This window comes from Legionella quateirensis (genome assembly GCF_001467955.1).
Classification (GTDB): Bacteria; Pseudomonadota; Gammaproteobacteria; order Legionellales; family Legionellaceae; genus Legionella; species Legionella quateirensis.
The window spans coordinates 419207-466318 of record NZ_LNYR01000012.1 but is presented as its reverse complement, the minus strand read 5'-3'; the positions used below and the strand labels follow the sequence as shown (position 1 = coordinate 466318).

Sequence of the window (47112 nt, the reverse complement as noted above, 5' to 3'; positions counted from 1 at the left end):
CTTCGCGTTGCTCGCAAAGACGGGTATTAAATTGATTATTAAGACTTAGATAGATACATTTTCGGCGTAATAAATTATGAAGGGATAAATATCTACCATTCAGTATAAACTATCGTCTTTGCGAGCAACGCGAAGCAATCGAGTGTACTTATCCAATAAGGCTCCGTTCTGGATTGCTTCGCGTTGCTCGCAAAGACGGGTATTAAATTGATTATTAAGACTTAGATAGATACATTTTCGGCGTAATAAATTATGAGGGGATAAATATCTACCATTCAGTATAAACCATCGTCTTTGCGAGCAACGCGAAGCAATCGAGTGTACTTATCCAATAAGGCTCCGTTCTGGATTGCTTCGCGTTGCTCGCAAAGACGGATATTAAATTGATTATTAAGACTTAAATAAATGCATTTTCGGTGTAATAAATTATGAGGGGATAAATATCTACCATTCAGTATAAACTATCGTCTTTGCGAGCAACGCGAAGCAATCGAGTGTACTTATCCAATAAGGTTCCGTTCTGGATTGCTTCGCGTTGCTCGCAAAGACGGGTATTAATTTGATTATTAAGACTTAAATAAATACATTTTCGGTGTAATAAATTATGAGGGGGTACCTCAGATCCTGAATGCTGTGAAGGATCTCCCTCAAAGTGGCATTGGATTTGTTTCCCAGCAACTTTCAGAAGATCCCTCGCTTTACTCAGGATGATGATTTAAGGTTGATAGCCCAATCGAATGATATGGGCTAAATTGCTTTTAGGCGCAAAGATTCCTCAATACGTACTGAAGAATACCGCCATTTTTGTAGTATTCCAGTTCGTCAGCCGTATCGATTCTGCAAAGTGCATGAAGGTGATCTACTCGACCGTCTTCACGTTCAATTTTAACAGATACTTTTGCGCCTGGAGTTAAAGAGTCAGATATTTCAATGCTGACTCGCTCACTGCCATCAAGTCCCAGAGTTTTACGTGTCATACCTTCCATGAACTGAAGTGGCAGAACCCCCATTCCAATCAAATTAGAACGGTGGATGCGTTCAAAACTCTCTGTAATTACTGCTTTTACACCCAGTAAATTGGTTCCCTTGGCTGCCCAGTCTCTTGATGAACCTGTACCATACTCTTTGCCTGCAATGACAACCAAATCATGATGCTCTGCCTGATAAAGCATCGATGCATCATAAATAGGCATGACATCTCCAGTAGGAATATAGCGAGTTATTCCACCTTCCTGACCTGGGGTCATTTCATTGCGAATACGAATATTGGCAAATGTACCTCTCATCATAACTTCATGATTTCCCCGACGTGAACCATAAGAGTTGAAGTCTTTTTCATCAACTCCTTTTGATTTTAGATACAGTCCAGCAGGTGAACTTGCTTTGATGGAACCAGCAGGTGAGATATGGTCTGTCGTTATTGAATCACCAAAAAGAGCTAGAATATAAGCCTGTTTAATGGGTTTAATTGCGTCAGGTTTCGCTTTGAGGTTTTCAAAGAAAGGAGGGTGCTGAATGTAAGTTGAATCTGGATTCCATTCATAAGTTTTACCTGTACTTGTTTTAATGGCTTGCCAATGACTATCACCCTGAAATACTTCAGCATATTCTTTACGGAACATTCCACCCGTTACTTTTGCAACCTCAAGAGCTACTTCTTCATTCGTAGGCCAGATATCCTTCAGAAAGACATCTTTTCCATCGGAATCTTTTCCTAAAGGTTCCTTGCTTAAGTCCATAGAGGTTGAACCGCATAACGCGTACGCCACGACTAATGGAGGTGAAGCCAGCCAATTCGCGCGAACCTGAGGATGAACACGGCCTTCAAAATTGCGATTTCCAGATAGAACTGCAGAAACAACGAGATCATTTTCAGTAATACAGTGAGCAATTGCATCAGGAAGTGGACCAGAGTTACCAATACAGGTAGTACAACCGTAGCCAACCAGATTAAAGCCCAATTGATCCAGATAAGTTTGTAAACCCGCTTGTTTCAAATAATCGGTCACTACTTTAGAGCCGGGAGCTAAAGAGGATTTTACCCAAGGCTTACGTTGTAAGCCTTTTTCAATTGCTTTTTTGGCAACGAGTCCTGCTGCCATTAGTACGCTAGGATTCGATGTATTGGTGCAACTGGTAATTGCGGCAATAACTACATTGCCATGTTTCATTTTAAACTCTTTGTTTTTAACTTCGAACTCAGAATTACTCTCTGATTCTTTACCTGTTTCTTTTAAGAAATGATTGAACTCAATAGGCAACGAGGTCAAATTGACTTTGTCCTGAGGTCTTTTCGGACCTGCCAATGATGGCTCAACTGTATCCAGATCCAAATGCAGAGTATCTGTAAATACGGGATCTTCGCTGTTTTGGTCATACCACATGCCCTGAGCTTTTGCATAAGCTTCAACTAAAGCGATAGTATGTTGATCGCGACCTGTCAATTCCAGGTAACGGATGGTTTCTTTATCGACAGGGAAGAAACCACAGGTTGCCCCATATTCTGGCGCCATATTGGAGATGGTTGCTCTATCAGCAAGTGGCAGGTCATTTAATCCAGGACCATAAAACTCTACAAATTTACCGACTACTCCTTTTTTTCTGAGCATTTGAGTGACAGTGAGTACCAGATCGGTAGCGGTAATGCCTTCTTTTAATTTACCGGATAACTTAAAGCCTATAACCTCGGGAATTAACATGGAAACAGGTTGTCCCAGCATTGCTGCTTCTGCTTCAATACCACCAACTCCCCAACCAAGAACCCCTAAACCATTGATCATGGTTGTATGTGAGTCTGTACCTACTAATGTATCTGGATATGCGTATAAATGACCTTCGCTTTCACTGCTCCAGACGGTTTTCCCCAAATATTCAAGGTTCACCTGATGGCAAATGCCTGTACCTGGAGGGACAACCTGAAAATTGGAAAACGCTTTTTGCCCCCAACGGAGAAACTCATAGCGCTCATTATTTCGTTCCATCTCAATTTCAGTATTTATTTCAAGAGAGTCTTTAGTACCAAATTTATCCACCATAACGGAGTGATCTATGACTAAATCTACTGGCGAAAGTGGAGAAATTTTATCGGCGTTTCCACCCATTTTGACAATCGCAGTGCGCATGGCGGCTAAATCAACTACAGCGGGAACCCCAGTGAAGTCCTGCATGAGAACGCGCGCTGGTCTGAATGCAATTTCATGCTGTGATGTTTTCGTTTGCAACCAGTCTGCAATAGCTTTGATATCTTTGGTTGTAACGGTATTATCATCTTCGAAGCGTAATAAATTTTCAAAGAGTACTTTAAGCGAATAGGGTAATCTGCTAATCCCTTTGAAGTTTTTGTTTTCCGCTGCTTTCAAGCTGTAATAATGATAGGTTTTACCATCAACTTTTAATTCACTTTTTGTTGATAGACTGTCATGACCTACTTTCATAAAAGAACTCCCAAAATCAAAAAAATAATAATAGCTTAAATTTATGAATTTTTCATGAGGTCTTTTAAACTAGACCCTATCTATTTCAGAACAACGGTACAATAAATTATCTTTACGAACATTAGTGAGTCAATCAACTGTGATCGTTAGAATTTTGTATCGGATTTATTCACTCCATCAGTAATGGCGAACCATTGATGGCGTTTATATCACTTACGTTGCATAGATTGGTGAGGAAGACTCAGGAATGTCATATACATCATTAAATATAAGATCTGGCTTCATGAGCCGAGCAGCCATTTGAAATATCGTTTTTTCTTCGGCTTTCTTTCGAGTTGTATCTGGAGATTCAGGCGTCATTAGATAGAAGCAGCTTGGAAACAGCAGGGTTATGGCCATGGAAAGAAATATGGCGCCTATAGCTGGATTGAATATAAAAGCAGGAATTGTGGCCGCCAATAAAGCAACTCCAATTCCCATTGTGGTGATTGCTGAATTCTGCAGCAAAGGATTAGGCTTCATTGTGTCCTCTATTCCCACTGGATAATATTTAAATCGATGATAATAGATAATAGAGGCAGATGTATTTTCGGGAGATTTCAGGCAATGCAATAATGTTTTTGCAAATCTATTGTATTGGATTAATACGTGTTCTTTCTCATAAATAGTGAATTGTTCACTTAATAGTTCTGTTTCAAAATCGCTTAATCTACTCTTCAGCTCACTCAGAAACAGTACTTTTTCCTTTGAAGGAATGTTTTTGAGTAGGTTGATTGCTCTGCTGATTTTATCATCAACTTCTTGTTTCGTGAGCACATGTGAAAATAAAAATCCATTCATATTGGAATACTCATAATCTATTTTTAAATGAAGGCTATCATTAGTTTTTCAGGTACAGTAGATGTCTTTACAGAGATTTACACCGAAGAAATATTACTTAACAGTACTTTGATTTTTTTTGCGTAATGTTTGCAATTGGTATGAATATTGCAGTTAAAGGGAACAGTACACAAGGAGTGTCAATATGATTGATTTGAATAATCTTATTCTGGATTCATTTAAGTTATCGGATGTTAGTGGAGCAACTCAGGAACAAATAAAATCAATTGAGTCACTGGAAACTAAAGAAGAACAAAAGGATGAACAAATAAACGAGACAGTAATCGATCCGGGTTCGTTTATATTATTGTTTACTGAACTATTGTTAAATGATTCTGTTAAAAAAGATGCTCTTCCCGAAGGAATGAACTCTAAAAATATGGATATAATTAATGAGAAATTGAATGAAGCCAAATTAGATTCCGTCAGTGTGAGTTGTTCCGGTAATAAAGATCAGGCTGTGCTGGAGGGTATCAGTCAGGTTCTACCCCAAGACGATAAATTGACTGAATCAGTCAATTTATCGCCTTCACCAGCAGACAGTATGGATTCTAATATTGCTCTTACCTGGATAGATTCGGACCAATTTGAACCACCATTGTCTGCCTCTACAGATCCCGTGATGTCTTTGGATTCCGAAACTGAAGGTGTCGAGCTGTCATTCGTAGATAAAAGCAACAGGCATTGGGAGCAACAGTTCTTAAATGATCAATTCAGTCAAAATAATTTAATGTCTGCTGAGAAAATTGATGCTCATCAGGTCGAAAATACTCCAATAATCGAAAGTAATGAGCAATTTATCAATGAATTAAAAAATGCTTCTAATGAATCATTAATTAATAAGCCAGGCAGTGATCGGTTCATTGCGGATCTGAACACTCAATCAGAACCTACTCTATTAAATAACAACCAGCACGTTACGGCTCAACCTGAATTATTCAATAATCAGTACTCCAATTATTCTACAGATGCAGATAAAACGAAACATATTGACATATCATTGCCCTTAAGTAATGCTCAATGGGCTGATAAATTTTCTGAACACATCATTTGGTTAGGGCACCATGGTGTTAAAAGTGCTGTAATCAAACTTAATCCTGAAGATTTAGGGCCATTGGAAATTAGTGTTAAAGTAGTTAAGGATTCCGCCTCTGTGAATATTACCAGTCATAGCAACCATGTACGGGATATTGTTGATCAGGCCTTACCGCGGTTAAGAGAGCTGATGGCAGATCAAGGGCTGGATTTGGCTGAGGTCACTATAGGAATGGATGGGAATTCACGTCAGTCAGAACAAAACCCAAATGGTTTTGTGAAAGAAGAAACGAGACAGGAGATTGAAGATGGGGCATTAATTACCCCACTTAAAAAACAATCATCCAAAGGATTAATAGACTATTTTGCATGATGCAGCTGGTCTTTAAAAACGGATTTATGTTGTTAAAAGGGAGTTTACAACAATGCGTAGTAATAAATTTCGAGATTGGTTGAACCAAATGGGTAATCAGCAGTTTGTTTTCAACCCGATTTGTTCGGAACAGCTTGATAGGGTATTAACAGATAAATCAATTCAAAAATCAATAGCCAGATCTAAAAAGAATCAACTTTTGTACAGTTATGTTGAAAGTAAAATTGTATCTGACTATGCATCGATTATTGATTGCAAGTTAAGAGACGTATTTTATACATTGAGCTTAGACGATTTCAAAGATCCCAAAGGGTTTGAATGTAAGGATAAATCCAGCTCCAACCAATATAGTTATTTCGATATAAGAAATAAGTTGGAGTTTTTTCTAAAACAGGACATCCAGCAACATCATGATCAACCCGATGCAAAACTGAATGCGTTCAGGCGATGGATCGGAATATCGGATGTGCTGTTAAGACGTCATTGTTATGAAGGCTTTTTGTTAGTTTTTACCAATTTACAATTGATAGCAAGCCCTAATTTAATCAAAGGTTTACCTCAAGGAATTCAAAACACTTATCATGAGTTATGCCAGTTAAATTCACCACATAAAAATCATCTTGCTTTAAGAAATTTTATTAAAAACAATTCAAATGAAACCAATTTTTCACCATTAATTTTTACTTATCATGCGATCGCTGTGATCAATGAATCCATCCTTCACATCAGAGAACAGGATATTGTATTGAAAAGCAGGAAAAAGGAAGTACGCAGAGAAATTCATCGTTTGCAACATGAAATGGATTCCAGTGACTTCAAAAAACTCCATAAATTAGTCGAGAATCGAGAGCATATTCCGAGAGATTTGAAATATGGGAATCGTTATATGATTAGTTTGTTGCGAGAATTCAAAAGAATACCTAAAGCACTGCAAAATAATCAAAAGATATTGTGTGAGCAAAAAGAACAGCGCACGGATTTAATCAATACAATAGCAAAAGAACAGAGTTTTAAAGGTAAAACTTTACCTGCTTATCTTGAGAAAACCTTTAATCGTATAAGTTTTCGTTATAATAAACAAAATCTTGAGCGAAATCTGGGTATAGTAACCAAGGAGCCAGTTAGCCATCGAGATACCGCTCCATCCAGGTTATATTCTCACTCGTTACGGCCTTCATTTTGGAACAGAAAAGGCAAGTCAGCTGAGCAACATTGGAATGAGACCTTTACACCAAGTTGTTTACATTCCAGGTAAGCTTGGGACTTCTGAGTAGGACGGGTAGGAGCAATTCGATTAACAACGCTGTCTGCATTGAATAGTGAGACCTGTCCATTTATCGATTAAGCAACTTCGCTGGCAGCTATAACCAATGTAGCTCCATCTTGTCCAATAAGCGCCTCGTATGGGTTGTACAGGCGTTACATGGATCACCGCTGGATTTCTGCTGTAACTATGATATCCAATAAAATAAGCCAATTGCGTGCCTTGAGGGGTTAAGGGGCTGGAGTTTGCTTTTATCTGATTGCTATAACCAATACTGAATAAAAGAACTAAAAAAACAATAACCATGTATCCCTGATGGGTTTTAAACATCCTTTTATTATTCATAACTGGTTCCTGTATATTATTGTTTTATTGAAATTATAGACCAAATTGATTCGTGTAGTTCAAAAATCGATCATTTAATCCTTTTTTACGTGTTTGGGTGCAACAGTACAATACATATCAAGGGTATTTCATTTCATGGTCGAGGCGAGTAGCATAACTTCATTTCAAATTTAAGGTGATTAGCATGCCAGGGAAAATCATTTTTATTACTGGATGTTCGAGCGGAATAGGATATGACGCTGTTTTTGCTCTTAAAAACAGAGGACATCGAGTTATTGCTTCATGCCGTAAAATGGCAGATGTGAACAAACTGATTGAAACAGGTGTAGAAACACTTCATATGGATGTGAGTGACTCATCATCCATCACAAGTGCATTTACTGAATTATTAAAAATCACTTCAGGTCGTATCGATGTTTTAGTCAATAATGCAGGTTATGGTCAGGCAGGTGCCCTGGAGGATATCAGTCGAACGGTCATTCGCCAACAGTTTGAAACGAATGTCTTTGGGTTATTGGAACTTACAAATCTGATTGTGCCTATAATGAGGAAACAGGGTAGTGGACGAATTATCAATATAAGCTCAATCCTGGGAATTATCAGTATGCCTATGCGAGGCGCTTATAATGCATCGAAATATGCTGTTGAAGGACTAAGCGATACGCTTAGATTAGAACTCCAATCATCAGGAATAGATGTCATTTGTATTGAGCCAGGTCCAATTGACAGTCGATTTAGAGAAAATGCAGTAGATCTAAGCTTGCAACATATTAATCGAAATAACAGTTTTTTTAAAAAACAATATGAGGTTATGCTAACAAGCTATAAACAAAATAAAGCCGACTCAGTGTTTACCAAAAAACCTGTCGCTGTAATTAAAAAACTGGTTCATGCCATTGAAGCAAAAAGACCAAAAGCAAAATATCCGGTGACTTTTCCTGCGTATTTATTTATCGTTTTGAAACGAATTCTCAGTACCCGATTACTTGATAAAATAATACTTAAATTATCGAAGAAGGAATTATCCTAGATTGAAATGGAGAATAGTATTCACAAGAAGCTTAAACATGTTCTATTGCAGATAGGCGTATTAACATTAAATTGGCTCTTATCAATAGGTGGAGAAAATGAACACATAATTCATGCATCCAGCTTTGTCAGGAATTATTGTTAGTCAGAACTCATTATTAAGGTACTCCAACTCTGCTCTTTATTGCAGGCACGGAAACCTGGTTTCCGAATTTGATGCAGCAGGTTTATTCAGCAGAATGACCTGTTTAAATTCCTTGATAAAGCTCAGATTTTAACCTAAATCTGCAATAAACACGCTTGATATATTTCTAATTAAAAACGCAGTCAAGCCTTCAAAAATCATGTAGATTATAATTTAATCAATCTATTTATTAAATAATCAAAAAATTTTATTAAAAAAGGAAGAAAAATATTGATTTGTTTGCTAATATCTTAATGGGTCAAAATAAAAACCTTTAACTATCAAGGAAGTAATATTATGAAAAAATCAACAATGGCTGTAGCTGCACTGTTAACTGCTTTATCTTCAGCTCCTATGGTTTCTGTAGCATATGCTGATGATACATCTACTCCTGCTGCTGCAACTTGTACTGGCTGTAAAGGCTGCAAAGGCTGTCAAGGTTGCAAAGGTTGCAAAGGTTGTGGCGGTTGCAGTGGTGACTAGTAATTAGTTTGTTCAAACAAAGAGGTAGTTTTAACTACCTCTTTCTTTTATGTAGTAATGAATATGACAACTGATTCAAATTTTGTTTTACCCCAGTTAAGCAAATGGCGGAAGAACGTTTTTTTGGGTTATGCAACCCAGGTTCTTGAAGCCCAACAACAAATGATTACTCCGAAAGGAAAAAACATACTTCATTATACGCTCAGAAAGAAACGCAAGCATGAGCGAATGAGTCATTACCCAAAGGGTGATCGAATTGATCATTCAACAGGTTCCCAGTATTTTTATCATTGCCATAGAGAAAATTTTGAAAGCACTGAACATGGACATTTTCATTGTTTTATCCGATACAAGCACATACCCAAACGAATTAAACCGGCTGCTTTGTCAGACTGGGATAAATATATAGATAATCCCATGACTCATCTGGTCGCAATAGGGATGAATCAATACGGATTACCTATACGACTTTTTACGGTTAATCGATGGGTTACTTCTGAAATATGGTATGACGCAGAGCATATTTCCTATTTTCTGAAACGTTACAAGATGACTTTGACGGACGATCCTTATTGGCAGGTTTTAGATAGATGGCTCGAAGGGATGCTGCATTTGTTTTCTCCTCAGATTGAGTGGCTTCATAAAGCTCGAGATGAGCAGATGAAACATCATCTGGCTAGAGATCCATCGGCTAATCCTTACATGGATTATGAGCTTGAAGAGTTATCTGAAATTCATATTGATTTGAAAAAACAGATTGAATGGATAATTAGTTGAATAGGTGATAAAAATAGTTACGAAAAATCTGAAATTTAATTGCTTCAAACCCAGATAAACCGATACAATATGCGCAAATTCCGAGATAAATAAAACAGTATTGTTTTTCTGGGTATTATCAGAATGACTTTATCGTTTGAATATTGGGGGAGCGATTAGTCAGACTAATCCTTCATAGGTTAATACTTTCTTGTCTAAGGAATTCATGCAAAAGCCTACTGAAACTCTTGATTTTTCCATGTTATCGCGAGAAGAAATCGCGCAAACTCTTCGTGACCATAATCTTAACCTCTCAGTTGATGAAGCCTTAACTATTCAGAATGAATTTCTTAAACGAGCACCCAGTCATGCTGAATGTGTTTTATGGTCTATTCAAGGTTCAGAACATTGTTCTTATAAAAGCAGTCGTGTTCATCTAAAACAGTTTGTTACAGATGGCCCAAATGTAATCCTTGGCGCAAAGGAAGACGCAGGTATTGTATCCGTGGTACGGGATAATCAAGGTCATCGTTACGGCATTATTATCAGTCATGAATCTCATAATCATCCTTCTCAGATTGTTCCTTATGAAGGTGCTGCTACTGGAGTTGGTGGAAACGTGAGAGATGTTTGCTGTATGGGAGGAGAGGTTATCGCTGTAGCGGATAGTTTACGGTTTGGTGATATTAATCGCTCTCACACACACTGGATTCAAGATGGTGTAGTAGCCGGAATTGCTGGATATGGAAATCCATTAGGTATCCCCAATATTGCTGGCGATGTGTATTACGATGCTGCATATAATGAAAATTGTCTTGTTACCGTAGTCACTTTAGGAGTAGTTAGAGAAGATCATATTATTCACTCTTATGCTCCTGAACATGCAGATGATTATGTGTTCATCCTTGTGGGGAAACCTACTGATAACAGTGGATTTGGAGGTGCCAGTTTTGCTTCAACCACTTTGGAAGAGGATTCCTGTGAGAAAAACAAGGGAGCAGTACAAGAGCCTAATGCTTTTTTGCAACGCCATATACTCAAAGCGAATTATGCTTTGTTTCATATTCTTAGAGAAAAAAATCTGATTGATAGAGTAGGATTTAAGGATTTAGGTGCTGGAGGTGTCGCTTGTGCCAGTATAGAGCTGGCTGAAGCCGGTGGATCATATGGCGCTGAGATTGATTTGGAACAAGTTCCAACAGGTATGCCAGGTTTATATCCATCCGTTATTTTGTGCTCTGAAACTCAAGAGCGCTTTATGTGGGTTGTGCCTCCTGATCTGGTTGACATGGTCTTGAATCACTACAACCAAACTTTTGCTCTTCCACAAGTTTCTGATGGTGCTTGTGCTGCAGTTGTTGGTAAAATTCGAACTGATGGCCTTTATGTAGTTAATTATCAGGGAAAAGAATTGGTGAGGGCAAAAGTACCTGATGTGACCAAAGGCATAGTGTACAATAGACCTTTTGTTTCCAGACAACAAAAAGGTACAGAGCCAGATTTGCCTAAGCCAGCAGATTTGAATCAGATTCTATTATCATTATTAGCGCATGAAAATATCGCCTCAAGAGCACCTGTATTTGAAACCTACGACAAACAGGTACAGGGACGAACCTTTATCGAGGCAGGTTGGGCTGATGCAGGTGTAATGCAACCCTTCAATGAAGATAAATATCCTGAGGAAATTCGCAAAACAGGAATCGCTTTATCTCTGGATCACAATCCTCGTTATAATAAAATTGATGCTTATTGGGGAGCCGTAAACGCGGTTATTGAGTCAGTTCGCAATATTACTGCGGTAGGTGCTAATCCGGTAGCGCTCACTGATTGTCTGTGTTTTGGTAATCCTGAAAAACCCGAACAGATGGGGGAGTTTGTTGACTCAGTTCGTGGGATTGTTGATGCCTGTGCGGCAATCAAATTAAAAGAATATCCTGAGTCTTCATTACCGGTTATTGCCGGGAATGTTTCTTTATACAACGAGTCTTCTAAAGGTTCTATACCACCCAGTCCCATGATCAGTTGTCTGGGTACCCTGCCTAATATAGATTATTCAATTACCTTCGATTTTAAAAAGACTACAAGTGTGCTGATTTTAGTTGGTGAACGAAAAGATGAGTGTGGTGGCAGTGTTTATTATCAATTGTTTGATCAACTCGGGTCTCAGGTACCTCAACCTGATTTAAAGACCATCACTAATGAAATTCAGGCAGTATCAGAAGCCATCCAGCGAGGACTGGTTTTGTCTGCTCATGATATTTCCGATGGAGGTGTAGCAGTAGCTTTGGCTGAGATGAGCTTTAAGAATTCAATAGGCGTGAACGTCGTAATCCCTGGAACTTTACCAGTGGAAAAGCTTTTATTTTCTGAGAGCGGGGGATTTATTCTTGAAGTGGCTCCGGAACACAGCATGCAAATTGATACGATTTTTAGCAAACATCATATTCCTTATAGGACTATAGGTCATACTGTGGAGAAGCCTCATCTCTCCATAAACTCTGAAATTAACCTGTCAGTTAATGAAGCAAAACACGCCTGGGAACATGGTCTTAGAGAGAGATTATTATAATGACTACTATCAATTATAAAACTGCTGGTGTCGATATTGAAGCAGGTAATGAGGCTGTAAGACGAATCAAACGTAATGTAGAGAAGACTTTTTCACCACAGGTTTTAACAGGTATTGGCAGCTTCGGGGCTATGTATGATTTAAAACCATTGATGGAGCATTACAAGCATCCCATCATGGTCCAAAGCATAGATGGTGTTGGCACCAAAATGATTGTAGCTCGAATGATGCAAAAATTTGATACTATTGGCATTGATTTGGTAAGTGCTACTACAAATGACATCATTGTGCTTGGTGCTAAACCTTTAACTCTTTTGGACTATATAGCAACAGATCGCTTGAAGCCGGAAAATATCGAAGAAATAATTATTGGCATGACTAAAGCATGTCTTGACAATGAGATCTCTCTGGTTGGTGGCGAAACTGCAGAAATGCCAGACACTTATTTAAAAGGTGAGCATGATTTGGTTGGCATTATCACTGGCGTTGTTGAAAAAGAATCCGCTGTTCTTGGTACTGATATTGTACCCGGTGATGTAGTAATGGCATTTTCATCCAGTGGATTGCATACCAATGGGTACTCTCTTGCACGGAAATTATTTTTTGATTTAGGTGGATATACTGTTGACTCTAAAATACCTGAGTTGGCTCAGACGGTTGGTGAAGCATTATTAGCACCTCATATCAATTATACTAAGCCTGTCCTTCATATGTTAAACCAAAAAATCAACATCAAAGGGATGGCTCATATTAGTGGTGGTGGCGTATTAGAGAATATCCCCAGGATTTTGCCTGCTCACTGCGCGGTAGAAATTCAGAAAAATAAATGCCCGGTATTACCTGTTTTTAATGTATTAAAATCTTTGGGGCATCTGGATGATCATGAATTGTATCGAACTTTTAATATGGGGGTTGGTCTGGTAATGATAGTAGCCCCGGATGTTGTTGATGAAATGCATGTCGTATTAAAAACGCATACTGATTTCTCACTATTCGAGATAGGTAAAGTTGTATCCGGTACTTCTGCTGTGAGATTAATCTAATGAAGATTGCGATAGTTCAATTTCCTGGATCGAATTGCGAACGGGAAACCATGCTTGCCGTGAAGCGAGCAGGAATGATACCCATTGAATTTTTGTGGAATGAATCACATACCAATTTGCGAGAGATGGATGGATATGTGATAGTGGGGGGCTTTTCTTATGAAGACCGCTCCCGAGCAGGAATCATAGCCGCTCTGGATCCTGTAATGAAGGAAATTCGAAAACAGAGTGAGCTGGGTAAACCTGTATTGGGAATTTGTAATGGCGCTCAGATATTAGTTGAAACAGGAATGGTACCTGGATTAAAAAATAAACAACCAGGTATAGCTCTTACAGAAAATCGACGTATTCTTGATGGAAAGATACTGGGAACCGGTTTCTATAATACCTGGATCCATATGCGTCCAACCACTCAGTCACGAAGCAATGCGTTTACACGGCATTTAACAGAACAGTCTATATTATCCGTACCGATAGCCCATGCTGAAGGTCGATTTGTAATTCCAGAACAACTGGCACTGGAAATTGTGGATGAAGGACTGAATGTATTTCAGTATTGTGATGAAAAGGGAAATATTATTGATAACTTTCCCGTTAATCCCAATGGTTCAGTATTTAATACAGCAGCAGTGATGAATAAGTCCGGGAACGTAATGGCCATGATGCCTCATCCCGAACGAACATCAGCTGGAGATGCTATTTTTTTATCGATGAAAGAGTACATACTGGATCGTAAAGAATTTATTCCTAGTGAGTTGTCTTATATACCAGAATCAATACCAGTACGTACATACCCAAAAGAACAGCCAGGATATGAACTGTTGGTACGCTATATTATTACCGATAATCATGCGTTAACTGTACAAAATACCTTAAGACAATCAGGCCTGCCAGTGCGAGTCAGCAGGATTGTTCATTGGCAGATTAATTGTCAATCATCAGAACTTTTAGAACAGATAAAGCAAACTGGAGTTTTATATAATGTGCGTAAAGAATACCTGGTTGAACCTGAACAGGTATCCAGAGATTCCAATCTCGCTCTTTTAGTTAAGCCTAAAGATGATCTATTCGGACAGCAAAAAAAACAAATGCTTTTGGATCATTTTTCCCTTGATGGTATAGAAGAGATACAGCACGGTATTTTGTGGCTTTTTGAAAGTGAACACGATAAGATTGCCGACCTTAAGGAATTGATATTCAATTCAAATATTATCTTTAATCCATGTGCCCATGACTGCTATGAATATGAAAACTCCTGATAAAAATGCTATAACTGCTGCAATGCCCTATTGTTTAACCGAAACGGATTTTACTTTTGGTACAAAATATAAAGGAAAAGTTCGTGATACTTATGACTTGGGGGATAAATTAATTCTTGTAACTACTGACCGACAAAGTGCATTTGATCGATTACTGGCTTCAGTACCTTATAAAGGCCAAGTATTAAATTTAACTTCTGTCTGGTGGTTTAAAAATACTCAATCAATTGTTCCAAATCATTTAATCGCTGTTCCAGATCCCAATGTGGTAATTGCCAAAAAATGTAAAGTTTTTCCTATTGAATTTGTAGTAAGGGGATTTATTTCTGGTACAACAAGTACTTCTTTGTGGACTCAATACCAAAAAGGAGTCCGCGCGTATTGTGGTTTGTCTTTTCCAGAAGGATTACAGAAAAATCAAAAATTACCTGTACCCATTCTGACCCCAACGACTAAAGAAACGGAACATGATCGTCCAATAAGTCCAAAAGAAATCGTTTCAGAAGGCTGGATGACTCAAGCCGATTGGGATGAAGCCAGTTCTTATGCATTGAAACTATTTCAACATGGAATGGAAGTCGCTGCTCAGCATGGGCTGATTCTGGTTGATACCAAATATGAATTTGGTCGTGATCAGGACGGCAATATTGTTCTGGTCGATGAAATTCATACTCCTGATTCAAGTCGTTACTGGTTGTCTTCCAGTTATAGAGAGCGATTTGATGCTGGAAAGGAACCTGAAAATATAGATAAAGAATTTCTGCGATTATGGTTTGTTGAGCATTGCGATCCTTATAATGATAAAGAATTGCCCAAAGCTCCCAAAAAATTAATTGTTACTTTGGCTGAGCGCTACATTCAGCTTTATGAAATGATTACTCAAGAGGCGTTTGAATACGAAAAAACTCCTGGACCGATGCAACAGAGAATTTTTAACAATATTGAGCAGTGGCTGAGTTAGTATTCTTGACATTGAACGGTTGTTGACGTGAACAGCAGGGTGTCAGCTGAACGCTAACTTAGGAACAATATTCTTAATTATTCCGAATGTGCATGAGACTAGATTGACTCTTTTCGTAGCCCGTATTAGCGAAGCGTAATACGGGATCGAAATGGCAACAAACTCCATTGTTTCCCCGTATTACGCTTCGCTAATACGGGCTACTAAGGTTTAACTTAATGACAGTGATACGACTGCTCATCAATATCAAGCTGGATGTTTCTATCTGAGGGAAAAAGACTTATGTGTGGAATAGTTGGTATTTACAGTCATGAACCCGTTGCTGCTGAACTTTACGATAGTCTTATTCATCTCCAGCATAGAGGACAGGATGCGTGTGGCATCTTGACCTGCGATGATAGATTTTACCCTAAGCATGGTTTGGGATTGGTCAGAGAATCTATTTTTTTGGAGGATCTTCATCGCCTGAAAGGAAATGTCGGCATCGCGCATGCCAGATATCCTACTGCTGGTGGTTACAGTGAAGCGGATATACAGCCATTATGGATAGGGAGTCCCAGAGGCATCGCTTTGGCACATAATGGGAATCTGGTTAATTACCAAGAGCTGGTTGATGATATTTGTGGCAAACAACACCGTCACTTGAATTCAAGTTTGGACTCAGAAGCATTATTATTACTTTTAGCAGACAATTTGGCAGTAGGCTCCTACTCAGATAATGATGAGGAACAGTTTTTCAACCTATTATGCAATGCCGTAAACACAATCTATGAGCGTGCGGAAGGATCTTATTCAGTAGTCAGTTTAGTGATAGGGAAGGGATTAGTCGCTTTCAGGGATCCTCATGGGATTCGTCCCTTGGTATGGGGGGAACGAGTACGGCAAGATGGTACTAAAGACTATATTTTTGCGTCAGAAACAACTTCCTTTTATGCTTTGGGTTTTGAACCTAAAGGGGATATTAAAGCCGGTGAAGTGGCCTATGTAAATAACCAGGGACAATTGTACCGCAGAGTACTGACCGATAAGAAATTCACTCCTTGTATTTTTGAATACGTCTATTTTGCCAGACCTGATTCTACTCTTGATGATGTCAGTGTCTATCGGGCACGATTACGCATGGGACAAAATTTGGCGAAAAGTTGGAAAGAGACCTATCCTGATTCAATTCCTGATGTTGTAATCCCGGCTCCGTCAACTGCAAATACTGCCGCTCTGGCCTTTGCTAATGAGCTGGGGATTCGATATTCAGAAGGTTTATATAAAAATCCTTTTATTGGCCGAACGTTTATCATGCCAAATCAAGAGTCTCGTTCTCGGCAGGTACGTTATAAATTAACACCACAAAAAACTGAAATTAATAAAAAGAAAGTTTTAATCGTAGATGACAGTATCGTACGGGGAACTACTTCGCGTGAAATTGTCAAAATGATCCGTGAATTTGGCGCTTTGGAAATTTATTTTGTATCGACTTGCCCACCAATAAAAAATCCCTGCTTTTACGGCATTGATATACCCTCACGTAAGAAATTGATTGCAGCTCATAAAAGCGAAGAAGAAATCAAAACGTTTTTGGGCGTTGATAAATTATTGTATCAAAGTCAGGATGATCTTATAGAAGCGGTTACTCGACGGGGTATGCACCAAATGAGCCGTCCTTGTATGGCGTGCATGGATGGCAATTACATTTGTGGGAAAATTACCGAAGATAAAATAAAATCGCTTGAAAAAAAGAGAATTAAGGAAAATGGCATTGAGGCTGAAATAGGAGAAATATCGTAGTGAATATTCTTATTATTGGTTCTGGTGCACGTGAGCACGCCATCGCAAAGGCATTGAGTATATCAAAGCATAAGCCTTCCATATTTTGTTGTGGTACTTCCTATAATCCCGGCATACAAGAGCTTTCTCAGGGGTTTTGGGTGGGTGATATTACTGATATTGAACCTATCACGGATCAAGCAATTCAATGGCGGATTGATTTTGCAATTATTGGTCCTGAGGCACCATTAGAACAGGGTTTAGCTGATATTTTATGGGATTCGGGCATTCCTGTCGTTGGACCTAAAAAAGCATTGGCGCAGATAGAGAGCAGTAAAGGGTTTACCAGAGATTTAATGAAAAAATATCAAATTTCTGGTTTACCCAGGTATAAAGTCTTTTTAAATCATGAAGGAATTTCCGAGTTTTTAGCAGAGTTGGGTGAGGATAACTATGTCGTTAAAGCGAATGGCTTAATGGCAGGGAAGGGTGTCAAGGTTGCTGGGGATCATCTTCATTCCTTTGCAGAGGCACTTGTTTTTTGCAGCGAAATTTTTGCTCAAGGACAAACCCTGGTTATTGAAGAAAAATTGATAGGGCAGGAATTTTCTTTTATGTGCTTTTCTGACGGCACTTCATTAATTCCTATGCCTCTAATTCAAGATAATAAACGGGCATTTGAAGAAGATAAAGGTCCTAATACTGGGGGAATGGGGAGCTATACTGCAGCAGACCACAAATTACCCTTCCTGAGTCATTCTGATGTAGAACAAGCGTTTAAAATAATTCAGAGTGTTGTAAGTTCATTAATGACAGAAATCAAAGAAAAATATATAGGAATAATATATGGTGGCTTTATCGCAACAGCTACTGGTGTTTCAGTAATTGAATTTAATGCACGATTTGGCGATCCTGAATCACTTAATGTGCTGAGTATACTGGAATCTGATTTTGTTGATTTGTGTGGTGCTATGATTAAGGGATCCTTGCAATCGGAACAGGTTCAGTTTTCTCAAAAAGCTACTGTATGTAAATATGCGGTACCTGAAGGTTATCCAGATCACCCACTCCGTCATGTTGAAATTGATATTACATCGGTTGTTGATGGCCATTATTTATATTTAGCAGGAGTTAATGAAGAGAAAGGACTGCTTTATGCGACTGGCTCTCGAACAGCAGCTTATGTAGGAGTGGCGAATAGTATCCCTGCAGCCGAACAAATAGCGGAACAGGAGTTGTCACAAATCAAAGGTCCATTATTTCATCGCAAGGACATTGGAACCAGCTCCTTAATTAATAAGCGCATCGAAGCTATGTGTAAGTTGCGTTCATTATGATTCGATTAGGTATATTGGGTTCCACGAGAGGCACTAATCTGTTACCCATTATTGATGCAATTAATGAACATAAACTGCTTGCGGCTATTGAAGTAGTCGTCAGCAATAAACCGAAAGCTCTTATCCTTGAACGTGCTCAACATAATGGTCTTCATACAGAGTATTTAAGTCCCGAAGGTTTGAGCAGAGTGCAATACGACATGCAGATTAGTCGTATATTGCAGCAACATCAGGTGGATTTTGTCGTTTTAATCGGTTATATGCGCATTTTATCCGAAGAATTTGTAACACTTTGGAACAACAAAGTAATCAATGTTCATCCATCACTATTGCCCGCGTTTGCTGGAAAAATGGATTTGGAGGTACACCAAGCCGTCCTTCAAGCCGGTGCCCGTGAAACAGGATGTACTATTCATTATGTTACCAAGGATGTTGATGAAGGACCTATTCTTCTCCAAAAAAAATGTCCTGTATTCGAAAATGATACGCCGCAATCTTTGAAGGAGAAAGTGCAACATTTAGAGGGTATCGCTTTGGTAGAAGCCATCCAAAAGATTGCAACTCAATAATTGAATCTATTTAGGGGGTGTTGACAATTCCAATTTCGACGTACCGCGACTTGTTCGCGGGGTCCATTTCGATCGTGATGAAGACATTATGTTCGTTAATGATTCTGAATCCCTTGATCCCGCGAACAAGTCGCGGGACGTTGCGAGTATCTTGGTGAATTGTCAACTCACCCTAATAATATATTTTTAGACAACGTCTTTATAGTGTTTTATGGTTTCTCAGATTTAAGCTGAGAAACCATAAAAGACATACAGGAAGTTGGTAATAAACTAATCCGTTGTCAATACCACCTTATTCTTTATCCTTTTAATCTAGAGTGTTCCAATACATTCTTGGCCTGTTGTTCCAGATAATTTTTAATCGCCAATTGGTATTCAGGATATTTATTTCCGAGAAAGCGCGCCGCAAGAAGTGCTGCGTTAATTGCCCCTGCTTTTCCTACCGCAAGAGTACCAACAGGTATTCCAGCTGGCATTTGAACTATAGACAGTAATGCATCCATTCCATTAGTAAACGTTGATGATGGCATGGGGACTCCAAGAACCGGGAGTATGGTTTTTGCAGCAACTACGCCGGGTAAATGAGCCGCTCCGCCTGCTGCGGCTATAAATACTTCGACTCCACGAGATTCTGCGGATTTGATGTATTCAAAGAGTGCATCTGGTGTTCTGTGAGCAGACAGGGCACGTGCCTCATGTGGTATATTTAATTGATCTAACATGCGACTGGTTTCTTCCATGATCGTCCAATCTGACTTGGAGCCCATGAGTATACTAACAAGAATAGTTGACATTTTATTACCCCCAAAATTAATGCACAATTTTACATGAGATGGCATAAAAATCTCTAGTTAAATAAAAAAATATTCGGACCGAGCAGTTCTTTGATACCCGCATGCAGTACTATTTATAAATTAACTATTGGGATATTGAATAGCCTTAATACACTGTCCTTTGTTACACTCTCGCTAGTTTTTTATTATGTTTCATGTTAATTATTAAGAAGATCAAGGATGATCTGGATGTTGAAGTCATCGTTCTTCAATATCATACTATGAATAGGAGTTGTTATGAGATTAATAGTTTCTTTGTTAATGCTATTCCCGTTTCTAGTTTTTTCAGCAGCCTCCGAGCCGAATATCTCATCCAAACGTTCACCACATGAACCATTCGCTCAGGCATTAAAAAGGGTACAGGCGAGCGTTCCTGCAGTTCTGAGCAATTCATTAATAGCCAGAGATACGCCTATTGGAAAAAAAGTTCCCATCAAGCAGATGGATTTCAGCCTGGTTCCGACAGTAGTTGCATATGATGAAATGATGACTTTATTTAAGGTAGTTCGTGATACACGGTTTCTTTTCACTGATGATAAACCTGAGTTTGAACGAAGAATCAGTTGGCTTTATCCTGATGACGGCTGTTTTGCGCGGGCTGCACTTTCTATTATTAAACTTGAACAGGAGAATTTGATTAAACCAGCCAAAATTTTTGCTTTTGGTGATTTGATTCTCCAAACAACATATTCTCCTGATGGTTATGTCAGTTGGTGGTATCATGTTTCAACAGCTGTAAACTATATGGGCTCAATCTATATACTTGATCCGGCTTTAAACCCAGCGGGACCGCTGCTTGTTGATGAGTGGTACAGCAAAATGGGGAATGAGATGGAGTTAAGTGGTGTGATTTGCAGTTCGTATACTTACGGCCCTTTTGATAATTGTTATCAGGTAAGTGGAACGAGTAATGATCGGGCAATAAAGGACGAGTCAGGATATCTGGGGCTGGAATGGGATAGAATCAGTTCCCTAGGTTTAGATCCAATAACTCTATTAGGTAATAATCCTCCCTGGATTGTGGGGCTGTTACGCTAATTAGTATTACCGCTCTTTATAGGGTGTGTTGACAATTCCGATTTCGATGTCTCGCGACATTGGGAATAAATTGATGAATTGTCAACACAGCCTGGTTTAAGAGCAATTTTGTATTCGAGTATTATGTTTCACTAGGTCAACTTACAAGGAGGCACAACTTATTATGCGTTTATTTATTATTATTTGTTTATTGTGTAGTGCTCATTGGGTATCTGCAAAACCCTATTGGGATCCGAATAAGGTGCCCTCTGATAACAGGTACACCCATTTGAGCCATCCTGAACTTAAACTCTCCTCATTGAAATCGGTAACTGGACAATCAGGTATTCCTGTATTGCGAATTCAAGTTGATTGGCTGGGAGAGGATGAACTCTATGCAGTAAGTGGTTTAGTGATTGAGGCTTCCGGAACACCCGCTGTATTGGCTCGAAGCATCCATAAACCTAAGTGGGGTAGTTATCTGGGAATTTTGAAAAACAGTAAAACCGGAGAAGCAATATATTTCGATTCTATTGGAACAGGTAAAGAATACCGAAAACTTGCCCGAGCCATTAATTTACGTTTTCCCCTTCCAACTGAAGACATGATCTTTGAGTTGTTTGCTGAGAACCCTCAGTCAGGTCAGATGGAAAAAGTAGTTGAAAAAAATATCAGCCCTGATGAATTTAAGGCAGCAGATAGAGTGTTTAATGAACTGGAGATCAAAGAGCTGGCGCGAGCGACTAAGAGTCCTTCCTTAAGAGTTAATATTTATGCGGAAGGGTATGCGCGTGATGAAAAATCCTTGTTCTGGCGGCATGCTGTGAAATCGGTTCAAGCCTTATTGGATGCTCGTTTTCCTGGTGTTGAGTATATGGATTTTTATGCAGTATATAATCCGTCTGAAACTAAATTGGGTGAAGCAGAGGATCTGGGTACTCCTGTTCCAGAGTTCAATTCATTTTTAGGATTGTACTACCCGTATTGGGATAATTTTGGACGTTGGTATCACATTGTGTATCCGACACGGGAAAATAAATTTCGTGAGGGAATAGCTTCCGCACCTTATGATTATCCTATTGTTCTTGTCAACAGTACTCGTTATTGGGGTGTGGGGAACTATATGTCTCATACAGCGGTACCTGCAGGAAATTCCAAATATTTTATTTATATTTTATTGCATGAATTTGGACATTTTTTTGGTCTTAATGAAGAGTATGAAGGCGGTGGCCGTACAGAGCTTGAATTTGCCGCGGATATGGATGAGCCCTGGTCACAAAATATTACTTTTTTAAAGGAACCCACTTATTCAGCTATAAAATGGAATGAGTTTTTAAGTCCGCAAGTGATGATTCCAACGCCATACAGTGATTGGCACTCAAATCCTCCTGTTTATGGAGCCTATCAAGGCGGTTACGCTGATTCTCCCAGTTCAAAAGGACTAAGTCATAAACCCGGCATGAATTGCGTTATGGAATCGCATGAGTCGTTTTGTCATATCTGTACCAAGGGAATCCTGGATGTGATTCATTTTGATTTAGGGTTAGGATAAATCGGTGGAGGGGATAACATCCTGTGCTATCCCCTCCAGCGTTTTGATCAGGTCAGCAGTTTTGTCTTTATTCTGTTCTTTTGTGTTTTACGCCTTTATAATTTACAACCAGTTTATGATTGGATCCTCATGAGCGTTTGTCGATGGGTGTCTAATTTTATGTTTGTATTTTATTTTATCAAGGAAATTTCATGAACTATAAGTTAGATTTTTTTTCCGGTGTTAATAAAGTTGCAAAACAAAAGGCTAATTCAGCTATTTCACTTAAAGCTCAATCTGAACTAATGGAAATAAGTCAGGATAAAGCGCGTTGGAGTGAGCTGACATCCTGGATTTCAGACTTAGATATGGAAGATATTTGTGCCAGTGAAAATGAAGATACGGCTTTGGCTTTCTTAATACAAGGCTTAACTTTTGACAAGGTGATCTTCCAGCCTGATTCCGTTAAAGAGATACTAAGTATCGGTATCAAAAGTATTGAAAACTACCAAAAAGCCATTCAATTATTTGATGAAGAAAGCCAGTCTCTAAAACTACTAACAGAATATTTATTAGAGGAAAAAATTAACTCCCGACAGGAGTATCGAGAATACTTGAAGACACGAGACTCAGATGAGGATTTGGAACTCACAACCAACAATGGCACAAAATGTCCATAAAACAGTTTTTGTGCAGTCAAAGGATGTGCAATACTCATTAAGATGAAATGAATTTTGCACATCCCTGGATTGATGGTTAGAGACCCAGATAAATAGAATCATGAGGATGTCCAAGAAGAAGGTCACCGAGAAAACATGGTACGGTGACCAATTCTTTAAAAATTATGAAAGAAGGCATGGTTTCTTTCTATGAAATTGACATAGTTCCTGTTTTGACATAATGCTATATCTATAGATTTAAAATAATTGAGTAGTATATGTGTCTCGCATTAATCGCCATTGATCAACATCCTTTATTTCCATTAATCATAATTTCTAATAGAGATGAGTTTTATAAACGACCCAGTTTGACGGCAGATTATTGGCATGAGAATCCAAACATCTATTCAGGCAGGGATCTGGTCGGAAACGGAACCTGGTTAGGTGTGCATGGAATGGGAAGTTTTTCTTTGGTTACCAACTACAGAAACCCGAGCATGTATCAGCCATCAACGAGATCTCGCGGGCAATTAGTTGCACACTATTTATTGGAAAGTGAACGGATTTCACCAGAAGATTATATAGATAAAATCAAGTTATCCGCTGATCAATATAATCCATTTAATTTGTTAGTTGGGACTATGCACCATGTTTATTATTATTCCAATGTATCCGGTGAGGTAAAAATATTATCTTCCGGACTATATGGACTTAGTAATCATTTGCTGGATACTTCATGGTATAAGGTGACCAGAGCAAAAGAATTATTTAGAAATATAAAAACTAAACTGATTGCTTGTACTGAACCAGAGCAAGTAAGTGAACTACTTTATCCCATCTTATTTGACACCATTAATTCGCCAGAACATCTATTACCTGACACAGGTATTGAAACCCATCTAGAACAGTTATTAAGTTCTATCTTTATTAATATACCTGAGTATGGCTATGGCACAAATCAATCTTCAATTGTTGTATTTGCAAAAGATACGATTTCATTTTCAGAAATAAAAATTGAAGAAGGGCGTTGTTTGCCATTAAAATCCACAAAAATAAAACAGAGTTTCTCCTCGAAAGGTTCGGGCTGAGGACTAAGTAATCTCCTCATTATTTATTACGCCGGAAATGTAGTTATTGAATTTTTAATGGTCCTATAAATACCCGTCATTGCGAGCAACGCGAAGCAATCCACAACGGAGCTGTTTTGGAACTGTGTTCTGGATTGCTTCACTTCGTTCGCAAAGACGAACGTTTATTCTTAATGGCCACATAAATACCCGTCATTGCGATAAATACCCGTCATTGCGAGCAACGCGAAGCAATCCAGAAAGGAGCTTTATTGGAACTGTGTTCTGGATTGCTTCACTTTGTTCGCAATGACGAAGGTTTATTCTTAATGGCCACATAAATACCCCTCATTGCGATAAATACCCCTCATTGCGAGCAACGCGAAGCAATCCACAACGGAGCTTTATTGGAACTGTGTTCTGGATTGCTTCACTTCGTTCGCAAAGACGAAAACTTATACCAAATAGTAGATAATTTACCTCACTAGAACAATGAGGGAATGACTTAGTCCCCAGCCTGAACGAAGCGAGGAACGCAGGACGATTCAAATAAATATCCGTCATTGCGAGCAACGCGAAGCAATCCACAACGGAGCTTTATTGGAACTGTTTTCTGGATTGCTTCACTTCGTTCGCAAAGACGAAAACTTATACCAAATAGTAGATAATTTACCTCACTAGAACAATGAGGGAATGACTTAGTATCCAGCCTGAGCGAAGCAAGGAACACAGGACGATTCAAATTAAATATGGTGGGTAGAAACCCACCATAAGATACTTAACTAATCACCATTCGTGACTGTAATTTCAGAGGCAGCGCCTTGAGCTTTAATCATGGGATTATACATTGATTCTGCAAAAGCAGGAGGAACGATGTATTTTCCAGGATTGACTGCCTTGATTTTGTATACTATTTCTTTGGCAGTAGAGTCGATACTTCCAAAGTAATTCACTCTGTCTTCTCGGGCGTCAGAATAATCCATAGTGTCTGTTTTGACAGAGTCTCTAACCACCTCAAATCCACCAGGCAGCAGATCTTCAATTACAATATTAGAGTGATAATTGTCATCCAGAGAGCGAATTTGGATATGAACCTCAATTTCGCTTCCCAATGCTACTGACTGAATCACATTCCCTTTATCATCTCGATATTCCCGATAGAGTTCCATACCTTGTTTTAAAGGCGTTGAAGGGAGCTTTTTATCAAAGCCTGCCTGTACCAGTTGATAAAAGAACGTGAGCTTATCAGGATTATTAAAGCTGATTTGTTTGACGTCAGAGTCTATAGCCAGTTTTTGATAATTAGCTTGTTCAGCCGGTATGGACTTGGTTTGATTATTTATCAAAAGTTCGCTGATCGACAGGGTCGGTGTAGTGGTTGAATCCACCTGAGGATAAGCTGCCAGAGCCAGGCTTGCATAACCGGACAATATTGTATTGATGTCATCATTACTTATCGCTTGCACCAATTGCATTAATAATTTATCACCCACCTGGGACAACAGGTTAGGGAAGTGTTTTGCTACAATGTATAAATATTGTGCGTCTGCAATATTGCTGTCATAGAAATCTGTATCATAAGGTTTCTTGTTTTGCGGTTGGTACAGACTAATTAAGCGAGATGCATCATTATAGCTTTTCAGTATTTGATAGGCTCCAGCAATATAGACTGCAGTGATGTCTTTTTTCCAGGCTTGAGAACTGTCCTTTTGTAAGTACAGTTGCAGATTCGCCAGATAATTGGTTGTCACAATCTCATTCCTGGTTAAAATGTAGATGGCATAAGCTTGAATTCGTGCCGCATCCATATCAGAGACATTTTGGCTGGCCAGTTCCTTCAGATAATTAATGCCATTAAAGAATAGTTCATTCGGAACATTGAATCCTTGGCCTCGGGCTTCAGTCAAAAAGTGCATGGCATAGACTGACGCGAACGTGTTGCCTTGATTATCTCCCAATCCTGGCCAATAACTAAATCCACCATTGGACATTTGCCTTTGGCTCAACATTTGAATGGTCGTATTCACCTTTTCATTTATTTGACTGCTGTCCTTGGTAAACCAGCTTTGACTGTTCATTGCAATTAAAGGCAAGGCTTTACTGGTTAACTGTTCAGTACAACCGTAAGGGTAATTATCCAGATAACGCTGCAATCCAAATACAAGAATTAATGGACTCGTCGACATTGTCGCATCAACAGTACGATATTCCGGATACAGGGTTTGCATGATATCCAGAGTTTTTGCAGCGTCTTTGGATTGACCGCTCTCTATATGAGTAAAGAACGGTGTTGCTGGTCTTACACTCAGCGTTGCATCCATTGAGCTGGTTTTATCACCGGCACTGGCTGTAAAAGTAACCTTGGAAGCACCCAATGCTGATTTTGCACGCAATTTAAAGTGCACTGATTGTTCATGTCCTTCTCTGATTTCCAAGGTCTGTTGGGCATCACCAATAATTTCAAGTTCAGACGCAGCAGTTAAACTGACGGTAATTTTAGTATGGTCACCGGAGTCCTTGATATTATTTGCGACACTGGAGCTGATTTCAAATTCGTCACCGGGTGCAACAAACGTAGGTACATTGGGATTGATAATAAAATCACCTCTGACTTCTGATGTAGCATCATTTGCGCCAACAGAATCCGCCGAAACAGCTACAGCCATAACTTTTATTGACCCATTAAAATAATTGGGAACCTGATAAGTTAACTGACGACTGGTTGTGTCCGTATCAATGATTCCTGACCAGTAGACTACAGGTAAATCAGTTTTTCTTTTGAATGGATTGAGACGGCTGGCTAAATCTGCTTCGCCATCATCTCCTCCCGCAGCAGACAACTCTCTATCCTGTATAAATTTAGGCAGGATTTGATCGACTGTTTGCTGAGTAAATACTTCCAAAGCATGCTTTTGAAAAAAGAAAGACAGGGGATCAGGGGTAATGTATCTTCCAACCTGTAAAATTCCTTCATCAACTGCATAGACGATGATTTTTCCGGGTTTATCCGTATGATAGTCAATAGTTAAGGTTTCGCCAGGACGAACAACCTTAGGTGTGTTCAGTTCTATTTTAATATCATGATTATCATGGTTCACTGTGAAAGGGACTACGCTGTAGCTTAGCGGGCTGATAAATAATTCTGGAGATTCCCAGTCCCGAACGAATGCGACATTGATGTACCCATTTCCTTGGAAGTCTGCTGGAATATGAATAGTCTGCACTGAGTTTGTTGTTTCAGTTTTAAACCATTGTGTTGCATAAACCTTATCTCGCTCAATGGTGATTAAGCCTGAACCTGTGTAGGGAGCGGTAATCTGAATTTCAATATCATCATTAGCGAGATATTCTTCTTTATTCAGTTTTATTGATAACTCTGCATTTTTAGCAAGAGGCTGCTGGCTTGACCCTACGATACTGAATTTTAATTGGCTCAGTACAGTATTGTCTTTATCAAGAATATTTAATGAATAATCACCAATCTGTTGTGTTGGTAAGGAATAATCAGTTCCTTGTTCATTTACAGTAAACGGTTCTGTGCTGATAACAGTTGACTGAATAATGGATTGATATTGATAGGTACCATCCGCTTTTTTAATCAGGGTTGTCACTGGATGTAACGAAACGAGCTGAATTTTTAAATCCTTAACTTCTTCCTTGGTTAATTGAGGATTAATGGCTATATAGTTTATCGTTCTGGTACCATTTTGTTTGATAAACGATAAATCACCATCAGGTTTGTATCCAATAAAATAGGCGAGAGGGCTTATTAAGGCTTTTGACTGAGTGGTTACACTTCGACCGCCTTCTGCTTCAAAACCTTCGGCAAAAAAGGTCAGTTTATATGTTGCCTTGTCAAATCGGTCAAGATTTAAATCAAATTCTGCATCCCCTTTATCATTGGTTGTTACATCAGGCAGGGATTCCGTAAAAACCTTTGGCGGTTTTTTGGGGTCGAACAGTGGATCTGCGAAGACATAGTCTGGATAGTCATCAAAATCAATTTCCTGTGGGGTCAACAAAATTTTTGCACTGATCTTTCTATCTGTTGCAGGAGCACCATATAAATTCCAGAGGCTGACATGCGCTTTCAAATTATCGGGAGAACTCCAGCCATCCAGGGGTTTGGGAGTCAGATTTGAGCTTATCCGCATCCTGTCAGGTTGAAACTCCGAAACATTAATACTTGTAGAACCTAAAAGATTCTGTGGATGTCCATCTTTTACGAGAAACAGATTGACCATATATTGTCCCGTAGGGGAGGTTTGTGAGGTAGTGAAATCAAGTTCCATATACCCGGTATCATTCAGGATCAAGTGTTCATCTTTTATTGTTGTTCCCCGTGAGTCGACAATGGTTGCCTGTAAGGGAAGACCTGCTGGTTGTGCCTGAGCATAGGCTTGTTTGACTATCATGCCCACATGGACTGTGTCACCAGGTCTGTAAATACCTCTATCTGAGAATAAATAAGCGCTTAAGCTTTGTAAATCCTGATTGTAGGTATAGATACCGCCTATATCAAATTTGGAAAAGTTCAATTGTCGGTTGTAATTACTGTATGGAATAAACGAAACATCGTTATTGAGGCTAGCAAGGTAAACGATAGGTTCTCTGTCTTCCACAAAATCCTTCAAAGATGGGAAGTTAACTCGACCTTGATCATCACTGATCCGGGTCAATATAGGTAAACCATTTTTACCTAATATCGTGACTGTGGCTCCAGTTACTGGAGTTCCCTGAGTGATGGAGTTAATAAAAACATCATGAGTTCCATCGTTGTTATCTTTTACTATCATTCCCATATCAGTAATTAAGATTAAACGACTGGCTTTTACATCAAGGGCATATTTATTAGCAACATCCCATCCAGTTGCCTGTAATAAAAAGAGACCCTGTGGACCAACAGCATCGGCATTGACAGTTAGATACTTACTTAAATCAAGAGCGGTATATTGTTGCTTGGTTAAATCGCTGCTATCAAATTGTTGAATATCCGAAAAGATCTGGCTGATATTCTGCTGATTGAACGTTGGGTTAATGAAGTAGGGATTATTAAAATCTCCTTGAGTTTGTGTAACCAATTGATTGATGTTGTCAGGTAATACTCGGGCAAAGTCAAACTTTACAGCGGGCACACCACGAATGAGGACGGATAATTTTTTCTCTCCTGCCAAAGCTAACAAAGATCCTTTATGAAGAAAACTGATTTCTTTTGGGTATTCTGGAACTGCGATAACGGCTGAATAATCAGTGTTTAAGGTGAAATCACCAAATCCTTTCATTCCCTTATCTATTTTTATATAGATATATCGAGGAGTTTGTGCTGCAAATTTGAAACTGTGCAGTGTTGAGTAATTTTGCTCTGATGGTATGTCTACTTTCGATAAAGGGGTGGCCAGAGAGAGGATGCTATTGGTTACTTCTCCTGGATTCTGCCATTGATAATTGGTTTTGGCCGCTTCTAAAGAGGTAGCTGGATAATCTTGTGGAAGCAAATACACGTGAACCGATTTATTGAAGTCATTTTCATTCACGCCCAGGCTTGTTTCTACCGTAAGGACCTGTTCAGGTCGATCTTTTTCATTTCTGATGATAGACGCTGATGCTGAAAGTACTTTGAGGAAGTTGCTCGCATCGGGAATGAGCAGGCTTGAGTCCAATTTAGATTTAAGTGTTGCTGAGTTGGTTGAAGAGGCTACATTTTTATCTAAAGTTAAAATTACTAATTGTGCATTTTTTTTGATTTTTATATTTTCAGAATGCAGATAGGCTATACGTTTGTGCTCATCATAAGTGTAGTTGAATTTAACAGGTTCGCCGCCTTTAGTTGTAGAGCCTTGTTGGTTATCCTGAAGTGTTAAAACAGTGTTTTTTTCAAGACTTTCCGGGTTGACTGGAAAATTAAATTGCAGGGTAGCTTCTGCTGTTCTATTTTCGGAGTTAACTGGATCCTGGTAAAATCTTAATTCAGAGATGGACGCTTCAAAAGGTTTTGTTGAAAAAGAGACATCATAGTGTTCCATTTTTGTATTGGTCGAAAAGAAGTTTTTAGCAAAATGGATGGTGTATTTTTGATCTGCAGGCCAGTCTTCAGAGGGAATAAACACCAATTGACTGTCACTATTCCAACTCCACTCACCAGGCATTGCTGGAGTCATTTCTATACCTTCTGTAACGGTTTTTCCTATCAAGTTGATTGGAGCCACAGATTGCGTAATGAATTCATTGGTTCTGATACCAAAATCGATGATAAGATTATTAGGTACTAGTGTTTCTTCATTTGCAGTGATATCAGGTATCGTAATCGATGCCGTAGTATAAACAGGCTTAGGCAGGTTTTTATACCAATAGGTTGCATAGGAGCCTGTACAGATTAAAGCGACAATGATTAAGGATGTCCCCCAAAACGTCTTGGGTGATTTTTGTGCTTTTTGATGTAGGTTGACCAACCATGGAGGGCTATTCCAGTTCAATTTACCGAATACATTCGTAAAAATTGAACCTATAACGTTCAAAACTGAAGAAATTGGATTTTTGTTCATGATTTTAGTTTTTCCCACTTGGTCTGTCTGGTCGTTGATCTGGTATGAGTAATGTGTGTATATTAATGCCTATTTGATTTTTATTTGATCCAATGCAGTTCTATTTCGTGTAATCGATATAAAAATTGATTATAATTCAACCTTTAAAATGCACAATATCAATTATGAAAAAAATAATCAAAATTATAAGCATAATCTTAGTTTCACTGTTTGTCAGTGGCTATTTGATATTATTTTTTTCACCCAAGCCTTTATTACTTGATGGAATCAGTTTTTCAAATGCAGTGTACGATGATCACCATCAATTATTGAGGTTAACGTTGAGCAAGGATGATAAATATCGTCTGTTTACTCCCTTGTCCGATATCTCCAGTGAATTAGTTGAGGCTACTTTATTACAGGAAGATCAGTATTTTCGCTGGCACCCTGGTATTAATCCGTTCTCATTGTTCAAGGCTGTTTGGCAGACTTATGGTGTTCAATCGCGTCGAGTTGGCGCTTCAACGATAACCATGCAGGTAGCTCGAATGCGTTTTGGAATCAACTCCAGGACTATTTCAGGTAAGTTAATGCAAATATACAGGGCATTGCAACTGGAAATGAACTACAGTAAGGATGAGCTGCTCGAAGCTTATTTGAATCTGGCTCCTTATGGAGGGAACATAGAAGGAGTAGGGGCGGCCAGTCTGGTTTATTTCAATAAGTCAGTAAACAAACTCAGTCTGCCTGACGCATTGACATTAAGTATTATCCCTCAGAATCCAGGGAAAAGAACACCTGATAATAAAAGCTTGAAAACAATTCGGGATCATTTATATGCCCGATGGTTGGTCAAACACCCTGAGGATGCTAATAAAAGGGAAACTTTTGGTCTGCCCCTGGTGATGCATCAGATAAGTAATTTGCCATTCAGTGCCCCACATTTTGTAAATATGGTATTGAGTGATCCGTCAATACATCAACAAAGTATTGATACATCTCTAGACTCAAGAGTACAGGTCATTATCAATCGAATTACCAAAAACTACCTGGCGCGGAAAAAATCAATCGGCGCTTATAATGCCTCTGTATTATTAGTCGATACACGGGATATGACCGTGAAAGGTTTGCTGGGATCAGCTGATTTTTTTAACAAAAATATTAGTGGACAGATCAACGGGATCGACATTAAACGTTCGCCAGGCTCCACATTAAAACCCTTTATTTACGGCTTGGCTTTAGATCAAGGATTAATTCATCCTGATACCGTTTTAAAAGATGTTCCTCACAGTTTTAATGGATATAATCCGGAAAATTTCGATTATGATTTCATGGGGCCAGTTAAAGCGAAAGATGCCCTTGTATTAAGCCGCAACATTCCTGCAGTTTATCTATCCAGTCAATTAACCAATCCGACTTTACATCAATTATTAGAAAAAGCGCAGGTAAGTCATTTAAAGCCGGAGTCTTATTACGGTTTATCACTTAATCTTGGTGGTGTCGAATTGACTATGAGAGAGCTGGTAGGGCTTTATGCCATGCTCGTTAATGATGGGGTATGGTATCCAATACGGTTTTACCATGATGAAAATAAAGGTTCTGGTCGTAGATTATTAAGTCCTGAAGCAAGTTTTCTGGTTTTGGATATGTTAAAAAGTACTCCTCACAGTGATTTTGGCAATAAATCTGCTCAACATCTTCCTGTATCATGGAAAACAGGTACCTCATCGGGGTATAGGGATGCTTGGGCTGTCGGTACTTTTGGACCTTATGTCCTGGCCGTATGGATTGGTAATTTTGATAATAAAGCCAATCCGGCATTTGTAGGTAAGGACATAGCTGCACCATTATTTTTTGAGTTAATTGATGCAATCAAGCATGAGCGTGGTCCTTTATCTGCCATTACTAAAAATACGGCTTCGATGAATCTTGAGAAAGTAGAAGTGTGTAAAGCATCAGGGATGTTACCTACACGTTATTGTCTCGATACGGAGTGGACCTGGTTCATTCCGGGGAAATCACCGATTAAAACTGATACAATTTTTAGAGAAGTGGCTATTAATAACAGAACCGGGTTGCGTACCTGTCATATAGATGAAAATACGCGCTTTGAAATATTTGAATTCTGGCCATCTGATTTATTAAAAATTTATAAGCGTGCAGGCATACAACGTCGTACCCCTCCATTTTTTGAAGCAGATTGTGCATTATCCGGTAACTCTGGAATTAATCCGCAGATCACATCACCCCAGGCTGGAATCAGTTATGTGATTCGAGCCAATTCGCAATTAAATAATAAAATCCCCTTGTCAGCAGTTAGCGATGCAGGTATCGCTCATTTGTACTGGTTTATTAATGAAACTTTTGTTGCCAAGACCAAAGCGGGACAAACCTATCTTTGGGATGCGAAGCCAGGCAAATATGTAGTACGAGTTGTAGATGATCATGGTTTATCTGATGCGCGTGACATTCATATTCTGATGGATACATAAAAAAGCTTGGTGATTTAAAGAAACAAATGGCTGACGACCGCTGTCCCTCTAGGGTTTGTTGACAATTCCGATTTCGAACTCCCGCGACGTTGGGAATAAATTGTTGAATTGTCAACACACCCTTTTATTTTCATCGACGATTCAGATCGATATTATAGCATAGGGCTTTCAATTGGGAGGATCGCTGTACTAGCATAGGATCGACTCACATTGAAACGTTCATTTTCTTCATCGAACTCGATTGAGTGCTCTGAAATCGTTTTAACAAACTCAACCATTGCAGAAGATAATTGAGTCGGTTTAGACATGGCTCCTGTATGATTCTGAATGTCCTGAACAAGCGAATAGATGCCTTTAATTGTTAGTAAAAAGGCTATAAGGTCAATAATATAACCAAACTTCGGTTCAATCATTGCAAAAAACATGACCCACCGAGTCATTTCAAGAAAAGCAAGTGTATCTATTGCTCGACCAAAATAGACCGCTGGAAGTGGTTTTATCCGATGTCTAAAAAAGGACGATTGTTGAAGATAGTTTTTGTAATCGGCCTTATCTGAATCTTTTGTAAGAAAGCTTTGAGTCGCATTCAGCACGTCAGTGCACATTTTTAAACGGTGAGGACGTTTAATGACGCGTCGGATTGATTCATCAACAATGGTTTGCGTTTGAACCCGTATTTGGGGATTTGTCTGTAAAATAATCTGCGAGTTTAATTGATCAACCAGTCTGTTAAAATGAGTGGCTAGAGCACTGCTTTGTAGTTGCTGAACTTTATAATGTCTCGCGGCTTCAAACAGGGTTAGTGGCGTCAAAGTAATACCCGGAATTCTTAAAATGCAGGAAGGCTCAAAAAATCGTCCAAATTGTATCAGAGGTAAATCCAGTTTAATGCCGGCCAATTGTAGTGCGACCCGTGCTCCATTAGCACAATTATGAGTCAATAGGTGATAAAAGTCTGGATTATTGTATTCGGAATTAGAAAATTCTTCACAAAACGTAACAAACGGTACCGTACTTTCAAATGTAACACAATTATCATTATCGTATTGGTGCTTCGGTAAGGTGCCGGGACCCAGGCTGCGTTCGTCTTTGTTATGCCATATTTTAACCATTTCCATATCATTGAATAAAGGTTCATTCACCGCAGCTTGAGCATAAATTTGAGCGCAAGTACCAAGACTTACAACGTTAAGCATAATATACAACGATTTAATCCTTAATCTATATAAGAAAGGGTCGCATAATACAAAATAAAGTCAATTTAGTCAATTTTTGTTGATTGCAATTGGGCTTCGATTATCCATTTTTGAGTTGGTAATGAATTATTCTGGAGTACTTCGTTAGGGGCTGTTGATACGTGCTCTATATTCCATATGTGGCGGGGCTTGTTCCTAACGATCCGCACTTTTTTATACGTCATCCTCGCGAAGGCGGGGATCCATACTAAAATTTAACACAATACCACAGCGTTGCGTGGATCCCCGCCTTCGCGAGGATGACGATCTTAAAAAAATTGTATATCAAGATTAATTATTGTGCATTTTTAAAAAAGTGAGGAACCCTCCGGTCTTGTCCGCGCCATCCAGAATAGCGCGGTACGTAAGCGTTCTCGGGTAATTAAACAAGTGAATTGACAACAAACTCTGCTACAAATGATATTCATTTTTTAATGATAAAAATGACTAAAAGTCATTCTTTTGGATAATGATTATACTGCAGGCGCAGGTAATGGATCGTAAGGTTGTTTGGAAAACTCGCTCGGAAACCAGCCTACACCCAAGGTACCATTATATAACACTTCCAAATACAATGAAGCCAAACACAGATCTCTATGGGAAGATAATCCACAGGTTGTGCCATTAAAGAGTAGCGCGGTTTGAAGCCCTAGTTCTGCGCCTGCAATGGCTAATTGTAAAAGATGGATTACTTTTTCAGGAACTTTTGTGTCAGCACGAAACAGGGAATAGAATGAAGTGATGCATTGTCCTAATTTAGTTGCTATAACGGCATAGGGTTGCTTCTGAAAGGTGTATGATATCAGCTGAGCTCCAGCATTTACTCGTTCTGCATTACGATGACCGGTAGTTGAGGTATAGGGGTTCATCGCCATAGCGCCTAAACAATCTGTTAACCATTGGGGCATATTAATCCTTAAATATGTATGTAAAACGAATTTGCACCTTATCATATTGGAGTAACTTTGCAAGAGCAGCTGAAAGGTAACTTGCTTGTTTATTAAGCTATTTTGAACTACGGGAGTGTTCTATTATTTCTATTGAGTCGGTGTGTACTTTTTAAGTAATTTATTCAGGTTGAAACGACGAATAATCTTAGGTTTTTCCAGATAAATAAGCCTGCTTACATAAATTGTAGCGATGAGTTGAATAAATCCCATAATAGTAAACAACATTTCGAATGAGCTGTTCGCTATGATCAATCCCCCACAAAGCAGCGCAATACCTGTATAGATACTTGCCAGTCCATTTGCCAAACCCCAGGTTAGTCCTTCGTGTGTTTTGTCTTCGCAGCGAGCATACAAGGCATACCAGGTTGTTGTAGATAGTCCTCCTGATATTCCCAATCCAATTTGTAATAGAGCTAATTGATGTTTTGTACTCACAAAGATATAACAAAAAGTAAAAATAGTTTGAAGTGCATATCCAACAATTAACAGTTTTTCTTTATAAATAAAATCAGACACATAACCTAAAGCTATGACTACTATCCCTACTGAAATTAAATAGAGTGCCCATACCCAGGAAATATCCAATGGGGACGATTGAAATTTAGCACAGAAAATTCCAAAGAGTGGTCCTAACATTCCCTCGGATAAATACCAGAGATTATTAGCAAAGAGTAGGGTACGTTCTTTTTTATTAAACATGCGGCTAAATCAAAATTATAGTTAATCCTAACATACAAGGTTCATTTCGTTTTTTATATAGTATTTTGAAATTAAATTCCGGCTCTTTTAATCCTGGCTTTTTATCTGATCTTTATAGTGCTAATCTATTCTTTTTTAACACGCATGGGACTTATGAAAAAACCTAAGGTCGAACCAAAGGTAATTTTTAATAAGGGATATTAAGTGTACTAGGACTCTCTTAAACAGACTAGGATGTGTTTACAATTCTGATTCGATCTTGACGAATACATTATGTTCGTTATCGGTTCTGAATCTTTGGATCCCGCGAACAAGTCGCGGGACGTTGGGAGTAGTTTGATGAATTGTCAACACAACTTAAAATATTGAATGTTTAAATGCGTAACTATTTTTGATTGAACTATATCGAGAGCTTATGACGGTCATATCAAACTCAACACAGCGAATTGCATCTCTGGATGTTTTTCGTGGTCTAACGATTATATTGATGATTTTAGTGAACAGTCAGGGAAATCAATATCCCTACCCAATCCTTGAGCATGCATCATGGAATGGGTGTACTTTGGCGGATGTAGTGTTTCCTTCTTTTCTATTTATTGTTGGTTTAACCAGTGTTATTAGTCTAAACAGGAATAGAGCGAATCAGGATGATAATGTGTATGGAGCTATAGTGCGGCGCAGTCTTTTACTGTTTGCCCTGGGGTTGTTTTTAAATATTTTTCCTACGCATATTTATTTAAGTTCTCTTCGGTTTTATGGCATTTTACAGCGAATTGCATTCTGCTATCTGGTCAGCAGTATGATTTATTTAAAAACCAGTACCAAAACGCAAATGCTGATTTTCCTCGCAATTTTATGGGGTTATTGGCTTATGATGACTCAGGTACCCGTACCCGGATTTGGGGCTAATCAACTAACAGTAGAAGGTAATTGGGTTTCCTATGTTGATCAAATGATCTTTTCAAGTGCACACCTGTTAGGAAAGGTTTATGATCCAGAAGGTTTGTTTAGCACGATCCCATCAATAGCGACCACTTTATCTGGAGTCTTAACGGGTAATTTGTTGCTCGCTTCAATGTCCAATCAAAAGAAATTTTACTTGATGATGATGCTTGGCATTATTTCTATACTGTTGGGTTGGTCCTGGAGTTACAGTTTTCCAATTAATAAAAATTTATGGACCAGTTCATTTGTTTTATGGACCAGTGGTTTTGCTCTTATCGTATTTGCATTATGTTATTTGTTTATCGATATTTTAAATTATAAGCGTTGGTCACTACCATTTAAAATATTTGGTATGAATGCGTTATTTGCTTTTACTTTTCATGTTATTTTGTTAAAGCTGCAGTTTGTTTTTTATTTTACTTTAAATGATGGCAGCAAAGGTAATATGAAAGCCATGCTTACAGAATATTGGTTTGGTAGTTACAGCAATCCAAATGCTGCATTATTTTATTCAATTCTGTTCTTATTTATTAATTTTCTGGTGGTTTCTTTTTTATATAAGAAAAAAATATTTATTCGTTTATAGGATCTTTGGGCTATTGCGTTACAAATCCGACATCGTCTAACTTAATACTGAAGTTCTAAGAAAATGAGAATTTAACCATCTGCTGGATAGTAAATCCTGCGTAGTGGTTTATTCTCGAACCCTCTACGCTTTTGACATTTTCTCCAGCTTGATGTGCCGCATGCAGAGAATGGTCCTGACAATTAACCCTATCAGAAAACCACGTGTTTAGCTTAATTGTAATGAAGACTGCTCACTTTCTAAATGTTCATCCTTTATATCCGCGTTTTGATTTGCAACAAAGCCATCTTCCTGGTTGATAGTTATTTGATTAGATGCTTTATTGTCAAGTAGTGGCTTCTGAGGAGTCGTATTAATCTGTTCATAGAATTTAGCAATCAGAGGTTGCAGTCCATCGATATGCTCCTGAATTTGGATTTTATAAATGATTCCAAATATGGTGTCCAAATGGAAATTAAGATTAACAGAAACCAGGCTTGAGTTGGCCATTATCGCGTCCCCCAGCATCTTGAATTGTTCAATATTGGTTTTCTGAACAAATCCAAGCTCCTCCAATTGACATTCAGGATCTTGTAAAAAAGTACAAAGAGCATTGATGGTTTCATTTGAAAGAGCGTATCTGCAATTATGCGACATACTGATGGAAGTAATTTGCCTGTTGGTTTTGAGTAAATCGATGATTGATTGCAATCCTTCGTTTTCAATATAATTGTAATCAATAATCAATTTCTGAATCGTGTTATTTTTGGCCAAAACTTCAGCCAGTTTTTTAGCATCACTGGCCATATACGTATTATGAGTCAGATCAAGCTCAATAAGATTTTCGGGATCATCAGCCAGATAGACGCATAAATCATCAATATTCAAACGACTCAGATTGTTTTTTGATAAATCCAGATAAGCCAGTTTACTACAGTATTTGAGGGAGTTAACGAGCTGAGGACTGGCAATTTGACCAATATTCGTATTAGACAATGCCAGTAGCGTCAAGTGTGTATTTGATTTAAATACAGTTTCCAATAATGGGATATCGCTTGCGTCAAATACCATGTCATCCAGTAGCAAGACTCGGAGCGAGTGAGTATTTTGCAGGTACTGTACAATATCTTTGCCATACGACATTCCCTGCAACTTTAAATCAACCAAAGTAGTATTTGGAATTTTTTTATTCAGAATTGGTAGCTGTGCATTTTTATCAACTGCAAAGTTTAAATCCAAAAATTTAAGAGGGGATTTTTGTATATTTTTAGCGAATTTATAACATTGACTAGTACTTGCCGATGTCTCGATTAACTCTAAATTAACAGATAGTTTTTCAAGCAATGGTTTGTCCTTCACCATAGTGACCAGTGCATCATAGACCATACCGTTCATCGTTCTTACTTGGTTGTTACTAAAATAATTTAAAATACTAAGTATCAGATTATCTCGGGATCTTAGATGAAATTCAGTGCCTTCTACAGTGAACTTAAGCTTGGTCAACTGAGTATTTTGATTGACCACTTTGCTTAATTCACTTAATCCACTGACGTTTTCTACCGTTACATCCATAGACAGATCAAGTTCAGTAAGCGGTGTAATTCTTAAATATTCAGATAAAAAAACCATATCATCATAAGTTAAGGGAGAAGCCAGTTTTAGATCGGAAGTTTTGAACGAACCATTTTTTGTTGCATTAAGACACTTCGCCATTGAAATCGTTAACATAATTACTCCTCACAAATCCTTTTGAATTGAAATAATATAGAACAGATCTATCATCTACTTGGAAGGATGTGAATGTAAATAGCTGGCAAGTAATTTATCACTATTTATTTTTGGAGAAGAGGAACTCTTTAAATAGAACGAAATCAGCCATGAGACTATAGACAGGGTGTTGAAAGGTGGCTGGTTTGTTGTGTTCAAATACAAAATGGCCAATCCAGGCCAATCCATAACCTGATAGTGGACCTACAATAAGCCATATAATATTTGAAGTGATTAAAAAAATGATAAGACACAGTATAAATAAAGAAGTGCCGGTGTAATGAAGGGCTTTACACACCGGATTCTGGTGTTGACTCAGATAGAAAGGATAGAATTCTGCAAAATTCTTAAATTTAATTGGCTCAGGTGATGTTTTATTCATTATCATCTCTTGCCTCTAGTAGATCCTGAATCGGTTTTGGAAGTATGGTTCTTATTTTATGAGTCAATATTTTTTCATTTTTTTGCCACAAAATACCTAAATAGATAATTCCAAATCCGATTGCAGTTAAGGCAACTGGAAATAAGTAACTCAAATTAAATACTTGAAAGGCAAGATATCCTAAATAAAAACAGAATCCTAACGCTCCAAAAATAACGAACACTTTTCTGCTGAGTATGACGCCAATTAGAATCATGAGTACATTGATGCACATATATAAAAATTTTGACAACTCACTGTCTGAGTGTTGGCAGGTAAGTCCACCCCAGAAGGTCATAACTCCAAAAATATAAAGCCAGAACGCATAGTCTGCCGTTTGACTGGATCGCACATCTACCCAAAATGCGATTAATACAGAAATAATCCCAAAATACATAGAGACCATGGCGCTGAGCTCATAAGTATAATGTTCCCCACCAATCATACTGGTCAGATCCATTGACATATACCAGAGAGTGACAGCTATGGGCATGATCATAAAAGGGTAGCGGTATATCCAGGCCAAAATAACACCAACAGCCAAAGTACCCAGCTCCATAAAAATCCAGTTCCATTTAATATACATATTGTAATCATGATAAACGCTATTATCAGGCCACCATCCCATACCTTGTTGTAAACCATAAATAGCCAGGGGAGTAAGACAGATGACAAAAGTAGCGCAAATACCGGCAGGTATAAAATATCCTTTTTCATCCAAAGAATGGGTTAAAGCAATGCCCAGAATGGCATAGGATACAGATAAAAATAAAATTCCCCAGCCTCCATACATTTCCCAGCCCAAGTTCATGAACAAGGTCATGGCTCCAATCGCTATGAGACCGCCAAAATAATACAACACATTAGTCAGGTTAAATCCGGGACTTTGTTCGGGAAGATTTTTTACGAATTCGAATAATTTATCTGATTGCTCCTTGGTGAGGATATGGGCATCTACTGCTTTGTCCATCATAGTCCGTGATATTTTCATCGTAGCTCCGTGAGATGCAGTATTTAATGTATTAATTATATTATAGATGATGCATTTGGAATTAATGGTAAGTTCTCAACAACCCCGTAAACGTCATCACCAATAAATAGAGTGGTTTTCTGAATGTGGCGCTGTGCCAGTATTTGGAGATCCTTCACTGCGTTCAGGATGACGAAAATCGTGGAGTTGGAAACGTCATTCCGAATGTAATGAGGGATCTCCTGAATGTGGAACAATGCCCGTATCGGGAGATCCTTCACTGCGCTCAGGATGACGAATAATCTGTGTTTTTCATGCTTCAAGCAGACCGAATTTTTTTCTTTGTGTCCAGACAGGGATTAAAATGATGAGTATTAAAAATAACCCGCCAGAGAGCGCATAGATGAATTGAGATTGAAACTGTAATGATGGCGGTGGTGTGAGACTAACAATAAGGGTTATTATCACTCCGAACAATCCAAAACCAGCTGAACCAATTATTTTTATTTGCGAGGATAGTTCTTTTGTAATGACCAGTTTAATTGCGCTGATAAAAAGTAACAAATACATCAGTAAATTAACCTGAGTCGCCGCATTGAGCATGATCCAGTATGACGCGTTCAGAGAAGGAACAATTAAAAATAAAGTACTGATAATCGAGACACAAACAGCCTGGATGATCAACAATCTCGCTGGCGCTTTATTGTTATTAACCTCTGTAAGTCTACTATCCAGGAAACCTTCTCCTGCAGCAAATCCCAAGCCTTTGATTGGTGCAATCAGCCAATTGTTCGCCGCGCCTATGCAGCCTATGGCAATAAGCCCATTGATGATAACTGCCAGTTTGCCACACTGCATTTTAGTAAAAAACAGTTGAATTAATTGGGGAATACTGCTGATGAAACTCAATTGTTGTGGTGGAATGATCATCGCCAGTATGATCGAGCCGAACAGCATGGAAAGGAATACCACAAAAACTGAAATAAATACCGCTTTGGGAAACGCTCCTGGTTTACTGTCTTCAGCATGAACGGCCGCTAATTCTATGCCGCAAAATGAAAGAATTATTGCCGTTAAGGAGGTCCAGGAGTAAGAGGTATTCTGAGGAAGAATGGTTTGTTGAGGATGTGTTTGTGTTAACCACCAATACAATCCCATAATGATGATGATACTGAAAGGAACCAATAATCCCGTGATGGAACAAAATGAGTTAAATCGACTGGAGAGTTGAATTCCCTTTAAATTAATCCATGTTAATACCCAGATAAGCGAAATAATAATGATAAAAAGTATGGTTTTATTATCAACCAAATCGGGGGAAACGCTGTAGAGCAAAGTACCTGCAATAAAGCTCAATAAAGTAGGATATATCAATACATTTTGAATGCATTGAAACCATATGGCTAAAAAAGCCGAACGTTTACCCAGTCCCTTTTTAACCCAACCATAAACACCTTGTTGTGATTGATTTGAAAACCACATCGATACAACAGCGCAGGGAATTAAGAAGAAAATTAAAGCCAGAATAAAGTAATTCACTAATTGACTGCCAGCTAAGGCGGCGGCTGGCAAATTGCGTATGCTATCTACAGAACATACGGTGATCAGAGTCAGGCTAAGAACAGATAATCTTTTCTTCATTAAAATCTCAAAGACAAACAGCTTAAGCCACCATCAATTTTTTTGAATTCACTGACGTCAATTTCAATACAGGGAAATCCCAGCGCACTGATTTGTTCTTTAGTTTTAGGATAGCCTTTAGCCAATAGAACCGTCCCATTAATCATGATGCAATTAGCGGCATAAGACTCATCCGGATCTACGATGATCTGTTTTAAATGATTGAAGGCAGGATGATTCACTAATTCACCACTGACCAGCAAATAACCCTGATCCAGGTAACTCACACCGGTTTTTAGATGTAGAAACTCATTTAATTGTATGGTGGAAGCTGAATACCCTCGTTGTGTCAGCTCATGAATCATTTGACTGGCGCCATCTTCATTGGTTCTGGCTGACAGGCCGATATAGAAATGGTTATTCACATTGAGTACATCACCCGCTTCAATTGTACCAGGAGCTGCAATCCGAACACTGGTACCTTTGTAAAAGGCCTGGATGGTTTGTTCTATTTCTTTGACTTCTCCTTGCCTCGATAAAGCTCCTGGTCGGGTAAGAAACGCGCCTTGATGTGTTAACAAAGCAACATCTTCAACAAAACAACTGTCCGGGAAGTGATCAATCGGAGGAAGTACGGTGACTTCAAGTCCACATTGAGCTAAAGCAGTGATGTAGTTTTGATGTTGAATAAGCGCTAAGTCATAATCAGGGACTCCCAATGTCGCAGAGGTTGTTAAACCATGAATCAGTGACGCCGATGGGGTTCTGACTATAGCATTATGAAACATGATTCACTCCCGGAATTTAAAAAAATATCTTATCATATTTTTTAATCGGTTAAACAGTGTGCTTTTTAATTAGTTTAATTGACATTTAAAGAACGAGGCTTTGAGATATCTTTGTTGAGTATGGATTTAGGTTTAAAAGATGGTTATGCTAACTTTTTTCTAAATGGATTTTGTTAAATGACTGCCAGTGCTTATGATATTGTCTTGCTGACTCAAAAAGAGTACGTTGATCCTGTTGAAATAACTCCTTATATTAATAATGTCCTCACTGAAGACAGACTATTAACTGAAGCGCTCGAACAAAGAGGGCTACGCGTTACGCGAACCTTTTGGGATAATTCTGATTTTGATTGGGACAATAGCCAGTTTGCATTATTCAGGGCTACTTGGGATTATTTTCATCGATTCGCGGAATTTCATCAGTGGTTGAACACGAAGTCCAGGAATATAAAATTCATCAATCCCTATTCAGTCATTCGATGGAACATGGACAAACATTACCTCGGCATTTTGCACAGCAGAGGAATTAATATTCCTCCAACCATTTTTCTAGAAAAGGGAAATGTAACCCCATTAAAACGTCTACTGCAACAAACTGGTTGGGCTAAAGCCATTTTAAAACCAGCAATAGCAGGTGCCGCACGTCATACTTACCTTTTTGATAAATCCAATGTCGATGAATATGAACCCATCTTTCAGAAATTGATTGCTGATGAAGCCATGCTCTTGCAAGAGTTTCAAAGCCAGATTGTATCCAGAGGCGAAGTTTCTTTTATGGTTTTTGGTGGAAAGTACAGCCATTCAGTTTTGAAAAAAGCAAAAGTCGGAGATTTTAGAGTCCAGGATGATTTTGGAGGGACATTACATTCTTATACTGCTTCAAAGGAGGAAATAGACTTTGTTGAACGGGTCATTGCTCAATGCGATGAGTTACCTGTTTATGCTCGTGCTGATGTGATGTGGGATAATAATAATGAATTGTGTTTATCTGAATTGGAGATGATAGAGCCTGAACTGTGGTTTAGAAAAGAAGCTGAATCATCTGGTTTCATGGCAGATGCAGTGTGTCAATACATACATCAATCGCTTTCTACCCCTGGTGAAAAAAATAAGGTCTGTAGCTCATTATTGTATTGACGGACTATTTGATTGATGTGATGCTTTTCTGGGAGTATTTACTCTCATACATTCCCTGAAGGAGAATTTTTTTCATAAAAAACCATTCATCCCTTGAGAGAGACGTTAGGTGCTAAAGGATTTAGCTCTGTAATAATCAATTAGGAAGATGTCATGAAAATACGGATAATTTCGTTATTAGTCATCAATTTATTTACTGCAAATACACAAGCGGCCTCAGAACAGTTGATTTGGGGAAATGGACATCAAATTTTATCTAAATACCATGCTGCAGTATCGGATAAATCGGGATTACTGAGGTCAACAGTTCCGGTAAAACAATTAAACTATCAGATAAACCCAATAGAAAAGGATTCTAATTCCATTTCTAATCATATTCGTTACCAAATATATTATAAAAATATACCTGTATGGGGGCACGAATTAATTCTCCATAAAAAAAACATTGCGGAAGAGTATCTGACAGGAGTCGATGTTTCTGGAGTTGAGGATGATATACGTGAAACATCAGGAACATTTACGGCTGAAGAAATTGAAACAAAGTTGTTGGCAACTAATACAGATAAGATTTTGTATAAAAATATAGAAAAAATAATCTATCTGGACTCAAAAAACAAAGCACATCTTGCCTATCACTTATCATTGTACACCAATAATTTAATTCATTTTGTAACGGCGCCAAATTATATTGTTGATGCGAATACGGGGAACGTTCTGAAACAATGGGATGACTTGACTCATAAAAAAATAGGGCAGGGTTTGGGAGGAAATGTTTTTATATTGCCTTATAGAGCAGGACTGTTTCAGCACGGTACTGTTCAGGCTGGAATTCCTTCTCTGGGAAAATTTGATGTAACCGTTAAGGGCGGTAATTGCTATGTGGAAACACCAGACATCAGAGTGATCAACGTAGCGAAAACAGACATGGATCAAAGTTCGTTTCCTGTATTGAGTCTGGTAGAAGTATTTAAGAAACCACCCACTTTTTTTTATCCATGTAATCAAAAAACAAATTATGTGAATAATAATGATGGTGATACTGCTCCAGCCAATTTCAGTTTTTCTTCAGTGAATGACACCATGTATTTTGCTGGAGTTACCATGGATATGTATAAAGAATATTATGGGGTAGCAAAGCCTCTTGGTGATGATTTACCCTTACGTGCATATACCCATCTTAAAAACTTCGATAATGCCTTTGCCGTTCCATCCATCAAAGTGAAAGGGTTGTATTTAATCCATCAACAGATCGTTATCGGAGATGGAGATACACTGTTAACCGCTCCAGCTCAGGGAACGCTGTCGCATGAGTTGACTCATAATTTTACTCGATTGCATTCCAATCTTGTGTATGAAGGACAGTCTGGTGGAATTAATGAGGCATTTTCAGATATGGCTTCAATCGCCATGCTGGACTATTTGCGTAAAGATTACCCTTGGTATTGGGATGGATTTGATTGGGCAATTGGCCGAGAGGCGACTATTGGCGGATCACCTCTACGGTTTATGGATGATCCGGTTAAAGATGGAAAATCAATTGATAATGCTCAGTCATTTAATGACACACTGGATGTACATCAAACCAGTGGAGTATTTAACAAGGCATTTTATTTATTATCACAAAAAACGGGTTGGTCAATTCGCCAGGCTTTTCAGGTAATGGTCGACGCCAATATGAACTATTGGACATCAGGGACTCATTTTGAAGCCGCTTCCTGTGGAGTAATTCAGGCTGCTATTGATAGAAAATACAACAAGCGCGGTGTCGTTGAAGCATTTGCTGATGTGGGTGTGGTATGTCCTTTAAAAAATCTGACGGATTAAATTTCTGAGGGATTAAATTATGGTATGTTGACAATTCAGATTTCGACATACCTCGACTTCTTCCTGAACGCTCCTCATTTTTTATATGCCACCGACGGTGATTTCCCGAAACCCACCGCGATCTCTCCTCACGCTCCGCTGGTTCCCGTCACGCTCCGCTGGTTCCCGTGACCCTCTGCTGGTTCCCGTCACCCTCTGCTGGTTCCCGTCACGCTCTGCTGGTTCCCGTCACCCTCTGCTGGTTCCCGTCACGCTCCGCTTGTTCCCGTCACGCTCCGCTTGTTCCCGTCACGCTCCGCTGGTTCCCGTCACCCTCTGCTGGTTCCCGTCACGCTCTGCTGGTTCCCGTCACGCTCCACTGGTTCCCGTAACCCTCCGCTGATTCCCGTCACCCTCCGCGAAGGCGGAGGGTCCATGAGTGGTAAGTTCAATACTGAATAACCAGTAACATGTATTCATATCAGCATATTTCAACATACCAAAAAGGGAACCTTATATTCTGGTATAAAATCAAGTCTCATCAATAGGCTTGGGAACACACGAATAATGCGATTATGAAAATCACACACAAAATGATAAAGAATGGACCCTCCGCCTTCGCGGAGGGTGACGAAGATGACATCTTCGTCACGCTCCGCTGGTTCTCGTCACGCTCCGCTGGTTCTCGTCACGCTCCGCTGGTTCTCGTCACCCTCTGCTGGTTCTCGTCACCCTCTGCTGGTTCTCGTCACGCTCTGCTGGTTCTCGTCACGCTCTGCTGGTTCTCGTCACGCTCCGCTGGTTCTCGTCA

Annotated in this window: 33 protein-coding genes; 20 read left to right on the top strand and 13 right to left on the bottom strand. The window is 38.8% G+C overall.

Going from position 1 to position 47112, the window contains the following annotated elements:
* Positions 1 to 758: 758 nt before the first annotated feature.
* Entirely contained in the window at positions 759 to 3434 is a 2676-nt protein-coding gene (gene acnA / locus Lqua_RS06555; protein ID WP_058473473.1) for an aconitate hydratase AcnA, read from the bottom strand.
* A 213-nt stretch (positions 3435 to 3647) separates the two neighbouring features.
* Positions 3648 to 4274 (bottom strand): lpg1689 family Dot/Icm T4SS effector, encoded by a 627-nt coding sequence (locus Lqua_RS06550; RefSeq protein ID WP_058473472.1) that lies wholly within the window; start codon positions 4272 to 4274, stop codon positions 3648 to 3650.
* A 184-nt stretch (positions 4275 to 4458) separates the two neighbouring features.
* Here Lqua_RS06550 and Lqua_RS06545 point away from each other — a divergent pair, with 184 nt between their 5' ends.
* Positions 4459 to 5721, top strand: coding sequence for a flagellar hook-length control protein FliK (locus Lqua_RS06545; protein ID WP_058473471.1), 1263 nt, complete (start codon positions 4459 to 4461; stop codon positions 5719 to 5721).
* 52 nt (positions 5722 to 5773) lie between these two features.
* Positions 5774 to 6976: a hypothetical protein gene (locus tag Lqua_RS06540; protein ID WP_058473470.1), complete on the top strand. Its 1203-nt coding sequence runs from the start codon at positions 5774 to 5776 to the stop codon at positions 6974 to 6976.
* 39 nt (positions 6977 to 7015) lie between these two features.
* Here the strand turns inward: Lqua_RS06540 and Lqua_RS06535 are convergent, their stop codons facing one another.
* On the bottom strand, positions 7016 to 7330 hold the full coding sequence (locus Lqua_RS06535; protein ID WP_058473469.1) for a hypothetical protein: 315 nt from the start codon (positions 7328 to 7330) through the stop codon (positions 7016 to 7018).
* Between the two features lie 184 nt (positions 7331 to 7514).
* On the opposite strand from Lqua_RS06535, the gene Lqua_RS06530 reads away from it, so the two are divergent.
* The 10 genes from Lqua_RS06530 to purN all read left to right on the top strand — a co-directional run bounded on the left by Lqua_RS06530 (position 7515) and on the right by purN (position 19281).
* Positions 7515 to 8360: an SDR family NAD(P)-dependent oxidoreductase gene (locus Lqua_RS06530; protein WP_058473468.1), complete on the top strand. Its 846-nt coding sequence runs from the start codon at positions 7515 to 7517 to the stop codon at positions 8358 to 8360.
* Between the two features lie 480 nt (positions 8361 to 8840).
* Positions 8841 to 9026 (top strand): hypothetical protein, encoded by a 186-nt coding sequence (locus tag Lqua_RS06525; RefSeq protein ID WP_058473467.1) that lies wholly within the window; start codon positions 8841 to 8843, stop codon positions 9024 to 9026.
* A 63-nt stretch (positions 9027 to 9089) separates the two neighbouring features.
* Positions 9090 to 9803: a DUF6969 family protein gene (locus Lqua_RS06520; protein ID WP_058473771.1), complete on the top strand. Its 714-nt coding sequence runs from the start codon at positions 9090 to 9092 to the stop codon at positions 9801 to 9803.
* Positions 9804 to 10008: 205 nt separating this feature from the next.
* Entirely contained in the window at positions 10009 to 12351 is a 2343-nt protein-coding gene (gene purL / locus Lqua_RS06515; protein ID WP_058473466.1) for a phosphoribosylformylglycinamidine synthase subunit PurL, read from the top strand.
* The gene (gene purM, locus Lqua_RS06510; protein ID WP_058473465.1) at positions 12351 to 13394 is read left to right on the top strand and encodes a phosphoribosylformylglycinamidine cyclo-ligase; all 1044 of its coding nucleotides are present in this window, start codon (positions 12351 to 12353) and stop codon (positions 13392 to 13394) included. The genes purL and purM overlap by 1 nt, the downstream gene beginning before the upstream one ends.
* Complete coding sequence (gene purQ / locus Lqua_RS06505; RefSeq protein WP_058473464.1) at positions 13394 to 14653, top strand: phosphoribosylformylglycinamidine synthase I; 1260 nt, start codon at positions 13394 to 13396, stop codon at positions 14651 to 14653. Before purM ends, purQ begins: the two co-directional genes overlap by 1 nt.
* The gene (locus Lqua_RS06500) at positions 14634 to 15614 is read left to right on the top strand and encodes a phosphoribosylaminoimidazolesuccinocarboxamide synthase (RefSeq protein ID WP_058473463.1); all 981 of its coding nucleotides are present in this window, start codon (positions 14634 to 14636) and stop codon (positions 15612 to 15614) included. The genes purQ and Lqua_RS06500 overlap by 20 nt, the downstream gene beginning before the upstream one ends.
* A 282-nt stretch (positions 15615 to 15896) precedes the next feature.
* Positions 15897 to 17396 (top strand): amidophosphoribosyltransferase, encoded by a 1500-nt coding sequence (gene purF, locus Lqua_RS06495; RefSeq protein ID WP_058473462.1) that lies wholly within the window; start codon positions 15897 to 15899, stop codon positions 17394 to 17396.
* The gene (gene purD, locus Lqua_RS06490; protein WP_058473461.1) at positions 17396 to 18712 is read left to right on the top strand and encodes a phosphoribosylamine--glycine ligase; all 1317 of its coding nucleotides are present in this window, start codon (positions 17396 to 17398) and stop codon (positions 18710 to 18712) included. Before purF ends, purD begins: the two co-directional genes overlap by 1 nt.
* Complete coding sequence (gene purN, locus Lqua_RS06485; protein ID WP_058473460.1) at positions 18709 to 19281, top strand: phosphoribosylglycinamide formyltransferase; 573 nt, start codon at positions 18709 to 18711, stop codon at positions 19279 to 19281. Before purD ends, purN begins: the two co-directional genes overlap by 4 nt.
* 299 nt (positions 19282 to 19580) lie before the next feature.
* Here purN and purE read toward each other — a convergent pair whose 3' ends face one another.
* Positions 19581 to 20075 carry a 5-(carboxyamino)imidazole ribonucleotide mutase gene (gene purE, locus Lqua_RS06480; RefSeq protein WP_058473770.1) on the bottom strand — a complete coding sequence of 165 codons (495 nt, stop codon included), beginning with the start codon at positions 20073 to 20075 and terminating at the stop codon, positions 19581 to 19583.
* Positions 20076 to 20351: 276 nt separating this feature from the next.
* Here purE and Lqua_RS06475 point away from each other — a divergent pair, with 276 nt between their 5' ends.
* The 4 genes from Lqua_RS06475 to Lqua_RS06460 all read left to right on the top strand — a co-directional run bounded on the left by Lqua_RS06475 (position 20352) and on the right by Lqua_RS06460 (position 24409).
* Complete coding sequence (locus Lqua_RS06475; protein ID WP_058473459.1) at positions 20352 to 21152, top strand: protein-glutamine glutaminase family protein; 801 nt, start codon at positions 20352 to 20354, stop codon at positions 21150 to 21152.
* 163 nt (positions 21153 to 21315) lie between these two features.
* Positions 21316 to 22683, top strand: coding sequence for a M64 family metallopeptidase (locus tag Lqua_RS06470; protein ID WP_115148719.1), 1368 nt, complete (start codon positions 21316 to 21318; stop codon positions 22681 to 22683).
* A 191-nt stretch (positions 22684 to 22874) separates the two neighbouring features.
* Positions 22875 to 23342: a hypothetical protein gene (locus Lqua_RS06465; protein WP_058473457.1), complete on the top strand. Its 468-nt coding sequence runs from the start codon at positions 22875 to 22877 to the stop codon at positions 23340 to 23342.
* A 257-nt stretch (positions 23343 to 23599) separates the two neighbouring features.
* Positions 23600 to 24409 (top strand): NRDE family protein, encoded by an 810-nt coding sequence (locus Lqua_RS06460; RefSeq protein ID WP_058473456.1) that lies wholly within the window; start codon positions 23600 to 23602, stop codon positions 24407 to 24409.
* 761 nt (positions 24410 to 25170) lie between these two features.
* On the opposite strand, the gene Lqua_RS06455 is transcribed toward Lqua_RS06460, so the two are convergent.
* Positions 25171 to 30930, bottom strand: a complete 5760-nt coding sequence (locus Lqua_RS06455) for an alpha-2-macroglobulin (protein ID WP_058473455.1) — start codon at positions 30928 to 30930, stop codon at positions 25171 to 25173.
* Between the two features lie 164 nt (positions 30931 to 31094).
* Here Lqua_RS06455 and pbpC point away from each other — a divergent pair, with 164 nt between their 5' ends.
* The gene (gene pbpC, locus Lqua_RS06450) at positions 31095 to 33401 is read left to right on the top strand and encodes a penicillin-binding protein 1C (protein ID WP_058473454.1); all 2307 of its coding nucleotides are present in this window, start codon (positions 31095 to 31097) and stop codon (positions 33399 to 33401) included.
* Positions 33402 to 33553: 152 nt separating this feature from the next.
* Here pbpC and Lqua_RS06445 read toward each other — a convergent pair whose 3' ends face one another.
* The 3 genes from Lqua_RS06445 to Lqua_RS06435 all read right to left on the bottom strand — a co-directional run bounded on the left by Lqua_RS06445 (position 33554) and on the right by Lqua_RS06435 (position 36285).
* Positions 33554 to 34606, bottom strand: coding sequence for a hypothetical protein (locus Lqua_RS06445; protein WP_133141109.1), 1053 nt, complete (start codon positions 34604 to 34606; stop codon positions 33554 to 33556).
* A 503-nt stretch (positions 34607 to 35109) separates the two neighbouring features.
* Positions 35110 to 35544, bottom strand: coding sequence for a hypothetical protein (locus tag Lqua_RS06440; RefSeq protein WP_058473452.1), 435 nt, complete (start codon positions 35542 to 35544; stop codon positions 35110 to 35112).
* A gap of 129 nt (positions 35545 to 35673) precedes the next feature.
* A complete protein-coding gene (locus tag Lqua_RS06435; RefSeq protein WP_058473451.1) occupies positions 35674 to 36285 on the bottom strand; it encodes an MFS transporter in 612 nt (203 codons plus the stop codon).
* Positions 36286 to 36700: 415 nt separating this feature from the next.
* Here Lqua_RS06435 and Lqua_RS06430 point away from each other — a divergent pair, with 415 nt between their 5' ends.
* On the top strand, positions 36701 to 37816 hold the full coding sequence (locus Lqua_RS06430; RefSeq protein WP_058473450.1) for an acyltransferase family protein: 1116 nt from the start codon (positions 36701 to 36703) through the stop codon (positions 37814 to 37816).
* 207 nt (positions 37817 to 38023) lie between these two features.
* Here the strand turns inward: Lqua_RS06430 and Lqua_RS06425 are convergent, their stop codons facing one another.
* The 5 genes from Lqua_RS06425 to Lqua_RS06405 all read right to left on the bottom strand — a co-directional run bounded on the left by Lqua_RS06425 (position 38024) and on the right by Lqua_RS06405 (position 43361).
* On the bottom strand, positions 38024 to 39523 hold the full coding sequence (locus Lqua_RS06425) for a leucine-rich repeat domain-containing protein (protein ID WP_058473449.1): 1500 nt from the start codon (positions 39521 to 39523) through the stop codon (positions 38024 to 38026).
* Positions 39524 to 39623: 100 nt separating this feature from the next.
* The gene (locus tag Lqua_RS06420; protein WP_058473448.1) at positions 39624 to 39944 is read right to left on the bottom strand and encodes an Mpo1-like protein; all 321 of its coding nucleotides are present in this window, start codon (positions 39942 to 39944) and stop codon (positions 39624 to 39626) included.
* Positions 39937 to 40974 carry a hypothetical protein gene (locus Lqua_RS06415; protein ID WP_058473447.1) on the bottom strand — a complete coding sequence of 346 codons (1038 nt, stop codon included), beginning with the start codon at positions 40972 to 40974 and terminating at the stop codon, positions 39937 to 39939. Before Lqua_RS06415 ends, Lqua_RS06420 begins: the two co-directional genes overlap by 8 nt.
* Positions 40975 to 41265: 291 nt before the next feature.
* The gene (locus Lqua_RS06410) at positions 41266 to 42594 is read right to left on the bottom strand and encodes an APC family permease (protein ID WP_058473446.1); all 1329 of its coding nucleotides are present in this window, start codon (positions 42592 to 42594) and stop codon (positions 41266 to 41268) included.
* Positions 42594 to 43361, bottom strand: coding sequence for a dimethylarginine dimethylaminohydrolase family protein (locus tag Lqua_RS06405; RefSeq protein ID WP_058473445.1), 768 nt, complete (start codon positions 43359 to 43361; stop codon positions 42594 to 42596). The genes Lqua_RS06410 and Lqua_RS06405 overlap by 1 nt, the downstream gene beginning before the upstream one ends.
* Before the next feature lie 177 nt (positions 43362 to 43538).
* On the opposite strand from Lqua_RS06405, the gene Lqua_RS06400 reads away from it, so the two are divergent.
* Together Lqua_RS06400 and Lqua_RS06395 are read left to right on the top strand one after the other, a co-directional pair.
* Positions 43539 to 44498, top strand: coding sequence for an ATP-grasp domain-containing protein (locus tag Lqua_RS06400; protein WP_058473444.1), 960 nt, complete (start codon positions 43539 to 43541; stop codon positions 44496 to 44498).
* A 153-nt stretch (positions 44499 to 44651) separates the two neighbouring features.
* Complete coding sequence (locus Lqua_RS06395) at positions 44652 to 46322, top strand: M4 family metallopeptidase (protein WP_058473443.1); 1671 nt, start codon at positions 44652 to 44654, stop codon at positions 46320 to 46322.
* Positions 46323 to 47112 lie beyond the last annotated feature (790 nt).

Coding starts and splice junctions, on each gene's coding strand:
- purL (WP_058473466.1), top strand. CDS start 10,009: ATGCAAAAGCCTACTGAAACTCTTGATTTTTCCATGTTATCGCGAGAA.
- purQ (WP_058473464.1), top strand. CDS start 13,394: ATGAAGATTGCGATAGTTCAATTTCCTGGATCGAATTGCGAACGGGAA.
- Lqua_RS06395 (WP_058473443.1), top strand. CDS start 44,652: ATGAAAATACGGATAATTTCGTTATTAGTCATCAATTTATTTACTGCA.
- Lqua_RS06425 (WP_058473449.1), bottom strand. CDS start 39,523: ATGTTAACGATTTCAATGGCGAAGTGTCTTAATGCAACAAAAAATGGT.
- Lqua_RS06475 (WP_058473459.1), top strand. CDS start 20,352: ATGAGATTAATAGTTTCTTTGTTAATGCTATTCCCGTTTCTAGTTTTT.
- Lqua_RS06430 (WP_058473450.1), top strand. CDS start 36,701: ATGACGGTCATATCAAACTCAACACAGCGAATTGCATCTCTGGATGTT.
- Lqua_RS06435 (WP_058473451.1), bottom strand. CDS start 36,285: ATGTTTAATAAAAAAGAACGTACCCTACTCTTTGCTAATAATCTCTGG.
- Lqua_RS06410 (WP_058473446.1), bottom strand. CDS start 42,594: ATGAAGAAAAGATTATCTGTTCTTAGCCTGACTCTGATCACCGTATGT.
- pbpC (WP_058473454.1), top strand. CDS start 31,095: ATGAAAAAAATAATCAAAATTATAAGCATAATCTTAGTTTCACTGTTT.
- Lqua_RS06550 (WP_058473472.1), bottom strand. CDS start 4,274: ATGAATGGATTTTTATTTTCACATGTGCTCACGAAACAAGAAGTTGAT.
- Lqua_RS06530 (WP_058473468.1), top strand. CDS start 7,515: ATGCCAGGGAAAATCATTTTTATTACTGGATGTTCGAGCGGAATAGGA.
- Lqua_RS06415 (WP_058473447.1), bottom strand. CDS start 40,974: ATGAAAATATCACGGACTATGATGGACAAAGCAGTAGATGCCCATATC.
- Lqua_RS06405 (WP_058473445.1), bottom strand. CDS start 43,361: ATGTTTCATAATGCTATAGTCAGAACCCCATCGGCGTCACTGATTCAT.
- Lqua_RS06520 (WP_058473771.1), top strand. CDS start 9,090: ATGACAACTGATTCAAATTTTGTTTTACCCCAGTTAAGCAAATGGCGG.
- Lqua_RS06460 (WP_058473456.1), top strand. CDS start 23,600: ATGTGTCTCGCATTAATCGCCATTGATCAACATCCTTTATTTCCATTA.
- Lqua_RS06465 (WP_058473457.1), top strand. CDS start 22,875: ATGAACTATAAGTTAGATTTTTTTTCCGGTGTTAATAAAGTTGCAAAA.
- Lqua_RS06540 (WP_058473470.1), top strand. CDS start 5,774: ATGCGTAGTAATAAATTTCGAGATTGGTTGAACCAAATGGGTAATCAG.
- Lqua_RS06535 (WP_058473469.1), bottom strand. CDS start 7,330: ATGAATAATAAAAGGATGTTTAAAACCCATCAGGGATACATGGTTATT.
- purE (WP_058473770.1), bottom strand. CDS start 20,075: ATGTCAACTATTCTTGTTAGTATACTCATGGGCTCCAAGTCAGATTGG.
- Lqua_RS06500 (WP_058473463.1), top strand. CDS start 14,634: ATGAATATGAAAACTCCTGATAAAAATGCTATAACTGCTGCAATGCCC.
- Lqua_RS06455 (WP_058473455.1), bottom strand. CDS start 30,930: ATGAACAAAAATCCAATTTCTTCAGTTTTGAACGTTATAGGTTCAATT.
- purF (WP_058473462.1), top strand. CDS start 15,897: ATGTGTGGAATAGTTGGTATTTACAGTCATGAACCCGTTGCTGCTGAA.
- Lqua_RS06545 (WP_058473471.1), top strand. CDS start 4,459: ATGATTGATTTGAATAATCTTATTCTGGATTCATTTAAGTTATCGGAT.
- purN (WP_058473460.1), top strand. CDS start 18,709: ATGATTCGATTAGGTATATTGGGTTCCACGAGAGGCACTAATCTGTTA.
- purM (WP_058473465.1), top strand. CDS start 12,351: ATGACTACTATCAATTATAAAACTGCTGGTGTCGATATTGAAGCAGGT.
- Lqua_RS06470 (WP_115148719.1), top strand. CDS start 21,316: ATGCGTTTATTTATTATTATTTGTTTATTGTGTAGTGCTCATTGGGTA.
- Lqua_RS06440 (WP_058473452.1), bottom strand. CDS start 35,544: ATGCCCCAATGGTTAACAGATTGTTTAGGCGCTATGGCGATGAACCCC.
- acnA (WP_058473473.1), bottom strand. CDS start 3,434: ATGAAAGTAGGTCATGACAGTCTATCAACAAAAAGTGAATTAAAAGTT.
- Lqua_RS06525 (WP_058473467.1), top strand. CDS start 8,841: ATGAAAAAATCAACAATGGCTGTAGCTGCACTGTTAACTGCTTTATCT.
- Lqua_RS06420 (WP_058473448.1), bottom strand. CDS start 39,944: ATGAATAAAACATCACCTGAGCCAATTAAATTTAAGAATTTTGCAGAA.
- Lqua_RS06400 (WP_058473444.1), top strand. CDS start 43,539: ATGACTGCCAGTGCTTATGATATTGTCTTGCTGACTCAAAAAGAGTAC.